The organism is Leifsonia shinshuensis (assembly GCF_022606355.1).
GTDB classification, from domain to species: Bacteria; Actinomycetota; Actinomycetes; order Actinomycetales; family Microbacteriaceae; genus Leifsonia; species Leifsonia shinshuensis_B.
The window spans coordinates 54,898-108,659 of the sequence record NZ_JAHHZQ010000001.1 but is presented as its reverse complement, the minus strand read 5'-3'; the positions used below and the strand labels follow the sequence as shown (position 1 = coordinate 108,659).

57 protein-coding genes and 2 tRNA genes (2 of these 59 only partly in view) are annotated in these 53,762 nt (G+C 70.6%); 19 read left to right on the top strand and 40 right to left on the bottom strand.

Going from position 1 to position 53,762, the window contains the following annotated elements:
* The 6 genes from KNO15_RS00595 to KNO15_RS00570 all read right to left on the bottom strand — a co-directional run.
* Positions 1-30: the start of a lysophospholipid acyltransferase family protein gene (locus KNO15_RS00595; protein WP_241702645.1), read on the bottom strand. 738 nt of this gene lie to the left of the window's left edge; only the first 30 of its 768 coding nucleotides appear in the window; the start codon lies at positions 28-30; its stop codon lies off the left edge, out of view.
* Positions 31-100: 70 nt separating this feature from the next.
* On the bottom strand, positions 101-1,423 hold the full coding sequence (murA, locus tag KNO15_RS00590) for a UDP-N-acetylglucosamine 1-carboxyvinyltransferase (protein ID WP_241701417.1): 1,323 nt from the start codon (positions 1,421-1,423) through the stop codon (positions 101-103).
* 44 nt (positions 1,424-1,467) lie between these two features.
* Positions 1,468-2,067, bottom strand: a complete 600-nt coding sequence (gene leuD / locus KNO15_RS00585) for a 3-isopropylmalate dehydratase small subunit (protein ID WP_241701416.1) — start codon at positions 2,065-2,067, stop codon at positions 1,468-1,470.
* Positions 2,067-3,578 (bottom strand): 3-isopropylmalate dehydratase large subunit, encoded by a 1,512-nt coding sequence (gene leuC / locus KNO15_RS00580; protein WP_241701415.1) that lies wholly within the window; start codon positions 3,576-3,578, stop codon positions 2,067-2,069. Before leuC ends, leuD begins: the two co-directional genes overlap by 1 nt.
* Positions 3,579-3,778: 200 nt before the next feature.
* Positions 3,779-4,510 carry a PP2C family protein-serine/threonine phosphatase gene (locus KNO15_RS00575; protein WP_241701414.1) on the bottom strand — a complete coding sequence of 244 codons (732 nt, stop codon included), beginning with the start codon at positions 4,508-4,510 and terminating at the stop codon, positions 3,779-3,781.
* A complete protein-coding gene (locus tag KNO15_RS00570) occupies positions 4,507-5,613 on the bottom strand; it encodes a TerC family protein (protein ID WP_241701413.1) in 1,107 nt (368 codons plus the stop codon). Before KNO15_RS00570 ends, KNO15_RS00575 begins: the two co-directional genes overlap by 4 nt.
* A gap of 182 nt (positions 5,614-5,795) precedes the next feature.
* On the opposite strand from KNO15_RS00570, the gene KNO15_RS00565 reads away from it, so the two are divergent.
* Positions 5,796-6,008: a KTSC domain-containing protein gene (locus KNO15_RS00565; RefSeq protein WP_241701412.1), complete on the top strand. Its 213-nt coding sequence runs from the start codon at positions 5,796-5,798 to the stop codon at positions 6,006-6,008.
* 10 nt (positions 6,009-6,018) lie between these two features.
* Here KNO15_RS00565 and KNO15_RS00560 read toward each other — a convergent pair whose 3' ends face one another.
* Positions 6,019-6,507 carry a VOC family protein gene (locus KNO15_RS00560; RefSeq protein ID WP_241701411.1) on the bottom strand — a complete coding sequence of 163 codons (489 nt, stop codon included), beginning with the start codon at positions 6,505-6,507 and terminating at the stop codon, positions 6,019-6,021.
* Positions 6,508-6,616: 109 nt separating this feature from the next.
* Between KNO15_RS00560 and KNO15_RS00555 the strand changes: the two genes are divergently transcribed.
* Positions 6,617-7,417: an AraC family transcriptional regulator gene (locus KNO15_RS00555; protein WP_308220413.1), complete on the top strand. Its 801-nt coding sequence runs from the start codon at positions 6,617-6,619 to the stop codon at positions 7,415-7,417.
* A 36-nt stretch (positions 7,418-7,453) separates the two neighbouring features.
* Here KNO15_RS00555 and KNO15_RS00550 read toward each other — a convergent pair whose 3' ends face one another.
* Together KNO15_RS00550 and KNO15_RS00545 are read right to left on the bottom strand one after the other, a co-directional pair.
* Positions 7,454-7,969 carry a hypothetical protein gene (locus tag KNO15_RS00550; RefSeq protein WP_241701410.1) on the bottom strand — a complete coding sequence of 172 codons (516 nt, stop codon included), beginning with the start codon at positions 7,967-7,969 and terminating at the stop codon, positions 7,454-7,456.
* A gap of 41 nt (positions 7,970-8,010) precedes the next feature.
* Positions 8,011-8,607 (bottom strand): hypothetical protein, encoded by a 597-nt coding sequence (locus KNO15_RS00545; RefSeq protein ID WP_241701409.1) that lies wholly within the window; start codon positions 8,605-8,607, stop codon positions 8,011-8,013.
* A gap of 168 nt (positions 8,608-8,775) precedes the next feature.
* Here KNO15_RS00545 and KNO15_RS22790 point away from each other — a divergent pair, with 168 nt between their 5' ends.
* Entirely contained in the window at positions 8,776-9,333 is a 558-nt protein-coding gene (locus tag KNO15_RS22790; RefSeq protein ID WP_241701408.1) for a DUF4304 domain-containing protein, read from the top strand.
* Positions 9,334-9,387: 54 nt separating this feature from the next.
* Here the strand turns inward: KNO15_RS22790 and KNO15_RS00535 are convergent.
* Positions 9,388-9,463, bottom strand: a tRNA-Glu gene (locus KNO15_RS00535).
* An 82-nt stretch (positions 9,464-9,545) separates the two neighbouring features.
* Positions 9,546-10,460 (bottom strand): diacylglycerol kinase family protein, encoded by a 915-nt coding sequence (locus tag KNO15_RS00530; protein ID WP_241701407.1) that lies wholly within the window; start codon positions 10,458-10,460, stop codon positions 9,546-9,548.
* Between the two features lie 38 nt (positions 10,461-10,498).
* Here KNO15_RS00530 and KNO15_RS00525 point away from each other — a divergent pair, with 38 nt between their 5' ends.
* Both KNO15_RS00525 and KNO15_RS00520 read left to right on the top strand, forming a co-directional pair.
* A complete protein-coding gene (locus tag KNO15_RS00525) occupies positions 10,499-11,137 on the top strand; it encodes an MBL fold metallo-hydrolase (RefSeq protein WP_241701406.1) in 639 nt (212 codons plus the stop codon).
* Positions 11,134-12,534 carry a cryptochrome/photolyase family protein gene (locus KNO15_RS00520; protein WP_241701405.1) on the top strand — a complete coding sequence of 467 codons (1,401 nt, stop codon included), beginning with the start codon at positions 11,134-11,136 and terminating at the stop codon, positions 12,532-12,534. The genes KNO15_RS00525 and KNO15_RS00520 overlap by 4 nt, the downstream gene beginning before the upstream one ends.
* Here the strand turns inward: KNO15_RS00520 and KNO15_RS00515 are convergent.
* Both KNO15_RS00515 and KNO15_RS00510 read right to left on the bottom strand, forming a co-directional pair.
* On the bottom strand, positions 12,522-12,785 hold the full coding sequence (locus KNO15_RS00515; protein ID WP_241701404.1) for a hypothetical protein: 264 nt from the start codon (positions 12,783-12,785) through the stop codon (positions 12,522-12,524). The two genes, KNO15_RS00520 and KNO15_RS00515, sit on opposite strands and share 13 nt — an antisense overlap.
* Before the next feature lie 19 nt (positions 12,786-12,804).
* Positions 12,805-15,627 (bottom strand): ATP-binding protein, encoded by a 2,823-nt coding sequence (locus KNO15_RS00510; protein WP_241701403.1) that lies wholly within the window; start codon positions 15,625-15,627, stop codon positions 12,805-12,807.
* Between the two features lie 109 nt (positions 15,628-15,736).
* Between KNO15_RS00510 and KNO15_RS00505 the strand changes: the two genes are divergently transcribed.
* The 3 genes from KNO15_RS00505 to KNO15_RS00495 all read left to right on the top strand — a co-directional run bounded on the left by KNO15_RS00505 (position 15,737) and on the right by KNO15_RS00495 (position 17,129).
* Positions 15,737-15,985, top strand: coding sequence for an SCO4226 family nickel-binding protein (locus KNO15_RS00505; RefSeq protein WP_241701402.1), 249 nt, complete (start codon positions 15,737-15,739; stop codon positions 15,983-15,985).
* A 57-nt stretch (positions 15,986-16,042) separates the two neighbouring features.
* Positions 16,043-16,270: a hypothetical protein gene (locus KNO15_RS00500; RefSeq protein WP_241701401.1), complete on the top strand. Its 228-nt coding sequence runs from the start codon at positions 16,043-16,045 to the stop codon at positions 16,268-16,270.
* 64 nt (positions 16,271-16,334) lie between these two features.
* A complete protein-coding gene (locus KNO15_RS00495; RefSeq protein WP_241701400.1) occupies positions 16,335-17,129 on the top strand; it encodes a nuclease-related domain-containing protein in 795 nt (264 codons plus the stop codon).
* A gap of 84 nt (positions 17,130-17,213) precedes the next feature.
* Here the strand turns inward: KNO15_RS00495 and KNO15_RS00490 are convergent, their stop codons facing one another.
* The 3 genes from KNO15_RS00490 to KNO15_RS00475 are packed head-to-tail and all read right to left on the bottom strand — an operon-like array spanning position 17,214 to position 21,128.
* Positions 17,214-18,086 (bottom strand): metal-dependent hydrolase, encoded by an 873-nt coding sequence (locus KNO15_RS00490; RefSeq protein ID WP_241701399.1) that lies wholly within the window; start codon positions 18,084-18,086, stop codon positions 17,214-17,216.
* Positions 18,087-18,105: 19 nt separating this feature from the next.
* Entirely contained in the window at positions 18,106-19,836 is a 1,731-nt protein-coding gene (locus KNO15_RS23240) for an ABC transporter permease/substrate binding protein (protein WP_308220412.1), read from the bottom strand.
* Positions 19,833-21,128: a quaternary amine ABC transporter ATP-binding protein gene (locus KNO15_RS00475; RefSeq protein WP_241701398.1), complete on the bottom strand. Its 1,296-nt coding sequence runs from the start codon at positions 21,126-21,128 to the stop codon at positions 19,833-19,835. Before KNO15_RS00475 ends, KNO15_RS23240 begins: the two co-directional genes overlap by 4 nt.
* A gap of 363 nt (positions 21,129-21,491) precedes the next feature.
* Between KNO15_RS00475 and KNO15_RS00470 the strand changes: the two genes are divergently transcribed.
* Positions 21,492-22,460, top strand: coding sequence for a Dyp-type peroxidase (locus KNO15_RS00470; protein ID WP_241701397.1), 969 nt, complete (start codon positions 21,492-21,494; stop codon positions 22,458-22,460).
* Here the strand turns inward: KNO15_RS00470 and KNO15_RS00465 are convergent.
* Positions 22,370-23,338 carry a DMT family transporter gene (locus KNO15_RS00465; RefSeq protein WP_241701396.1) on the bottom strand — a complete coding sequence of 323 codons (969 nt, stop codon included), beginning with the start codon at positions 23,336-23,338 and terminating at the stop codon, positions 22,370-22,372. The two genes, KNO15_RS00470 and KNO15_RS00465, sit on opposite strands and share 91 nt — an antisense overlap.
* A gap of 39 nt (positions 23,339-23,377) precedes the next feature.
* Here KNO15_RS00465 and KNO15_RS00460 point away from each other — a divergent pair, with 39 nt between their 5' ends.
* Both KNO15_RS00460 and KNO15_RS00455 read left to right on the top strand, forming a co-directional pair.
* Entirely contained in the window at positions 23,378-23,875 is a 498-nt protein-coding gene (locus KNO15_RS00460; protein WP_208041405.1) for a MarR family winged helix-turn-helix transcriptional regulator, read from the top strand.
* Positions 23,876-23,960: 85 nt separating this feature from the next.
* Complete coding sequence (locus tag KNO15_RS00455; protein ID WP_241701395.1) at positions 23,961-24,242, top strand: hypothetical protein; 282 nt, start codon at positions 23,961-23,963, stop codon at positions 24,240-24,242.
* 77 nt (positions 24,243-24,319) lie between these two features.
* On the opposite strand, the gene sufU is transcribed toward KNO15_RS00455, so the two are convergent.
* On the bottom strand, positions 24,320-24,757 hold the full coding sequence (sufU, locus tag KNO15_RS00450; protein WP_241701394.1) for a Fe-S cluster assembly sulfur transfer protein SufU: 438 nt from the start codon (positions 24,755-24,757) through the stop codon (positions 24,320-24,322).
* Positions 24,754-26,034 carry a SufS family cysteine desulfurase gene (locus KNO15_RS00445; RefSeq protein ID WP_241701393.1) on the bottom strand — a complete coding sequence of 427 codons (1,281 nt, stop codon included), beginning with the start codon at positions 26,032-26,034 and terminating at the stop codon, positions 24,754-24,756. Before KNO15_RS00445 ends, sufU begins: the two co-directional genes overlap by 4 nt.
* A gap of 104 nt (positions 26,035-26,138) precedes the next feature.
* On the opposite strand from KNO15_RS00445, the gene KNO15_RS00440 reads away from it, so the two are divergent.
* Together KNO15_RS00440 and KNO15_RS00435 are read left to right on the top strand one after the other, a co-directional pair.
* A complete protein-coding gene (locus tag KNO15_RS00440; protein WP_241701392.1) occupies positions 26,139-26,336 on the top strand; it encodes a hypothetical protein in 198 nt (65 codons plus the stop codon).
* 152 nt (positions 26,337-26,488) lie between these two features.
* Positions 26,489-26,626: a hypothetical protein gene (locus KNO15_RS00435; RefSeq protein WP_241701391.1), complete on the top strand. Its 138-nt coding sequence runs from the start codon at positions 26,489-26,491 to the stop codon at positions 26,624-26,626.
* 18 nt (positions 26,627-26,644) lie between these two features.
* Here the strand turns inward: KNO15_RS00435 and KNO15_RS00430 are convergent, their stop codons facing one another.
* Positions 26,645-27,118 (bottom strand): hypothetical protein, encoded by a 474-nt coding sequence (locus KNO15_RS00430; protein ID WP_241701390.1) that lies wholly within the window; start codon positions 27,116-27,118, stop codon positions 26,645-26,647.
* Between the two features lie 188 nt (positions 27,119-27,306).
* Here KNO15_RS00430 and KNO15_RS00425 point away from each other — a divergent pair, with 188 nt between their 5' ends.
* On the top strand, positions 27,307-28,074 hold the full coding sequence (locus KNO15_RS00425) for a YrzE family protein (RefSeq protein ID WP_241701389.1): 768 nt from the start codon (positions 27,307-27,309) through the stop codon (positions 28,072-28,074).
* A 323-nt stretch (positions 28,075-28,397) separates the two neighbouring features.
* On the opposite strand, the gene KNO15_RS00420 is transcribed toward KNO15_RS00425, so the two are convergent.
* Positions 28,398-28,469: transfer RNA gene (locus KNO15_RS00420), tRNA-Gln, on the bottom strand.
* Positions 28,470-28,574: 105 nt separating this feature from the next.
* A complete protein-coding gene (locus KNO15_RS00415) occupies positions 28,575-29,654 on the bottom strand; it encodes a hypothetical protein (RefSeq protein WP_241701388.1) in 1,080 nt (359 codons plus the stop codon).
* A gap of 93 nt (positions 29,655-29,747) precedes the next feature.
* On the opposite strand from KNO15_RS00415, the gene KNO15_RS00410 reads away from it, so the two are divergent.
* Positions 29,748-30,194: a MarR family winged helix-turn-helix transcriptional regulator gene (locus KNO15_RS00410; protein ID WP_241701387.1), complete on the top strand. Its 447-nt coding sequence runs from the start codon at positions 29,748-29,750 to the stop codon at positions 30,192-30,194.
* 69 nt (positions 30,195-30,263) lie between these two features.
* On the opposite strand, the gene KNO15_RS00405 is transcribed toward KNO15_RS00410, so the two are convergent.
* The 5 genes from KNO15_RS00405 to KNO15_RS00385 are packed head-to-tail and all read right to left on the bottom strand — an operon-like array spanning position 30,264 to position 35,357.
* On the bottom strand, positions 30,264-31,202 hold the full coding sequence (locus KNO15_RS00405) for an NAD(P)/FAD-dependent oxidoreductase (RefSeq protein WP_241701386.1): 939 nt from the start codon (positions 31,200-31,202) through the stop codon (positions 30,264-30,266).
* Between the two features lie 8 nt (positions 31,203-31,210).
* A complete protein-coding gene (gltX, locus tag KNO15_RS00400) occupies positions 31,211-32,740 on the bottom strand; it encodes a glutamate--tRNA ligase (RefSeq protein ID WP_241701385.1) in 1,530 nt (509 codons plus the stop codon).
* A 12-nt stretch (positions 32,741-32,752) separates the two neighbouring features.
* Positions 32,753-33,520: a fumarylacetoacetate hydrolase family protein gene (locus tag KNO15_RS00395; RefSeq protein ID WP_241701384.1), complete on the bottom strand. Its 768-nt coding sequence runs from the start codon at positions 33,518-33,520 to the stop codon at positions 32,753-32,755.
* Positions 33,517-34,395: a ketopantoate reductase family protein gene (locus tag KNO15_RS00390; protein ID WP_241701383.1), complete on the bottom strand. Its 879-nt coding sequence runs from the start codon at positions 34,393-34,395 to the stop codon at positions 33,517-33,519. The genes KNO15_RS00395 and KNO15_RS00390 overlap by 4 nt, the downstream gene beginning before the upstream one ends.
* Positions 34,396-34,415: 20 nt before the next feature.
* Positions 34,416-35,357, bottom strand: a complete 942-nt coding sequence (locus KNO15_RS00385) for a LysR family transcriptional regulator (RefSeq protein ID WP_241701382.1) — start codon at positions 35,355-35,357, stop codon at positions 34,416-34,418.
* An 82-nt stretch (positions 35,358-35,439) separates the two neighbouring features.
* On the opposite strand from KNO15_RS00385, the gene KNO15_RS00380 reads away from it, so the two are divergent.
* Positions 35,440-36,534 carry an aminotransferase class V-fold PLP-dependent enzyme gene (locus KNO15_RS00380; RefSeq protein WP_241701381.1) on the top strand — a complete coding sequence of 365 codons (1,095 nt, stop codon included), beginning with the start codon at positions 35,440-35,442 and terminating at the stop codon, positions 36,532-36,534.
* Positions 36,535-36,631: 97 nt separating this feature from the next.
* Here the strand turns inward: KNO15_RS00380 and KNO15_RS00375 are convergent, their stop codons facing one another.
* The 3 genes from KNO15_RS00375 to KNO15_RS00365 form a co-directional block, all read right to left on the bottom strand.
* Positions 36,632-37,762 carry a branched-chain amino acid aminotransferase gene (locus KNO15_RS00375; RefSeq protein ID WP_241701380.1) on the bottom strand — a complete coding sequence of 377 codons (1,131 nt, stop codon included), beginning with the start codon at positions 37,760-37,762 and terminating at the stop codon, positions 36,632-36,634.
* 23 nt (positions 37,763-37,785) lie between these two features.
* The gene (locus KNO15_RS00370; RefSeq protein WP_241701379.1) at positions 37,786-38,841 is read right to left on the bottom strand and encodes a 3-isopropylmalate dehydrogenase; all 1,056 of its coding nucleotides are present in this window, start codon (positions 38,839-38,841) and stop codon (positions 37,786-37,788) included.
* A 107-nt stretch (positions 38,842-38,948) separates the two neighbouring features.
* Complete coding sequence (locus KNO15_RS00365) at positions 38,949-40,490, bottom strand: MFS transporter (protein WP_241701378.1); 1,542 nt, start codon at positions 40,488-40,490, stop codon at positions 38,949-38,951.
* 67 nt (positions 40,491-40,557) lie between these two features.
* On the opposite strand from KNO15_RS00365, the gene KNO15_RS00360 reads away from it, so the two are divergent.
* A complete protein-coding gene (locus KNO15_RS00360; protein ID WP_241701377.1) occupies positions 40,558-41,142 on the top strand; it encodes a TetR/AcrR family transcriptional regulator in 585 nt (194 codons plus the stop codon).
* A 21-nt stretch (positions 41,143-41,163) separates the two neighbouring features.
* On the opposite strand, the gene KNO15_RS00355 is transcribed toward KNO15_RS00360, so the two are convergent.
* From KNO15_RS00355 to KNO15_RS00340, 4 genes are all read right to left on the bottom strand, one after another.
* Positions 41,164-42,411, bottom strand: coding sequence for an RNA polymerase sigma factor (locus tag KNO15_RS00355; RefSeq protein WP_241701376.1), 1,248 nt, complete (start codon positions 42,409-42,411; stop codon positions 41,164-41,166).
* A gap of 35 nt (positions 42,412-42,446) precedes the next feature.
* Positions 42,447-42,812: a YciI family protein gene (locus tag KNO15_RS00350; protein ID WP_241701375.1), complete on the bottom strand. Its 366-nt coding sequence runs from the start codon at positions 42,810-42,812 to the stop codon at positions 42,447-42,449.
* Positions 42,813-42,921: 109 nt separating this feature from the next.
* Complete coding sequence (gene serA / locus KNO15_RS00345) at positions 42,922-44,514, bottom strand: phosphoglycerate dehydrogenase (protein WP_241701374.1); 1,593 nt, start codon at positions 44,512-44,514, stop codon at positions 42,922-42,924.
* Positions 44,515-44,640: 126 nt separating this feature from the next.
* Complete coding sequence (locus KNO15_RS00340; protein WP_241701373.1) at positions 44,641-45,372, bottom strand: copper homeostasis protein CutC; 732 nt, start codon at positions 45,370-45,372, stop codon at positions 44,641-44,643.
* Positions 45,373-45,464: 92 nt separating this feature from the next.
* Here KNO15_RS00340 and KNO15_RS00335 point away from each other — a divergent pair, with 92 nt between their 5' ends.
* Positions 45,465-45,653: a DUF1918 domain-containing protein gene (locus tag KNO15_RS00335; protein ID WP_241701372.1), complete on the top strand. Its 189-nt coding sequence runs from the start codon at positions 45,465-45,467 to the stop codon at positions 45,651-45,653.
* 67 nt (positions 45,654-45,720) lie between these two features.
* On the opposite strand, the gene ilvC is transcribed toward KNO15_RS00335, so the two are convergent.
* The 6 genes from ilvC to otsA all read right to left on the bottom strand — a co-directional run bounded on the left by ilvC (position 45,721) and on the right by otsA (position 53,249).
* Entirely contained in the window at positions 45,721-46,749 is a 1,029-nt protein-coding gene (gene ilvC / locus KNO15_RS00330) for a ketol-acid reductoisomerase (protein WP_241701371.1), read from the bottom strand.
* A gap of 47 nt (positions 46,750-46,796) precedes the next feature.
* Entirely contained in the window at positions 46,797-47,306 is a 510-nt protein-coding gene (gene ilvN, locus KNO15_RS00325) for an acetolactate synthase small subunit (protein ID WP_055919769.1), read from the bottom strand.
* Positions 47,307-47,308: 2 nt separating this feature from the next.
* A complete protein-coding gene (locus KNO15_RS00320; RefSeq protein ID WP_241701370.1) occupies positions 47,309-49,114 on the bottom strand; it encodes an acetolactate synthase large subunit in 1,806 nt (601 codons plus the stop codon).
* A 55-nt stretch (positions 49,115-49,169) separates the two neighbouring features.
* Positions 49,170-50,864: a dihydroxy-acid dehydratase gene (gene ilvD, locus KNO15_RS00315; RefSeq protein ID WP_055919763.1), complete on the bottom strand. Its 1,695-nt coding sequence runs from the start codon at positions 50,862-50,864 to the stop codon at positions 49,170-49,172.
* Positions 50,865-50,950: 86 nt separating this feature from the next.
* Positions 50,951-51,763 (bottom strand): trehalose-phosphatase, encoded by an 813-nt coding sequence (gene otsB / locus KNO15_RS00310; protein WP_241701369.1) that lies wholly within the window; start codon positions 51,761-51,763, stop codon positions 50,951-50,953.
* 13 nt (positions 51,764-51,776) lie between these two features.
* The gene (gene otsA / locus KNO15_RS00305; protein WP_241701368.1) at positions 51,777-53,249 is read right to left on the bottom strand and encodes an alpha,alpha-trehalose-phosphate synthase (UDP-forming); all 1,473 of its coding nucleotides are present in this window, start codon (positions 53,247-53,249) and stop codon (positions 51,777-51,779) included.
* A 181-nt stretch (positions 53,250-53,430) separates the two neighbouring features.
* Between otsA and KNO15_RS00300 the strand changes: the two genes are divergently transcribed.
* Positions 53,431-53,762: the 5' end (the start) of a sugar phosphate isomerase/epimerase family protein gene (locus KNO15_RS00300; protein ID WP_241701367.1), read on the top strand. The gene runs 586 nt beyond the window's last position; only the first 332 of its 918 coding nucleotides appear in the window; the start codon lies at positions 53,431-53,433; the stop codon falls past the right edge of the window.

The window sequence follows — 53,762 nt, the reverse complement described above, 5'->3', positions numbered from 1 at the left end:
CTGGCGCTTCTGCTGCGGCGGCGCCGGCACAGCGGCGCGCGCCTGATCGTCGGGATTCACGGGTTCTTCGGGATGGGGCACCGTCCCATTATCGCGGGCCTCAGCCCTCGAGGACGAAGTCCGCTCCGAGCTGCTGCAGCTTGGTGATGAACCTCTCGTATCCCCGGCTGATGATGCCGACGTTGCTGACGGTCGAGCGTCCCTCGGCGGTCAGGGCCGCGATGAGGTGGCTGAACCCGCCGCGCAGGTCGGGGATCTCGATGTCGGCGCCCTTCAGGTCGACCGGGCCCATGATCACCGCGGAGTGGTTGAAGTTGCGCTGACCGAAGCGGCACGCGTGCCCACCGAGGCACTCCTTGTGCACCTGGATCTTCGCGCCCATGTCGATGAGCGCGTCAACGAAGCCGAAACGCTGCTCGTACACGGTCTCGTGCACGATGGAGACGCCGCTCGCCTTGGTCAGGGCGACCACGAGCGGTTGCTGCCAGTCGGTCATGAAGCCCGGGTGCACGTCGGTCTCGATGACGACCGGCTTGAGCTCACCGCCCGGGTGGAAGAAGCGGATGCCGTCGTCGTGGATCTCGAACGCGCCTCCGACCTTGCGGAACACGTTGAGGAACGTGAGCATCTCGGGCTGGCGTGCGCCGCCGACGTAGATGTCGCCGTTGGTCGCGAGCGCTGCGGCGGCCCAGCTGGCGGCCTCGTTGCGGTCGAACAGCGCGGTGTGGCTGTAGCCGACGAGCTTGTCGACGCCCTCGATGCGGATGACGCGGTCGGTGTCGACCGAGATGATCGCGCCCATCTTCTGGAGCACGTTGATGAGATCCATGATCTCCGGCTCGATGGCCGCGCCCTTGAGCTCGGTGATCCCCTCGGCGCGGACGGCCGTGAGCAGGACCTGCTCGGTCGCGCCGACGCTGGGGTACGGCAGCTCGAGCTTGGCGCCGTGCAGCCCCTCCGGAGCCGACATCCGGATGCCGCTCGGGAGCTTGTCGACGACGGCCCCGAACTTGCGGAGCACCTCGAGGTGGTAGTCGATCGGGCGGTCGCCGATGCGGCAGCCGCCGAGGTCGGGGATGAACGCCTCGCCCAGCCGGTGCAGCAGCGGGCCGCAGAACAGGATCGGGATGCGGCTCGATCCGGCGTGCGCGTCGATGTCGGCCATGTGGGCCGACTCCACGGCGCTCGGGTCGAGCAGCAGCTCACCCTCCTCCGCACCGTCGGTCACCTTGACGCCGTGCACCTCGAGGAGGCCGCGGACGACCCGGACGTCGCTGATGTCCGGGACGTTCCGCAGCACGCTCGGGCCTTCGCCCAGGAGCGCGGCGACCATGGCCTTCGTGACGAAGTTCTTGGCGCCGCGCACCTCGATGCGGCCCCGCAGAGGGCGTCCGCCGTTGATGATGATGCGGTCGGCAGTCATGCCGACGTGAGCGCCGGCAGCCTGGGCGTCCTGAAGAAGAGAGTTCAAATTTTCACCGGGAGGGTCTTGGGCCGCCAGCTGGCGCGGGCGGCTTCGAATTCGGAGATGCGCGCCTCGTCGCGCAGGGTCAGAGCGATGTCGTCCAACCCTTCGAGCAAACGCCAGCGAGTGTAGTCGTCGATGTCGAAAGACACCTGCACTTCGCCGACGGTCGCAGTCTTGGCAACCAGATCGACGGTCGCCGCTATTCCCGGGCTGGCCTCGATCGCCGCCCAGAGACGCTCGGCGTCCTCTTCGGAGATGATGCCGGTGAGGAGGCCCTGCTTGCCCGAGTTGCCCCGGAAGATGTCGGCGAACCGCGGGCTCAACACGACCCGGAAGCCGTAGTCGCGCAAGGCCCAGACGGCGTGCTCGCGGGAGGATCCGGTGCCGAAGTCGGGCCCGGCGACCAGGACGCTCGCTCCCTGGTAGGCCTCCTGGTTCAGGATGAACTGCGGGTCCTTGCGCCACTCGTGGAAGAGCGCGTCGTCGAATCCGGTCTTGGTCACGCGCTTGAGGAAGACGGCGGGGATGATCTGGTCGGTGTCGACGTTGGAGCGGCGGAAGGGAACGGCCACCCCGGTGACGGTCTCGAACTTCTCCATCAGGCGCCCACCTTCTCTCCCGTGCGGCCGGCGCCGTCCGGATCGTTCGCATCGTCGTGCTCGAGGTCCCACGGGCTCGAGAGGGTGCCGCGGATCGCCGTGGCGGCCGCGACCAGCGGCGACACCAAGTGCGTGCGTCCGCCCTTGCCCTGCCTGCCCTCGAAGTTGCGGTTCGAGGTGGAGGCGCAGCGCTCCCCCGGTGCGAGCTGGTCGGGGTTCATGCCCAGGCACATCGAGCAGCCGGCGAACCGCCACTCGGCCCCGAACTCCTCGACGATCTTGTCGATGCCCTCCGCCTCGGCCTCGATGCGCACACGCGCACTGCCCGGGACGACCATCACGCGCACGCCTTCGGCCTTCTTCTGCCCCTTGATGACGGAGGCGAAGGCGCGGAGGTCCTCGATGCGGCTGTTCGTGCACGAGCCCATGAAAACCGCGTCGACCGGGATGCTCTTCATCGGCGTTCCCGGCGTCAGGTCCATGTACTCCAGCGCGCGCTCGGCGGCGGCGCGGGCGTTCGGCTCGGCGATCGCGGCGGGGTCGGGCACGGGCTGGCTGAGCGAGACGCCCTGGCCGGGGTTCGTGCCCCAGGTGACGAACGGCTCGATCTCATCCGCGTCGAGGTAGACCTCGGCGTCGAAGACCGCGTCGTCGTCGGTCGCCAGCGTGTTCCAGTACGCGACGGCGTCGTCCCAGTCGGCGCCCTCCGGCGCGTGCGGACGGCCCTTCAGGTAGGCGTAGGTGGTCTCGTCCGGCGCGACCATGCCGGCGCGGGCGCCCGCTTCGATCGACATGTTGCAGATCGTCATCCGGCCCTCCATGGAGAGCGCACGGATGGCGCTGCCGCGGTACTCGAGCACGTAGCCCTGCCCGCCGCCCGTGCCGATCTTCGCGATGACGGCCAGAATGATGTCTTTGGCAGTCACGCCGGGACGGAGCTCGCCCTCGACCGTGATGGCCATGGTCTTGAACGCTTTCAGCGGCAGCGTCTGCGTGGCGAGCACGTGCTCCACCTCGCTCGTGCCGATGCCGAACGCCATCGCACCGAACGCACCGTGCGTCGAGGTGTGCGAGTCGCCGCAGACGACCGTGATGCCCGGCATGGTGAGGCCGAGCTGCGGGCCGACGACGTGGACGATGCCCTGCTCGACGTCGCCCAGCGAGTGCAGGCGCACGCCGAACTCCTCGGCGTTCCTGCGCAGGGTCTCGATCTGCGTGCGGCTGGTGAGGTCGGCGATCGGCTTGTCGATGCCGATGGTCGGCGTGTTGTGGTCCTCCGTCGCGATGGTGAGGTCGGGGCGGCGCACCGGCCGGCCGGCCATCCGCAGGCCGTCGAACGCCTGCGGGCTGGTGACCTCATGGACCAGGTGGAGGTCGATGTAGATCAGGTCGGGGGTGCCGTCTTCGCCCTTCACGACCAGGTGGTCGCGCCAGACCTTCTCCGCCAGCGTCAGCGGCGAGGTCTGAGACTGCGGGGCCGGCGACTCCGACCCGGGGAACTGCGTCGTCATCTCGGTGTACTCCTTGAGCTTTCGTTTACGGATCAGCCGTCGACGGACTCCGCGGCGAGGGTGGCCGTCATCCCGAACAGATACGGGAACTAGGACTCGCCGCGGCGGCTAAGGAGGAGAAGACCCGCGAACACGGATTCAGGTTATCACCCGAGCGGGAGCCGGACCTCCAGGCGCACCGCCGTCGTGAAGTCCGCGGCTCACCCCCGCGGGCGGAGGAACAGCACCGTGACATTGTCGTGGCCGCCCGCTGCGATGGCGGCCTCGACCAGCACGGCCGCGGGGTCGTCCGGGTCGCCGGCGAGGATCTCCGCGATCGTCTCGTCGCTCAACTCCCTGGTCAGCCCGTCGGAGCAGATCAGGAAGGCGGGGACCGCACCGGCCGGGACGAACACGCTGTCGGCGTCGACGAAGTCCTCGGCGCCGAGGGCGCGCGTGATGACGTTGCGCTCGGGATGCTTCTCGGCCTGCTCCGGAGTGATCAGACCGGCGTCGATGAGCTCCTGCACCGCGGAGTGGTCGACGGTCAGGCGGTCCAGACTGCGCCCGTCCCACGCGTAGACGCGCGAGTCGCCCACGTTGACCACCATCCACTCCTCCACCGCCCGCTCGGGCACGCGCACGCGCACCACACCGGTGAGCGTGGTGCCGGCGACCGCGGCGCCGGTCTCCTCCGCGTCGGAGAGCGCGCGCACGGCGGCGTTCGCCTCGTCGATCGCGGTCATCACCTCGTCGGGGGTGGGCGCGGTGCCGGCGGCGAGGGTGCGCGAGAGGCTCTCGACCGCTGTCCGGCTGGCGACGTCGCCGCGCGCGTGGCCGCCCATCCCGTCCGCCACGACGAAGACCGGGTCCTGCGCGAGGTAGCTGTCTTCGTTGACGTGGCGCACCGCACCGATATCGCTGCGGGCGTTCACATCGACGGAAGAAGTCATGTGCGGGGGTCCTCCGTGCCAGGATCGGTCGGTTCAGTCGTGTTGGGTGCGGACTGGGCCGGAGCGGCCTCGATGGTCGTGTCGTCCTCCGCCGCCTCGTCATCCCGGTGGATGGCCTCGGCGACGGTGCTGCCGCTGATGCGCAGCTTGACCAGACTAGCGACCGTCGCCACGACCATGGCACCCAGGATCACGGCGAGGGAGGTCCAGGTGCTGATGTCGGGCGCCCATTCGATGTGCTGTCCGCCGTTGATGAAGGGCAGCTCGTTCTCGTGCATCGCGTGGAAGACGAGCTTGACGCCGATGAAGGCGAGGATGAAGGCGATCCCGTACTTGAGGTACACCAGTTTCTCGAGCAGGTGGCCGAGCAGGAAGTACAGCTGGCGCAGGCCCATCAGCGCGAACACGTTGGCGGTGAACACGATGAACGGGCTCTGGGTGATCCCGAAGATCGCGGGGATCGAGTCGAGCGCGAACAGCAGATCGGTCGTGCCGAGTGCCAGGAACACGATGATCAGCGGTGTGAACATCCGCCGGCCGTTCACCATGGTGCGCAGCCTGTTGCCCTCGTACTGGTCGGAGACTTTGAGCCGCTTGCGGGCGAAGCGGATGAACCAGCTGTCGTCCGCCCCTTCGTCGTCGTGATCGCCGAACGCCTGGTTGAAGGCCGTCCAGAGCAGGAAGGCGCCGAAGAGGTAGAAGATCCAGCTGAAGCTCGCGATGAGGCTCGCGCCGAGCAGGATGAACACGCCGCGGAAGACCAGCGCGAGGATGATGCCCACCATGAGCACTTCCTGCTGGTACTTCCTGGGCACGGCGAACCTGCTCATGATGATCACGAAGACGAACAGGTTGTCGATGCTGAGGCTGTACTCGGTGAGCCAGCCGGCGAGGAACTGCCCCGCATGCTCGGCATCGCCGATCAGGAGCATGAGCAACGCGAAGACCAGCGCGAGCGCGACGTAGAACGACACCCAGAGCGCCGACTCCTTCGGGCTCGGGATGTGCGGACGCTTGAAGACGATGAGCAGGTCGAACGCGAGGACGAGCAGGAGGACGACGAAGCTGCCGACCTCGAACCAGAGGGGAAGGGCGAGTTCCAAGGGAGAGAACCTTTCGAAGGGTGCACAACGGACCCGAAAGTCTCTCCCGCACTCTTCGGTGCCGCTGTGCCCGGGCCCAGACGGACCGTGATGACGTTCACAGCGCGGAACCACTCGGCTCCTTCGGGATACTCCCCTTCGCAGACCTCCATTCTACCGGGTCGAGGTGTATCGTCCGGCCCATGCGGCGGGTGAAATTCGACAGCACCGCGATCGTGTCGGCCGGGTACGAGCCGGAGACCGCGGTGCTGGAGATCGAATTCGCCGGAGGAGGCGTCTACCGCTACCGGCTGGTGCCGCCCCACGTGTGGCGGGAGCTGGCGGAGGCGGAGTCCGCAGGGCGCTACTTCGCAGCGCGGATCCGCGACCGGTATCCCGAGGAGTGGATGCCCTGACGGGCCCGTCTCAGCCCAGCGTCGCCGCCCATTCGGCGACGCGGCGAGCGCTCTCCTCTTCGGAGAGGTCCTCGACGCGGGTCATGATCGACCAGCGGATACCGTACGGATCGCGGATGCTGGCATAGCGGTCGCCGGAGACGAAGTCGGCGACGGGCTCGCGGACGGTCGCGCCCGCCGCCTCGGCCGCATCGACCACCGCATCCACGTCGGGCACGTAGAGGCCGAGCGAGTAGCAGTCGTCGTCTCCCACGGGAGGGGCGACCAGGTGGTAGTCGGCGATCGGCTCGCCCAGCTGGAGCAGTCCGTTCCCGAAGTCCAGGACGGCATGGGCGATCATGCCACCCTGCTCGGTCACGTCGACCACGCGTGCTCCGAACACGTCTCGATAGAAGCCGATGGCCTCGCGGGCGTTCGGGATCACGAGGAACGGGGTGATGCTGCTGGCGCCCTTCGGGGTGCCGTTGTCGGTGTACTCGCCGTGCGCTGCTGTCGTCATGAGTCCGAACCTACGGGCCTCTTCGGGCGTGGGGCTTGAAGATTCGCGTCATCCCCGGCGCCGAGCGGGCGCGGAGCGGGCGCGGTGCCGGCGCGGATAGGGTGAACGGGTGATCGCCGATCCCCCCTCGTCACGCGGGGTGCTCTACCCGGCGCGGCTGCCGACCTTCCACCGCGAGCCGGTGGTGGGCGACTTCGCCGTCTTCGTGCGCTGGTTCTGGATCCCCGAGTGGGACATCGAACCGGGTCGCGCCTCCCGCCAGCACATCGTGGGCTTCCCCGCGTGCAATCTCGTCGTCGAGGGCGACACGGTCGCGATCTCCGGGCCGACCACGCGCGCCTCGTACCGCGACCTGTCCGGCAGCGGGTGGGCGGTCGGCGCGCTGCTGCGCCCCGCCGCCGCTCCCGCGCTCGTCGGCGACGTGACGGCGCTCCGCGACGGCGCCCGCGAGGTCGACCACCCCGAGCTGGCCGCGGCCGTGCGCGCAGCGATGGAGGGCGACGCCCCGCCGCGCGAGCGCCGGCTCTCCGCGATCTCGGCTTTCACCGTCTGGCTGCGCGACCGCCTGGGCGAGCCGACGGACGAGGGGATGCTCGCGAATCGCATGGTGGAGCTCGCCGAGTCCGATTCGACCCTGCTCACCGTCACCGAGTTCGCCGCGCGCCTGCACGTCTCGGCGCGGACCCTGCAACGCCTGGCCGCCACCTACGTCGGCCTGTCGCCCGCCGCCCTGATCCGCCGGCGCAGACTCCAGGAGGCCGCCGAGCAGCTCCGGGCCGATCCGAGCCTCGAGCTCACCGCGCTTGCACACGAGTTGGGCTACGCCGACCACGCACACCTGACGAACGACTTCCGCGCAACGCTCGGGTTCACTCCCAGTACGTACCGGCGGGCACAGCCGACCGGCTGAGTCGTCCCGAGAAACCAGAGAACCCCGGAGGCCGCGCTATCGCGGATCGTGCCCCGACAGCCCTGCGGCAACTCGATGCTGCGCCTCCGGAGGCATCAACTCGACGGGGATGGCGGCGACCACGCGCGGAGCTCTGCGGCGAAGCAGGACGACGTCGTTCTGCACGATCAGCCGATCGAACATGCTGTAGTGCGTCTCGGCTGCGGACCGCGGAGTCTCGACACGGAGTGAAGCAGCACCGAAACCGGTGGCCCACTCCTCGCCGACAGCGAGTTGACGGCGGACAGAGCGTGCTGTCGACACGAACTGGAGAACGGGGAAACCGACCGCGAGGACGACGCCGACGACGACGAAGACGGGGATCAGGACCGGGGCATCGTCCAGCATCGACGCTCCGATGCCGATGAGCGTCAGGAAGAACACGTAGAGTCCCGCGAGGACGAGAGTCTGGCGCCGGAAGGCCAGGTACCGTCCCGCGGCGCGAGCACACCGCCGAGCCACTTCTTCCGTGACGACGATGCGGTACTCGAGAGGTACGGTCGTGTCGGTCAAGGGTCCCCTCGCGTTCATACATCAATCGTCCGAGGCCTCCCTCAGCGGAACTCCCCCAAGGCGGCACTGTAGCGCACCGGGTCCCCGCGCGTGTCGGCGGTGACGAGCATCACGTGAGAGCCGATGCGTCGCGTGAAAGTGCCGGTGCAGGGGATCTCCACGATCGTGGTCAAGCCGCGCCTCCACGCCTCGATCAACGCCTCGAGGGAGAGATGCTCAGGCTGCTCCCCCAGCGTCGCCGGCGGCCGGGCGATTCGGCGCTCGAACTGGGCCTGCATCCACTGCTGTGCACCATCGGTGATCGCTTCGTCGCCGAGCTCGTCTCTCCACGACGGGCCGAAAAGCTCGCGCAGGAGTGCGGCGCGTTCGTCCGAACCGTTCCCGGAAGCGTGCAGACGGTCGAAGATGTCAGGATCGCGGAGAGTGCCCGCGTGCCGCAGAACGTGCGCCCAGACGCGGGGCCATGCGCCCTCCCATTCGGCGATCGGAGCCGCGGCGCGTCGAGTCGTATCGAGCGCGGGAGGTGTGTCGACCAGCACGGGAGGCAGATCGTCGCCCTGTGGATTCAGCTGCCAAGCCTCACGGATCCACAGCAACTCCATCAGCGACTGCAGATCATCCTCGATGGTGATCACCATGTCGTGCGGCCACGGGTTTCCAGGCATCGGCTCGGTAGAGAACAACGGACTCCCCCTCGACTCGTCGCTCCCATCCTGGCCGCCCCCACGAGACGAGGCAATCCTGACGGCGCCGGGTCGACCACGACGGCAGTTGCAGGTGCTCTGCGTCTGCGTTCAGGATGGATCGTGACGAACATCCCGGACACCTGGAGAGCGTGGCGCTTCCGTAGGCGCAACCGACCCGGCGATTCCCTGCCGACGTCCTCGGATCAGACCGCTGCCCCGGTTGTGGAGACGTCTGCTTCGACGGCTCAAGAGGCGTATGCCGAGCTGATGAAGCAGCGAATAGCGCCACTGCTCCGCCGCAACGGCTTGATTGGTTCGGGTGGGCGGTTCTCCATGAAGTCAGAAACGCACTGGGCCCTGCTCGGCTTCCAGAAGTCCGCGTTCAGCGATCGTTCCGAGGTCCGGTTCACGGTCAACCTGCTCGTGGTCCGCCGAGACGAGTGGGATGAGCTGGTGGCTCGCGCGCCGCACTACGGGCCGAATCCAACGCCCACCATCACCTACCCGGCGCCCGTGCGGCACGCACGGATCGGCCAGCTCGCCGAGGATCCGGCCGACAAGTGGTGGCGGATCCATCCTCGTCAGGACCTCGACCTTCTCATGTCGGACCTGCAGAGCGACCTCCTCGGATCGGCGTTGCCCTGGATGCGACAGCAGATCACGACGGTGGGCCAGTAGCCGGCTCACTCGAAAAAGGCCCGCTTCCCCTTGTGAATAAAGGGAAGCGGGCGATGGTGACCCCAGCGGGATTTGAACCCGCGTTACCGCCGTGAGAGGGCGACGTCCTAGGCCGCTAGACGATGGGGCCGTCTTGCAACTCATCGATAATGCCACAGATCGCCGCCCACCTCCAAAACGAGCGGGTCATCCCGGGAGTGTCGCAGACCCGCTCAGGCGAGTACCCGGAGCGCGCCGGGGACGATCGCGACCTCGACGGGAAGCGGGCCGATCCGCTCGCCGTCGGCGTACGCGATCACGCCGTCCGCGTCGATGCGCACGGTGCTCAGGGCACGGAAGGAGACCTCCCTGAGACCCGTGTGCTCACCGCGGAAGACCTTCGGGAAGAGCCGCAGGAACCGTAGCCTCGACATCGCCGTCACGATGAAGAGGTCGAAGCGGCCGTCGTCGAGCTCGGCGTGCGGCACGATGCGCATCCCGCCGCCCAGGGAGCGGTTGTTGGCCACCGAGACCAGCATCGCGTCCGTCGCGAGCTGTTCGCCGTCGACCATGATCCGATACGGGCGCGCGTGCAGGGTCGCCAGCTCGCGCAGCAGCGCGAAGACGTAGCGGCTGCGGCCGCGGGGGCGGGTCATCAGGTTCGCTCGCTCGTTCACGGTCGCGTCGAAACCGGCCGACAGCACGCAGCCGAACCACGTCGTGAGCTCGGCGTGCAGCTCTCCGTGTCGCACCAGACCGGCGTCGATCACGCGCGGAGCGCGCTGCAACGCCGTGAGCAGCAGGTCGATCGCCGCTTCACTGTCGTCGGTCGGGATGCCGAGGCCGTCGGCGAGGTCGTTGCCCGTGCCGCTGGGCACGATCCCGAGCGGGATGTCGGTCTGAGCGACGATGTTGATGCCGAGGTTCGCCATCCCGTCTCCCCCGACGACCACCAGCGCGTGCGCCCCGGCCGCCACGGCCCGCGCCGTCTCCCGGCGCAGCAGCTCGATGTTGGCCTCGTCCACCGCGACAGCGGTGTGGCCGGCGGCACGCAGCCGTTCGACGACCCGGGGTCCGACCTCGCGGCGTCGGCCGAACGACGCCATCGGGTTGACCGCGACGACCACGGTCCGAGGGGAGACAGGCATAGACCACGACTATGACACAGCTGGAGGATGATGAAGCCATGAGACTCACCAAGTTCGAACACGCCGCCCTGCTCCTCGAAGACTCCGGCAAGAAGCTCTTCCTGGATCCCGGATCGTTCACCTCGCCCCTGACCGACACGGCCAACACGGCCGCCGTGGTGATCACGCACGAGCACGCCGACCACTGGACCCCCGAGCAGCTGAACCGCGTCCTCGAGCTGAACCCCGACGTGCCGATCTTCGCGCCGGAGGGCGTGGCCCGAGCCGCAGCCGACTTCGACATCACCGTGGTGCACGCGGGCGACACCGTGGAGGCGGGCCCGTTCACCCTCCGCTTCTTCGGCGGGAGGCACGCCGTCATCCACGAGAGCATCCCCGTGGTCGACAACCTGGGCGTCCTCATCAACGACGAGCTGTACTACGCGGGCGACTCGTTCGTCATCCCGGAGGGCGTGGAGGTCGACGTGCTGGCCGTCCCCGCCGGGGCACCCTGGCTGAAGATCGCCGAGACGATCGACTACGTGCTCGCCACCAAGCCGAAGCGCAGCTTCCCCACGCACGAGATGGTGCTCTCGCGTGCGGGCAAGGACATGTCGAACGCCCGCATCGGCTGGGCGACCGAGCAGGGCGGCGGTGAGTTCTTCGCGCTCGAGCCGGGCGACACGCTCGATCTGTGAGCGACCGCGCCTCGAGTGACGGCCGGCCCGCGGTCGTCTGGTTCCGCGACGACCTCCGGGTCGCCGACAATCCCGCACTCGACGCCGCCGTGCGCAGCGGCAGGCCGGTGGTCTGCGTCTACCTCTGGGACGACGTCTCCCCCGGCCTGCGGCCGCCGGGTGCCGCCGCGCGCTGGTGGCTGCATCACAGCCTCGTCGCCCTGGATGCGGAGCTGCGTGCCCGCGGGTCCCGGCTCCTCGTGCGTCGCGGTGCGGCGGAGAGCGAGCTGAAGGCCCTGATCGCCGAGCTCGACGCCGCAGCGCTGTTCTGGAACCGCCGCTACGGCGGAGCGGAACGGGCCATCGACGCCGCCGTGAAGTCGGCGGCGCGCGAGGCGGGGCTCGATGCCGGGAGCTTCGGCGCGAACCTGCTCTTCGAGCCGTGGACGATCCGCACCGGCGCCGGCACGGCCTTCTCGGTCTTCTCGCCGTTCTGGCGGGCGTGTCTTTCCGCGCCGGCCCCGCGCATGCCCCTGCCGACGCCCGGCGGGTTTCCGACGGCCGGCCTCCCGGACGGCCTCCGCATCGACGACCTCGGGCTGCTGCCCACCCGACCGGACTGGGCGGGAGGCCTGCGCGACGCCTGGGAACCGGGAGAACGTTCCGCGCACACCGACCTGGCACGCTTCGTCCGCGACGATCTCGCGCGCTACAGGGACGACCGCGACATTCCGGGCGTCGACGCCACATCCCGGCTCTCGCCCCGCCTGCGCTGGGGCGAGCTCAGCCCGCACCAGGTCTGGCACGCCGCCTCCGCCGCACGCGAGCACGACCCCGGTGTCGCCGACAGCGCGGCGGTCTTCCTCTCCGAGCTCGGCTGGCGCGAGTTCGCCTACCACACGCTCTTCGCGCACCCGGACGCCGCCACCGTCAACATCCACCGCCAGTACGACGCCTTCCCGTGGCCGCGCCTGCACCCCGGCGCCCTGCACGCCTGGCAGCGGGGCCGCACGGGCATCCCCCTCGTGGACGCCGGAATGCGCGAACTGTCGACGACGGGCACCATGCACAACCGGGTGCGGATGGTCACGGCGTCGTTCCTCACCAAGAACCTGCTCATCGACTGGCGACTCGGCGAGCAGTGGTTCTGGGACACCCTGGTCGACGCCGATCCGGCCAGCAACCCGTTCAACTGGCAGTGGGTCGCCGGCTCCGGAGCCGACGCGGCGCCGTACTTCCGCGTGTTCAACCCCGAGCTCCAGCGCACGAAGTTCGACCCGCACGGCGACTACGTGCGCCGCTGGGTGCCGGAGTGGGACGGCCTCGACTATCCCGAGCCCGTCGTCGACCTCGCCGAGACGCGCCGGGCGGCCCTCGCCGCCTACGACACGGTCAGGGCGTCGACTCAGCGCGCGTGATCGGCGAGGATCTGATCCACGTCGATCTGCTGCAGGAGCGCCGGCCAGTCGAGCGAACGCGCCTCCTCGGCCAGCTCCTCGTCGGCCAGCACCTTGCCGCTGCGTTCGACGACGATGCCCGACGGCAGTCTGCGGTTGAGCTCCGCGAGGATGGCGTCGTCCACCGCCTCGGTGTCGAAGTCGGCGCCGACGCGGGCGTAGTAGTCCGACGAGAGGGTGTAGGCGACGATCCCGGCTTCGATGCGGCTCATGTCCGGAATCGTAGTCCCCTCACTCGACCGCAGTCTCGCGGTCGGCCGCCCACGCGGCGATCTCCGCCCGACGCGAGGCCCCGAGTTTCGTGAGGATGTGCTCCACGTGCGTCGCGACCGTGCGCGGTGTGATGTGGAGCGCCTCCGCGATCTGGCGGTTCGTGGCGCCCGTCGCGATGCGCCTCGCCACCTCGTCCTCCCTGGCGCTCAGCAGGGTCGGCGCCACACCCTCCGCCAGTCGAGCCGTCAGCTCGTCGGCCGGAGCTTGGAGGGCGGTCCCGGCCACGCGCTCGCGTGCGGCGGCCAGGAGCTGCGCCGCCTCCAGGGGGCTGCGTGTCCGCCGGGCGCACTCCGCCCGGTCGAGCAGCGCTTGCGAACCCTCCCACCAGCGCCCGGCGGCGTCCCAGCCCGCGGAGGCGTCGGCGAGCAGGTCGCGCGCCTCGGTCAGCCGCCGCTCGCGGAGCGCGAGGAGGCCGGCCGCGTGTCGGAGCGCGCACTCGGTCCCGGGGATCCTCCGCCGCTCGACGAGCGCCGTCACCTCGTCGAGCCAGGCGCGCGCACCGTCGCTGTCGCCCACGGAGAGGTGCGCCCGTACCCCGGTGACGGCGAAGGGAAAGACGTAGGCCGAGTCCTCCACGCGGCGCGACTCCTGTGCGCCGCGCTCGCACAGTCGCACGGAAGCCCGTGGGTCCCCCGACCGCAGCGCCACTTCGGCGAGCCCCCAGAGGGCCGGCGACAGCCGCTGCAACTCCTGCATGCGCTCACCGATCGCCCTGGCCTGCGTCAGCACCTCCCGCGCGCGCGGCAGGTCCCCCGCCGACAGCGCGCAATAGCCGAGCACGTGCAGCGCGGTCACCTCCGTGGTGATCCCGCCGCGACCGTCGGCCAGGGTACGGGAGGCCATGGCCTCCGCTCCGGCGAGGTCGCCGGTCGCCCAGCGCACGTGCGCCAGGTGCGCCGCGAGGTAGTGTGCGTCGTTCCACCGTTCGATGCGCTCGGCGTAGGCGATCCCGGCAGCGAGCCACTCCGAACCGCGCTCGTACTGAAGCAGCACGGAGGCGCTCGATCCGAGCATCCGGTACGCCCGGGCGGCGGCCTCCTCCTCGCCGTGCTCTGCACCGCCCTCCGCCGCGGAGCGCAGCAGTTCCCAGGCCGGCTCGCCCGCTCCCGCGAAGACGAGCACCGAGCCGAGGGTGGCGTCGATCGCGATTCGGTCGCTCTCGGCAGTGAGGAGTCCGCGCGCCTCCTCTGCCACGTTCCGTGCGTCGTCCAGGCGGCGCTCCAGCATGGCGGCGGCCGCGTGCGCCGCCAGCAGCCGGCCGCGCACCTCGCGCGCCTGCCCGCGGTCGTCGCCGTCGATCCAGCCCAGTGCCGCGCGGATCGCCGAGACCCGCGCCGAATAGTCGGCCCCGAGCAGGTGGCGCGAGGCGACGAGGGACGGGACGACGGCCGCGGCCTCCACGTCGGCGCCGGCCGTGCGATAGAAGTCGACGGCCCTGCTCAGTTCCCGTTCCGCTTCGGTGTTCTCATCCGCGGCGGCCAGCTCCGCGCCCAGGCGGCGCAGCAGGTCGGCGCGTTCCTGCACGCCGAGGCCGAGCGGGAGGGTGCGCTGCGCGCGGCGATAGAGGTCGACCGCCTCGCGGTGCGCGGAGAGGGCGGAAGCCCGGGCAGCAGCCCGCCGGGCGAGCGCATACGCCTCCCGTGCTCGGCCCGCCCGCTCGCTGTGCAGGGACAGCAAGGCGTCGGACAGCCCGGCCCCGGCGTCGACCACCCGGCTGTGCAGCACCCGGCGTCGACCGGACGGCAGCACGGAGTACACCGCGTCGCGGATGAGCGCGTGCCGGAAGTCGAACGAACCGCTCGGCGTGCGGACCAGGAAGTGCCGTCCGACCAGCTCGTCGAGTGCCGCCTCCTGCGCGTCGCGGTCCACCTCCTCGCCGATGACGACCGAGAGGATCCCGTCGTCGAAGTCACGACCGACGACCGCCGCGGCCTCCAGCACCGCAACCGCCGGCGCGGAAAGACCCCGCATCCGCGACAGCACCGCGGCGGCGACGGTCTCGGGCTCCCCGCCCGCACCGGCCGCCAGCAGCTCTTCCACCTGCAACGGAATGCCGTCGCTCACGGCGACGAGGCGGGCGAGCGCGTCCTGCGAGGTTGGACTCCGCCGGATCGCGGCGACCATCCGCGAGACGCCGTCGGCGTCGAGCCGGACCGGTCGGACCTCTTCGGCCAAGCGGTGCGCGACGACATCCAGCCGCCACGCGGTCGCGGCGGCGGAGATCCGGCTGTCCTCGGTGCGGAACGTCGCGACCACCAGGCTGGGCCGCTCGCGGACGGCGACGGCCACCCGTCTCAGGACGTCGAGGCTGAGCGCGTCCGCCCAGTGCAGGTCCTCCAGCGTGAGCACGGTCGGCGTCGCGAGGACCGCGGCGAGCGCGGACGCCAGCTGCGCCACCACGAGCCGGCGAGGGCGGTCGGCCTCGGCCTCCGGCGGCCAGGGCACGGGCCCGTCGAGGACGAGTCCGCGTAGGTGGGCGGCGGCGGCGTGCTCCCCTGCGTCCTCCAGCGCCGTCGCGATGTCCAGGATCAGCATTCCCGGGGTCTCGCGGTCGTCGGCGTAGGCGTCAGCGCGGAGGCGCCGCCCTCCCGCGCTCGCGACGACCTCGTCCAGCAGCCGGGACTTGCCGATGCCGGCCTCGCCCGAGATGAGGAGCACACCGCCGTGTCCCGCTGCCGCCTCCGCCTTCCGGCGGGACGCCAGGGCGAGGAGGTCCTCCCGGCCCACGAAGACCGGACACACCCGCTGGAGGCCGAGCGATGACGCGGCACCCGCATCCATGGCCGAAGCATAGCGCCGCGGTCGAGCGTGCAGTACCGGGATCGGTCGGATGACCGATGCCGCGCACGCTCGGCCGCCGCCACGCTGGGAGCGAGGAAGGGAGCCGATCATGGCACGATTCATGGATGTTCACGACGGGTTCGTCGGTGTCACGCAGGACCAGCTGGCCGAGGCGCACGATGCCGACCTGGCCGTCGAGGGCGAGGAGGGCGTGCACTTCGAGAAGGCCTGGCTCGATCCGGAGAGCGGGAAGGTGTTCTGCCTCTCCACCGGACCGTCGAAGGAGGCGGTGATGCGCGTGCACGAGAAGGCGGGTCATCCCACCGATCAGGTCTACGCGGTGGACATCGTCGTCTGACGACCGAACCGCTCCACGGCGCCCGGTCGCGTCGCGCGGCGGCGTACAGTGCACGGCATGACCGACCGACACGACGAGCCGCTCGACGCGCACGACCTGGCCGACCGGGTGGCCCAACTCGGCGAGACTCCCGAGGACGCCCTCGAGGAGGTCGCCGGCCGCAACGAATCGCTCGAGGAGCGGCTGCCGGGTGACGGCGCGCGCGGCCAGGGCGACCGCGCGCACGACGACGCTCAGGAGACCGAGGATCTGCCCCGCGCCGAGGGGGCACCCGGCCAAGGGTAGGCCGCGGATTTCGTCCCTCAGTGGGGACTTCAGGGCCCGCTTCCCGCTCTTTACGCTGTCAGGGATGAACGACGACGGACGGCGCACGACGCGCATGCGCGACCGCGCCCCCGGGGCTGCGGTGATGGAGCAGGTGGTGCGGTTGCACACCCAGTCTCCCCCGCGTTCGCCGCTCGCCCGGGCGCTCGGGGCACGCCCGCTCGGCGCCGAGACCGAGCCGTGGTTCGCCGGCGCTCTCGGCGAGCGCGAAGTCGGAGCCCTCCTGGACCGTCTCCCCGACGGCTGGAGCGTCTTCCACGCAGTGCCCGTCGGCACCCGCCCGGACGAGAACGGCGCCGTGGCCGACGTGGACCACGTCGTGGTCGGCCCCGCCGGTGTCTTCGTCATCAACACCAAGCACCACCGGGGCCAGCGGGTCTGGGTCGCCGAGCGTGCCGTCATGGTGGCCGGGCAGAAGCAGCCGTACCTGCGCAACTCCGACCTGGAGGCCTCCCGCGTGCGCGGGGTGCTCGCTCAGGCGGGACTCGTGACGCCGGTGACGGCCCTCGTCGTGCTCGTCGGAACCAAGGAGGTCACCGTGCGACAGCAGCCGCGGCGCGTGCGCGTCCTCCGGTCGGAGACGCTGCTGCGCTGGTTGACCCGGCGCCCGTCGGTGGTCGACGCTGCGACCGTCGCCGCCGTCGCCCGGCTCTTCGACGACCCGGCGACGTGGCGTCCCGCCGAGTCGTCTGCCGACACGCTCGAACGTTTCGCCCTCATCGAGCGGGAAGTGCGCACCGCCCAGCTGGTGCGCGTCGGCTGGGTGCTCGCCGTCGCCCTGGCCGGCATCGCGGTCGCGCTGCCGCTCCTCCCGCACTAGGGAGCTGCCGAGGGGCACGCATACGCCCCTGAAACGCGCCGTTAGGGGCGTTCACGCGCCCCTCGGCAGTGCTGCCCGTCGGGGTCACACGTGCTCGACGGTCGTGCGCATCGTGAGGGAGGATTCCCCGGTGTCGTAGTCGAGCTGGATACGGATCGCGGACAGCCCGGCCAGCGAGCGCAGGTGCGTTCCGCCGCACGGGATCTCGACGGCGCCGCCGGGGAGGTCCGCCCGCCAGCGGCGGCGCTCGCCGAGACCGCCGCCGTCGCGTTCGATCGAGATGGCCACGTCGTCGCCGGCGGCCACCCACTGCGCGAGCAGGACGTTCGCGGCCTCGGTCACCTCGCCGAGCGCCGCGGGGAGTTCGGCCGCGGCGAAGCCCTTCTTGCGCAGGCTCTTGCCGATGCGGTACTCGTCGACCGATCCGTAGGGGAGGATACGGGAGGAGGCGATCGCGAGCTGGTCGAACGCGGGCCGACCCCGGCCGTCGAGCGGGACCTCCTTCGTCCACAGCGCGGCGAGCGCGTCGTCGAGGGCGAGGGAGGCCAGGTGGCATGCGGTGTGCCCGGCCGACAGCGCCCGTCGGAGCTCCGGGTCGGCCTCCACCGCGGCCGTCGCCCCCTGCTCGATCCCGGTCGCGTCGTCCACGAGGTGGCAGACGACGAACGCCCACCCTGGCGTTCCGGTGCGCACCGGTGCGTCGCCGACGTGCAGCGCCGTGCCGTCGGTCGCGCCGACCACGGCGGCGACCACGGGCACGGAACGGCCTCCGACGAGCAGGACGCCGGCGTCGGCGGGCTGGTCGGGCCAGACCGGGTCGACCGGGTGGAACGCGGTGCGGTCGAGGATGACGGCGGTGCGCCCGTCGTCGAGCGGCTGCAGGTGCAGTACGGTCCCGGTCGAGGCGAGATCGCCGTCGGGGTAGGTGACGACGGTGTCGCCGGCGGGGAGGCTCATGCTGCCAGCCTACGGCGCGCTACCGCGTGAGGCCGTCCACGTACGAAGCGTGCTCGTCCATCCACTGCGCCACGATGCGGTCGTACTGTCCGGAGTCGGCACCGCTGTTGAACATCGCGTTCTCGAGCGAGTAGAGCAGCTCGGAGCTCATCCGGAACTTCTTCACCCATTCGGCGATCTGCGGCTGCCGCTTCGGGAAGTCAGCGCTCGCGATCGAGTGGATGGACTCGGCCGCGCCCAGCGCGCCCTTCGGGTCTTTCAGATCCTTCAGGTCGAACTGGTCGTACGCCCAGTGCGGCCTCCAGAGCGTCACGGCCACGTCGTCGCCCTTCTTCATGGCGCTCGACAGCTCGGCGAGCATCGCCGGCGTCGAGGAGGTCACGAAGTCCAGCTTCTGCAGGCCGTACCCGGGGATGACCTTCTGCTGCACCGCTTCGGTGAGGCCGGCGCCGGGCTCGATGCCCACCAGGCGGTCGCCGAACGTCGAGGCGTGCGACGCCAGCTCGTCGAGCGAGTCGATCGGTGCGTCCTTGTTGACCGCGATCGTCAGCTTCGCCTCGTCGTTCCAGGCGCCGAGGTCGGTGAGGTTCTTGCCGTACGTCTTCAGGTACTGGGCGTGCGTGGTCGGCAGCCAGCCGTCGAACGCGATGTCGTAGTCGCCGGTGCTGAGGCCGGCGAAGGCCGGGCCGGCGTCGGCGTACTCGAACCGGACGGTGTAGCCCTCCTTCTCGAGCATGTGCTTCCACAGGTACGAGGCCGCCTCGCCCTCTGGCCAGCCGTTGAACACGGCGACCTTCACCGTGCCTTTGTCGCCGCCCGCTGTGGAGGCCGCGGTCACGGCCGTGCCGCCGATGACCACGAGCAGGGCGGCGCCGAGCACGGCCAGGGCCCGCTTCGGCATCCGGAGCCGCGCCTGCCCGGCCGCAGCGGTCAGCCGGTCGAGGATGATCGCCAGGATCACCACGGCGACGCCCGCTTCGAAACCGAGGCCGACGTCCACGCGGCTCAGCGCCTGCACGATGTCGCGGCCCAGACCACCGCCGCCGACCATCCCCGCGATGACGACCATCGAGAGCGAGAGCATGATCACCTGGTTGACGCCCGCCAGGATGGACGGCATCGCCAGCGGCAGCTGGATCTGCCGCAGGATGCGCCCGGGCGGCGAGCCGAACGCCCTGCCGGCCTCCACCAGCTCGGAGTCGACGCCGCGGATGCCGAGCTCGGTGAGCCGGACGCCCGGGGCCATCGCGAACACGATGGTGGCGACCATGCCGGGCACGACTCCCACGCGGAACAGGATCAGCGCCGGGATCAGGTAGACGAACGCCGGCATCGTCTGCATCAAGTCGAGGACCGGCCGGATGATCGCCGAGGCCGCCTTCGAGCGGGCGGCGAGGATGCCGAGCGGCAGGCTCACGGCCACAGCGATGACGGCGGAGACGAGCACGAGGGCGAGCGTGTCCATCGCGTTCGACCACTGGTCGATGCCGGCGATGAGCAGCAGTCCGGCCACCGTGCCGACACCGAACACCCAGCCGCGCAGCCACACCGCGAGGATCGCGACGATCAGGATGACGCCCCAGAACGGCGGAGTCTGCAGCGCCCAGTCGACGCCGTCGTACATGCCCGTGAACACGATGCGGATGGCGTCGAACACGCCCCCGAACGTCGTCGTCACGAAGTCGACGACGTGGGTCGCCCCGTCGCCGAGCGGGACGACCTTCGTCGTCGCGAGTGCGAGCGCGGTCATGCGAGCACCTCCGCCTCGTCGCCCGCGGTCTCCCGCAGGGCCAGCGTCATCGCGTCCGCCGGCACGGTCGCCGGCGGTTCGACCACGACCGGGATCTCCGTCGTATCGCTGGTGACGTTGCCGAGCGCGGCCAGAAGGGTCACCCGCGGGATCACCCCCAGCAGCCGGTGCTGGTTGTCGACCACCGCGAGCGGGAGGGCGCTGCCGACGGCCGGCTCGACGAGCTCGCTGAGCACTTCGTCGCGCGACACCGTCGCGATGTCCGTGGAGATCGCCTCGGCGAGATCGGAACGGCCGTCGCGCACCTGGCGCATCACGTCGCGGTCGCGGACGGCGCCGAGCAGCCGGCGGCCCTGGCCCACCACGAAGGCGGCGGACGTCTGCAGGTCGCGCATGGTGCGCATCGCCGCCCGGGGGCCTCCGGCGACCGTGACCAGCGCTCTGGCCGGCTCCATCACGCTCGCCGCGGTCAGCACGCGGGCGCGGTCGACGTCTTGCACGAAGCTCGCCACGTAGTCGTTAGCCGGGTCGGTGAGGATCTCCTCCGGCGTGCCGGTCTGCACGATCCGGCCGTCGCGCATCACCGCGATGCGGTCGCCGAGGAACATCGCCTCGTTCAGGTCGTGCGTGATGAACACGATGGTCTTGCCGAGCGAGGCCTGCAGTTCGAGCAGCTGCTCCTGCATCTCACGGCGGATCAGCGGGTCGAGAGCGGAGAACGCCTCGTCCATCAGCAGCACATCGGTGTCGGCGGCCAGGGCGCGGCCGAGGCCGACGCGCTGCTGCATACCGCCGGAGAGCTCGGAAGGCAGCTTGCCGCCCCAGCCGTCCAGGCCGACGAGCCCGAGGATCTCAGCCGCACGTGCACGCCGTTCGGCGGCCGGCATACCCTGCACCTCCAAGCCGTAGGCGATGTTGTCCAGCACCGTGCGGTGCGGCAGGAGGGCGAAGTGCTGGAACACCATCGAGATGTGCTTCCTGCGGACCTCCCGCAGCTGCTTCGCCGGCAGCCCGGTGATGGTCGTCCCCATGATCGCGACCTCGCCTGCCGTCGGCTCCAGGAGGCCGTTCAGCAGCCGGATCAGCGTGGACTTGCCCGAGCCCGAGAGCCCCATCACGACGAAGATCTCGCCGCGCCGGACCGTCAGCCCCGCATCGATGACGGCGGCCGTCCCGAGCCCCGTCAGCTCACTTCTCGTGGCACCATCGCGCAAGCGGCGCACGGCCTCCTGCGGTTTGCGTCCGAAGACCTTGAAGATGTTCCTCGCCTCGACGGCGATCGTGTCGCTCAACTCTGTACTCCCAGGCGCACTCGCCCCCGCGAGGCACGCACAGTGGTTGCGCCCGGGGCGGCGGCATGCCGCGACGGCAGCACGACTCGAGCGCGGACTCTCCACGCGAATCGCCATCGCTGGCGCGACCATCGGGGTGCGCCCATGCCAGCCGGCCATACGATCCCACCGGGCCACCTGTGCGGCCACACGGCTGCGGATCGCGGGCTGGTTCACCCCGGTGCGCCATGCCATTCAGCGCCCAGGGACGCCTTCGACGCTATCAGTGATTTCGCAGCGATCGCCAATCGGGCGTGTGAGCATCCACAGACGCGCGGCGGCGCGGTGCTACCGCCGGCGGGGCGGATCCGGCAGAGTGGGCGCATGGCGAACAGCACGGGTGATCACCCCTGGCAGCGTGTCCCGATCGAACCGCAGAGCGTGGATGCGCCGCTCTCGCGCGCTGCGGTCTTCCTGGTCGTGACGGTGGCCGACACGCCCGAGGCGCTCGCCACCGCACGCGACGTGATCTCGAGCATCTCCGACCTCGTGAAGACCGTCGGCTTCCGCGACCTGAACGCGCACCTCTCGTGCAACATCGGCGTCGGAGCGCAATTCTGGTCGCGGCTGACGGAGGTCGCGCCTCCCGTGGAGCTGCACCCCTTTGCGGAGGTCCACGGCGCCGTGCACACCGCGGTCGCGACGCCCGGCGACCTGCTGTTCCACATCCGGGCGGAGCGCGGCGACTTCTGCTTCGAGTTCGAGCGGCAGCTGCTCGACCTCCTCGGCGACGCGATCACGGTACAGGACGAGGTCACCGGGTTCCGGTACTTCGACGCCCGCGACCTGCTCGGTTTCGTCGACGGCACCGCCAACCCGACGGGCGGCGACATGGCGGACGCTGCGATCGTCGGCGCCGAGGACCCCGCGCACGCCGGAGGCAGCTACGTGGTGGTGCAGAAGTACCTGCACGACCTCTCGACCTGGAACCGCCTCCCCGTGCCGTCACAGGAGGGCGTCATCGGCCGCACGAAGGTCGAGAACATCGAGCTCGACGACGTCGAACACGGCCAGAAGGCGCACAAGACCCTCACCACGATCACCGACGACCAGGGCGTCGAGCACGACATCCTGCGCGACAACATGCCGTTCGGGCGCCCCGGCCAGGGCGAGTTCGGCACCTACTTCATCGGCTATTCACGCCGGCTCTGGGTGATCGAGAAGATGCTCGAGCGCATGTTCGTCGGCGACCCGGTCGGCAGTCACGACCGCATCCTCGACTTCTCGACGGCCGTGACCGGCACGACGTTCTTCGTTCCGACCCGCGGTTTCCTGGAGGGGCTCTCGGGCTGATCCCCGCCTGCGCGCCGACCAGCGCGCGCCGCCTGACCGCCGCGCGCCATCTGGCCGACCCCGATCCCGACGAGCACGATCGCAAGGCCGACGAACTGTCGTGACGTGAGCGCCTCCCCCGCCACGAGCGCGCCCAGAGCGACGCCGGTGACCGGGTTGAGCAGCCCGACGAGCCCGACGACGGCCGGTCCGAGGCGGCGCATCCCGGCGAACCAGGCGAGATAGGCCAGCGCGGTCGCGACCAGCGACACGTAGGCGAACCCCGCGATCGCCGCGGCGTCGAGCGCCGGCGGCGCGCCCTCCACCAGCGCAGCGAAGGGAAGCACCAGGATGCCGCCCGCCACCAGCTGCCAGGCCGTCGACGAGAGAACATCGACGTCGCTCCATCGGGTCGCCAGAACGTAGCCCACCGCAGAGAGGAGCATCGCGGAGACGGCGGCCACCAGCCCGAGCGGGTCGGCCGCTGCGCCTCCCCCGTAGAGCATCACCGCGACCCCGGCGACACCCGCGAGGGCTCCCGCCAGCGACAACGCCCGTGGCCGCTGGCCCAGCAGCATCCAGCCGAATCCCATCAGGGCGAGCGGGGAGGTCGCCATCACCGTCGAGGCGATGCCGGACGGCAGCAGCCGGGCGACGGCGTACACGAGGACGAAGAACCCACCCGCGTTGAGCGCGCCGAGCACGAACGCCCGCCACCACCACGCCCCGCGCGGCCGCCGCCGGGCGACGGCCAGGAGCAGCAGCCCGGCAGGCAGCGCGCGCAGGACGGCGCCCCACAGCGGTGCGTCGGGGAGCACCGCCCGCGTGACGACGTAGGTCGATCCCCAGGCGATGGGCGCGATCGCGGTGACGGCGATCCAGCGCCATTTAGCTTCCATGGAAGCTATTTTAGCTTCCATGGAAGGTATTGTGAAGTCATGACTCCCGCACCCGACCGCGTCGCCGGCATCCAGCAGGAATGGCGCCGCGAGCGCCCAGACCTCGATCCAGCACCCCAGGGGGTCATCGGCCGCCTGCACCGCGTCGCCGGCCTCCTGACCGAGCAGCTCGTCGCCGTGTACGCCCGCCACGGGCTCACGGAGGGCGACTTCGACGTGCTCGCCACCCTTCGCCGCGCCGGCGCACCCTACGAGCGCACGCCCGGCGAGCTCGCGCAGCACACGATGGTGACCACCGGCGGCATGAGCAAGCGCATCGATCGGCTCGAGGAGGCCGGACTGGTCTCCCGGCGGACGTCGTCCACGGACGGCCGCGGTCGCGTCGTCGCACTCACCCCGGACGGCGTCGCCCGGATCGACGCGGCCGTCACCGAGCACTTCGCCAACGAACGGAGGCTGCTCGACGAGCTCTCCCCCGCCGACGCGCGCGCCCTGGAGCGCATCCTCACGACCTGGCTGGCGCATCTCGGCGGCTGACGGCGCCGGGGCGTGTGACCGCCCGCCGCAACAGGCCGTCATCTACGTGGCGACGGACCGCGGCGGCGAGGTACAAAAGGCCATCATGTCGCGCATCTTCACGAGCAAGTTCAACCCGGGCCGCGCCCGCTGGGAGCTGGTGGTGAGTCCGCGCGGCGATGTCTACGCGTTCCCGCTCACGCTCCCGATCGCGCAGCGCCAGGTGCTCGGCGGCCACAAGCGCTATCTGGTGGGCAGAGTGGCGAAGCAGAAGGAGACGTGGACGGCAGCCGGCCCGTCCGGGCTGATCTACGGCACGACCTTCCCGACGCTGCCCTCCGCTCTGGAGGCCATCGCCGACGAGGTCGACCTCGCCCCCGTCCCCTGACGCCCGAAGGGCGCGCAAACGCCCCTAAAACCGCGTCTTAGGGGCGTTTGCGTGCCCCTCGACGGGAGTCAGGCGGCTCAGGAGGACTTGAGGAGGGCGTCCTCCAGCGCGACCCAGGGCAGCATCGCACACTTCACGCGCGTCACGTAGCGCGAGACGCCCGCGAGCACGACGGCGTCGCCGAGCAGCTCCTCATCGCCCTCGAGAGTGCCCTTGGACTGCATCAGCTCGCGGAACGCGCCGATCGACGCCGTCAGCGTCGCGCGGTCGGTGTCATGCACGAGGTCGCTCAGCAGCGAGGCCGACGCCGTCGAGATCGAGCAGCCGTGACCCTCCCAGCTGATCGCGTGGATGCGGCCGTCCGCGTCCGGGTGCACGCCGACCGTCACTTCGTCGCCGCAGGTCGGGTTGTACTGGTGCGAGCTCGCCGCCGCGTCGTCGCGCAGCCCGAAGCCGTGCTTCTCGCGCGCGTGGTCGAGGATGACCTGCTGGTAGAGGTTCTGGAGGTCGCTCATCGGTCGATCACTCCGAAGAAGTCGCGGGCGTCCGCCACGGCGGCGATGGCCGCGTCCACCTCGTCGGCGGTGTTGTACAGGTAGGTGCTGATCCGCGTGGAGGCCGTCGCCCCGAAGCGCCGGTGCACGGGCTGCGCGCAGTGGTGCCCGACCCGCACCGCGATGCCGCGGTCGTCGAGGAACTGGCCGACGTCGTGCGAGTGGATGCCCTCCACCACGAAGCTCGCCAGGCCGACCCGGGGCACGCCAGCGCCGGGGCCGAGGACGCGCACGCCCGGGATTGCGGCCAGTCCGGCCACGAGCCGCGCTCCGAGCTGCTCCTCGTGCGCCTCGATCGCGGGCATCCCCACGGCGTCGAGGTAGTCGACCGCTGCGGCGAGCGCGACCGCCTGCGACACGCGCTGCGTGCCCGCTTCGAACCGCTGCGGGGCCGGCAGGTATTCTGCACCCTCCAGCGTGACGGTGGTGATCATCGATCCGCCGGTGAGGAACGGCGGAAGCGCGTCGAGCAGCTCGGTGCGGCCGTAGAGTGCGCCGACGCCGGTCGGTCCGAGCATCTTGTGTCCGGAGAAGACGGCGAAGTCGACGCCCAGCGCGGGAAGGTCGACCGCGAGGTGCGGAACCGACTGGCAGGCGTCGAGCACGACCAGTGCGCCGTGTTCGTGCGCCAGCTCGACCAGTGCGCTGACCGGATTGATCGCGCCGAGCACGTTCGAGACGTGGCTGAAGGCCACGATCTTCGTGCGTGCGCCGATCAGCTCGGCCGCCTGGTCGAGCCGCAGCTGCCCGTCGTCCGTCAGTCCGATCACCCGCAGGGTCGCACCCGTGCGCGCGGCGAGCTCCTGCCACGGGATGAGGTTGGCGTGGTGCTCGGCCTCCGTGACGACGATCTCGTCGCCTCCGCCCAGCCGGAAGCGCTCGGCCACCGGCCCGCCGCGCCCCAGCGAGGCGTTGGAGATGCTGTAGGCGAGCAGGTTGATGCCCTCGGTGGCGTTGGAGGTCCAGACCAGCTCCTCCGGCCGGGCTCCGACGAACCCGGCGACGCGGGCGCGGGCCTCCTCGAACAGCTCGGTGGCCTCCCCCGCCACGGTGTGGGCGCCCCGGTGCACCGCGGAGGTGTACCGCTCGGCGAAGGCGCGCTCGGCGTCGAGGACCTGGCGGGGCTTCTGCGAGGTGGCGCCCGAGTCGAGGTAGACGAAGGGGTGGCCGTTGACCTCGCGGGCGAGGATCGGGAAGTCCGAGCGGAGTCGGACCGGGTCGAGGGTGTCGGTGCGCATACTGACACCAACGCTAGCGGGGTTCGCTGCAATCCCGCCGTGCGTGAGCGGACTGTGACGACGGCCAGCGGAGCGTCTCCCCAGCCGCCGGTAGTCTCGATGACATGGTCGAACGCACCAACGGCTCCCCCTGGTTCTTCGTCGTCGGCATCCTGCTCGTGGTGGTCGGCCTCGCCGGTCCCCTCCTGGTCGACGCCGCCACCGGTGAGGTGCAGTGGATCGTGCGCGGGGTCGGCGTGCTGGTGGCGATCGGCGGCGGAGTGCTGATCGGGTTCGGGTTGCGGAGGCGGCGCGGGCGCTGAGAGCGGCTCATCCGCGTCCGCATGCGCGAGTCCCCTCCGCGGCGGCGGAGCGACCGACGCGTCTCGGGGTGGAACGCCGATTCTGCCTGGGGCCTTGCGGGGTGCTAGCCTGACCGGGCGCTGGGGTCCGAGCAGTCGCTCATGGGGGGAACATGAATCGTCGTCAGTCCGTGCTGGTCGCTGTCCTGTTGTCGGTGGTCGCGGTCGCACTCGTGGGCTTCGGATCGGTCGCCGTGATCGACTCGTTCTCCGGCGCGCCGCTGTCGCCCGGCGTGCATGGTGCGCCCTGACCCGGCGCGCTGCGCGGGCTATTCGACCGCTGCTCGCGCAAGATCGCGCAGTTCGATGAGCCGGCCAGCGGTGCCGCCGTTTCCGCCGCGGACCGCGATGTGCTGTCGTGACGACGGCGTGAAGGCGGCATCGAGCGCCGAGCTGATCATCAGCAGGTAGAACCGCAGCAGCCGGGAGGTGTCGGCGCGCAACCGCTCCTGCTCCGGCCCACAGTCCATCCCCTCCAGCCAGCGCGACAGCTGGGTGAAGGCGACCCGCAGCCGCAGACCCTGGCGGGCCTCCGCAACGCCCAGTCTCCGGTCAGGAGTGCGGCCGCCGGCGGAGTGCCCCGGATCGCCCGCGAGGGCGCACCGCTCGAGCAGCGCCTCGGCGGCGTCGAGCTGTGCGACGGCCTCCTCGAGCACGGCGAGCAGGGTCAGCGCATCAAGGCCGTCCTCCGCCAGTGGATCCCCCGAGGAGGCTGCTCCCCGAGGGCGGGCGAACCATCCCATCAGCTCCTCTCCCTCCGCCGGAGTGGGATCGATTGTACGCCTCGGGACCGATTTGCGGGCCTGTGCTTACACCCGACGGAACCGGGTTTCAACGCCCTGGGCAGGGCGCCGCCTCCCGGCTACCGTCCGCTCCGGCAGATCGCCCCACGAGCCCGCGCACCGCGGGTGGACCGTCAGGAGGCTCCGAGATGACCGACCGCACTCCCCCCGCAGACGAGCCGGGCCCCGGCACCCGGGCCTACGAGCCGGAGACGCGCAGCTCCGAGCCTGTGCCCGGGACCGACGCGCCCATGGCAGAGCCGCTGGTCGACAACCGCGCACGCCGGGAGGACGTCGTCGCCCGCGAGCGCAGCGAGTTCGGCGGCATGAAGTTCGGGTCCGCGTTCTTCGGCTGGCTGACCGCGACCGGGATGGCCGTGCTGCTCACCGCACTGGTCGCCGCCGCCGGGGCCGCCGTCGGGGTCGGGGCGACAGGCAGCCCGAACGCCGCCGCCGACCAGGTGGGCAAGAACGCTGCGACAGTCGGAATCGCCGGGGCGATCGCGCTCGTGGTCATCCTCTTCGCCTCGTACTTCTGCGGCGGGTACGTCGCCGGGCGCATGGCCCGCTTCAACGGGCTCCGCCAGGGGGTGGCCGTATGGATCTGGGCGGTGATCATGGCGGTCGTCGTCGCGATCCTCAGCCTGATCCTCGGCAGCCAGTACAACATCCTGGGCAACCTCAACAGCTTCCCGCGCATCCCGCTCGACGAGGGCTCCCTCACGCTGACCGGCATCGTGACGGCGGTCGCGGTAGCCGTCGTCAGCCTGATCGCCGCGGCTCTCGGCGGCCTCGCCGGCATGCGCTACCACCGGCGAATCGACCGCGTGGGCTTCGCGCCCGACCCGACGTACGCCGCGGGTTCGACGGCAGAGGGTGCACGCGCGGGCACCGGCCCGGCCGACACCACCCGCTGAAAGGGTGCGGCCGGTCTCATCCCGTCCTGTGGATGAGACCGGCCGCACAGTCGCCCACGTCATGGAGCGACCTTCGGCTCGGGCGGAACCCCCCGGATCCGCGAACACCGGTCGAATCAGTGTCCCCCGCGCGGGTTACGCACGGGTGAACGGAGGCGGGGATGCGGCCGTGACGCGGGGCGCGCTGTCTGAGAGTTCGTTCGGAATCCGGGCGGCGCGTAGTGTCGGCAGGATGGTGGGCGCCGCGACCGGCCGTGACGGGAAGCGCGTCGCACGCAACGAAAAAGCCCCGGAATTCCGGGGCTCTCGAGGTGCTCGTCTTGCTGGGGTACCTGGACTCGAACCAAGAACAACTGAACCAGAATCAGCCGTGTTGCCAATTACACCATACCCCAAGGGCTTCGGGCCAAGGCCCGGGCACGAGTAACAACTCTAGCCTATGCGCCGCTGCTTCCACAAAACGCCGGAGGGCCGGGCGAGCCGTCGCCCGGCCCTTGCGGTCAGGCGGCGACCGCCGCCGTCTCCTCCTCCTCCGCGGTGGCGGCGAGCGTATCGTCGGCGGCCTGCCTGCGACGCAGCGTGAGCAGGTGGCTGATGCCGATGAGGGCCAGGCCGGCCGCGGCCCAGAGCGCGAGCCGGAGGCCGTCGAAGCCGAACGGCTGGCCGGGCAGGTAGGTGAGCGCACGGGCCGCGTCGAGCCAGGCGGCGCCCGTCCAGAAGGTGCTGAGACCGGCGAAGAACGGAGGCATCATGTTCGTCGGGAAGATCCCTCCCGAGGTCGTCACGTTGAGCATGACGAACAGCAGGGTCAGCACCGGCGTCGCCCATCGGCCGAGCATCGGGTGGAGGCCGACGCCGATCGTGATGATCCCGAAGGTGTAGAGCGCGGCCAGGAGGCCGATGCTCCGCTCGTTGCCCGTGAGCACGTGGAAGAGCGGGCCGGCGACCACGACACCGATCGCGGACACGACCACAGCGGTGGCGGCCGAGACGGCGATGCGCCAGCCGATGCCCAGCCGCGCCGTCACGGCGGCGATCGCGATCGCGCTGGAGTAGCCGCCGACGCTCATCGCCACCATCAGGAAGAACAGGCCCTGGCCGGTCATATCGTCGGCCGGAACCGGGCGGACGTCGTCGACCGTCACCGGCAGGTGCTGCTGGTACGCGATCGGCAGCAGCAGCTCTTCCGCGGCGCTCGCCTCGGCGGGCGATGCAGCGGTCGACAGGATGATCGTCGCGTGGGCGGAGTCGGTCGCGTAGGCGGCGGAGATCGTCCCGTCGGCCACCTTCTGCTTCGCCGACTTCACCGTCGCCACCGTTCGCACGTCGAGCGCGTCCGGCGCCTTGTCGTTGAGCGTCTGCGCGAAGACCTCCGCGGCCGGACCCTCTCCCACGATCCCGACCGGGATGTTGCTTGGCTGCGCGGCATGGAACGCGCCGAGATAGGCGAGAGCCATTCCCGCGGCGAGGAACAGCGGGATGACGATGTGCGAGCCGAACGTCTTCCAGAAGGACGCCGGCGGCCAGACACCCGGCTTTCGGGCGGCGGCGGGGACGGGCGTGATGCGGTGCGCGGACATGCGGCGGTCGGAATCCTCTCAGAAGCGGAGTTGCAGAAAGCAACATACTGCGGATTGTTGTATTGTGCAACCTGGAGGTCATAGGCTGGTGCGATGACGACCTCCGCGCTCCCGGACGACTCCGACCCGATCGCCCGCGTGCAGCGCGAACTCCTCACCGTCGGCCGGCGCGGCACCGCGCGCGTACGCCGGGAGGACGAGGCGCTGTCGGTGGTCGACCGCTCACTGCTCACCTACATCCAGGACAATCCCGGCTGTCGCGCGGTGGACATCGCCACGCACTTCCAGCTCAACCGCTCGACGGTCTCGCGGCAGCTCGGCGCCCTCCTCGACCACGGCTACGTGAGCGCCGACGAAGAGCCGGCAGGAGGCCCGCGAGGCATCGCGTTGCGGCTCACCGACGCCGGCAGCGCCGCCTTCCACCAGTCGACGCGCACCGTGCTGGACTCGGTCGCCCGCCGCCTGGAGGGCTGGTCGCAGGGAGACCTGGAGGCCTTCGCCCGGATGCTGGAGCGCTACAACGCCGCACCCGACGAGTGACGGCTGTGCCGAGGGGCACGCAAACGCCCCCAAACGTAGGTTTTAGGGGCGTTTGCGTGCCCCTCGCCGCTACAAGACGGTCGCGTCGTCCGCCGCGATGCCGATGAGGTCGCGGTTCACCGCCGCGGCGACCACCGCACCCGACCCGGCCGCGACGATGAGCTGCTGCGGCCCGGGCGCTGCGGTCTCGCCCGCGGCGTAGACGCCCGGCACCGAGGTGCGCCCCTGCGCGTCCGTCACCAGATAGCCGTCGGAGTCCGTGTCGAGTCCGAGGGATTCCGCGAACGACACCGCGGGCGTCCAGACCGGACGGACGAAACCGCCCGCGCGCTCGATCACTGTGCCGTCGGCGAGTCGCACACCGGTCATGGCACCCTTCTCGCCCACCAGGTCGTCGATCGCGCGGCGCTCGACGCGCACGCCGAGTCGCGCCAGCGCACGCTCCTCGTCGTCGCTCACCGGGGCGACATCGTTGGTGAAGACGATCAGATCGTCCGTCCACTGCGTGAGCAGCAGGGCGCGCTCCACCAGGTCGGTCGTCTCGCCGATCAACGCGAGCGCCTCGCCGGCCTTCTCGAACCCGTCGCACTCCAGGCAGCTGTGCAGCTGCGTCCCGTAGTACGCGCGCAGGCTCGGAAGGGCCGGCATCGTCTCGGTCACGCCGGTCGCGATCACGACGGTCGAGGCCACCACGTCCACGTCGCCCCCGCCGCGCACGCCGCGACCGCGCACGCGGAACCCGTCCGCCTCGACCGCGACGTCGCTCACCTGAGCGAACACCACGTCGGCGTCGTCATAGCCGGAGACCTCCTCGCGCCCGAGCCTGCGCAGCTCTGAGGGGGCGACGCCGTCGCGCGTGAGGAAGCCGTGCGCCCGCAGGGTCGCCGCGTGCCGAGGTCGGTTGCCGTCGACGACCAGCACCCGGCGGCGGGCCCGCGCCAGGTTCAGCGCGGCGCTGAGCCCGGCAGGGCCTCCCCCGACGACGAGGACTTCGACGCTGGCCGTCACCGCGCGCCCTAGGCTTCCGGCGCGCCCAGCGACGCCGAGAGCGCGTCCAGGCGCGCGATCGACTCGGTCTTGCCGAGGATCTCCATCGACTCGAAGAGCGGAGGCGACACCCGGCGACCCGACACGGCGACGCGCAGCGGGCCGAACGCGACCCGCGGCTTCAGCCCGAGGGCCTCCACCAGAGCGTCGCGCAGCGCGGACTCGATCGCCTCGTGCGTCCACTCGTCCTCGCGGACGAGCTCCAGTGCACCGATGGACGCCGCCAGCACCTCGCCCGCGTTATCGGGCAGCGATGCGCGGGCATCGTCCTCGACGACGAGGGACGCGAAGTCGGTGAACAGGAAGCCCAGCATCCCCGGAGTCTCTCCGAGCAGCTGCACGCGCTCCTGCACGAGCGGGGCGGCCTGGTCGAGCACCGTACGCTGCGCGTCGGTCAGCGGCTCGGTCAGCACGCCCGCGGCGACGAGGTACGGCACGGTGCGCTCGGCGAAGTCGCCGACCTCGAGCAGACGGATGTGGTCGCCGTTGATGGACTCGGCCTTCTTCTGATCGAACCGCGCCGGATTCGGGTTCACGTCTGCGACGTCGAACGCGGCGACCAGCTCGTCGATCGAGAAGACGTCGCGGTCGTGGCTCAGCGACCAGCCGAGGAGCGCGAGGTAGTTGACGAGCCCCTCGGGGATGAACCCGCGGTCGCGATGGTGGAACAGGTTCGACTCGGGGTCGCGCTTGGACAGCTTCTTGTTGCCCTCGCCCATCACGTACGGGAGGTGCCCGAACCGCGGCACGAACGTCGTCACCCCGGCGTCGATCAGCGCGTGGTAAAGCGCGATCTGCCGCGGGGTCGACGAGAGCAGGTCTTCGCCGCGCAGCACGTGCGTCACGCCCATGAGCGCGTCGTCGACCGGGTTGACGAACGTGTAGAGCGGGTGGCCGTTGGGACGCACCACCACGAAGTCGCTGAAGGAGCCCGCCGGGAACGTGATCTCGCCCCGCACCAGGTCGTCGAAGCTGAGATCGGTGTCCGGCACGCGCAGGCGCAGCGCGGGCTCGCGGCCCTCCGCGCGATAGGCGGCCTTCTGATCGTCGGTGAGGTCGCGCTCGAAGTTGTCGTAGCCGAGCTTGGGGTCACGGCCGAGCGAGACGTTGCGCGCCTCGATCTCCTCGCCGGTGGCGAAGCTCTCGTAGATGTGGCCGGAGGCCTTCAGACGCTCGATCAGGTCGCGGTAGATGTCGTACCGCTGCGACTGCCGGTACGGGCCGTGCGGGCCGCCGACGTCGATGCCCTCGTCCCAGTCGAGGCGCAGCCAGCGCAGCGCGTCCAGGATCATCGCGTAGCTCTCTTCGCTGTCGCGCGAGGCATCGGTGTCCTCGATGCGGAAGATGAGCTTGCCGCCGGTGTGCCGCGCGTACGCCCAGTTGAACAGGGCCGTGCGGATCAGGCCGACGTGCGGCGTACCGGTGGGCGACGGGCAGAACCGCACGCGCACATCGGCGCCGGTCGCGGTCGAGAAGGGGTGCGAATCGTTGTCAGACATACCCTTGGAATCCTACTTGGGAGCGCGCACCGGATTCACCAGCGACCCGACGCCGTCGACCTCCACCTCGACCGTGTCGCCCGGCTTCATCGGGCCGATGCCGGACGGTGTGCCGGTGAGGATGACGTCGCCGGGCAGCAGCGTGAACACGCTCGAGGCGTACGCGATGATCGACGGGATGTCGTGGACCATGTCGCTGATCGGCGCCTCCTGCTTCAGCTCGCCGTTCAGGCGGGTGCGCAGCACGGCCCCGGCGGGCAGCTCGGTCTCGATGACGGGGCCGAGCGGGCAGAAGGTGTCGAAGCCTTTCGCCCGCGTCCACTGGCCGTCCTTCTGCTGGAGGTCGCGCGCCGTGACGTCGTTGGCGACGGTGTAGCCGAAGATGTGGCTCGCCGCGTCCGCCTCCGACACGTTGCGTGCGATCGTGCCGATCACGACAGCGAGCTCGCCCTCGAAGTCGACGCGCTCGGACTGCGGAGGCACGACGATCGGGTCGCCGAGGCCGATGACGGAGGTGTTCGGCTTGAGGAACAGCAGCGGCTCCTCCGGGGCGTCGCCGCCCATCTCGGCCGCGTGCTCGCGATAGTTCTTGCCCACCGCGACGACCTTCGAGCGCGGGATGACCGGCGCGAGCAGCGCCCCCACCTTGCCGAGCGGCACGCGCTCCCCCGTGGTGTCGAACCCGGTGAACATCGGGTCGCCGGCGAGCACGACCAGTGCGTCGTCGTCGACGATCCCGTAGTCGATCTTCCCGTCGTGGCTGAATCGTGCGATCTTCACGCGTTCGAGCCTAGCGCCGCGACGATGCGCGCGATCGCCGGAGTCGCGACGTCGTGCCGGGCGCCGACGCGCAGGAGAGCGCCACCGAGCGCGTCGAGCTCGCTCGGGCGGTCGGCGGCGAGGTCTTCCTGCAGCGAGGTGCGCAAGCCTCCCGGAACGCTGTGCAGCGCGCGCACGAGGTCGAGCGCGGAGAACGGCACCCCTTCCGCGGTCGAGCACGCGGCGATCTCCGAGACGACCGCCTCGGTCAGCTCGGGGTCCTCGCTCAGCGCAGGGCCCGCGGACTGCCGCCAGTAGGAGGTCAGCAGCGCGAGCGCCGACAGCAGCCGGAACTTGGCCCAGAGCACCTCGGCCTCCGTGCCGCCCACCCGCACGCGCGGCCCCGCGTCCGCCAGTGCGCGCACGACCGCGAAGTCGCCTGCGGCGGACGGGACCTCGACGTTCAGGAACGGGCTGCGGTGGTCGATCACCGTGCTGGAGGCGCGCAGTGCCGAGACCGTCACCGAACCGCCGGCGACAGCGGCCTCCGGCAGAGCTGCACGCAGCGGCGCCATGTGCTCGACCCCGTTAAGCACCGAGAGCACCTCGACCGGCCGCGCCGCCGCGATGCCCGGGAGGACGTCGTCGAGCCCGTAGGCCTTCGTGGCGACGATCACGCGCGCTCCGGTCGGGACCTCGGTCGAGGCGGAGACCCGCTCCACCCCGTCGCCGAAGGCGCCGCTGCGCACCTCGATGCCGCGCGCCCGGATGGCCTCCACGGTCGCCGGGCGGCCGACCGCGACGACATCGTGACCAGCGCGACTCAGCAGCCAGGCGAGCAGGCCGCCCACGGCACCGGGGCCGACGACGGCGAAAACGGGTTCGGCAGGACTCATGGCACGATCGTAGCCAGCGATCAGAGCCCCGACAGCCCCCAGGCGCCGCCGTCGAGGGCGAGCAGCGCGTCCGCGGTCGCGGCGATCGCCGGTACGGCGTCGGAGCCCGATGCCGCGACCAGGTTGATCGTGCGGTGGTCGCGGTTGGCGGTGGGACGCAGCGCCACTCCGGGAACCGTCCCCGCCGAACCGGCCGCGAGGGCGGGGAGCAACGCGACCCCGACGCCTTCGGCGACCATCCGCAGCACCGCGATGAAGTTGTCGGTCTCGTAGGCGATGCGCGGCGCGAACCCGCACGCGTCTGCCAGCTCCAGGAGGTGGCCGCGGCAGCGAGGGCAGCCGCCGATCCACGATGCGGCGGCCAGCCCGGCGAGGTCGACGCGGTCGGCGTCCGCGAGCGGATGGCCGGCCGGGATCGCGACCAGCATCTCGTCCTTCCACAGCGGCACGACCGCGAGTCCCCTGGTGCTCTCCCGGTGCGGGTCGGCGCGATCTCCCGGGTAGCTGAAGGTGATCGCCAGGTCGGCGCTCTGGCCGCGGACGGCGGCGACGGCTTCCGGGGGTTCCGCCTCCAGATAGGTGATGCGTACGCCGGGATGCTCGGCCTCCATGGTGCTGAGCAGTCGGGGCACGAGGGACGAGGAGGCCGAGGGGAACCCGGCGAGCCGTACCCGGCCGGTGCGCAGGCCGCGGAGATCGGCGAGTTCGCCCGCGGCGGCGTCCAGGGCCGTGGTGACCGCTCTGGCGTGGCGCGCGAGCACGCGCCCGGCCTCGGTGAGGCGCACTCCGCGGCCGGCGCGGGCGACCAGGGGCATCCCGATGCGGCCCTCCAGGCGGCGCAGGTGCTGACTGATCGCCGGTTGGCTGTAGCCGAGCGACTCCGCCGCGCGCGTGATCGAGCCGAGATCGGCGATGGCGCGCACGACGCGGAGGCTGTGGGAATCGAGGTCGTCGAGCAGCATACCCGAATCATAACCGGAGTGAATGTGTTCGATTCAACACCTGTCCTGGTGTGATGTATCCGAGCCTCGCAGGCTGGATGGCATGCCCGAATCACCCGCCCGCCCAACCGCCGTCGCCGCACCGCCCGTGTTCGGCGACGCCTTCTCGGCGGGGCCCGGCTACCTCGCCGCCTGCACCCAAGGGCTGCCGACCCGCTCGACGGTCGACGCGACGCGGGACGACCTCGAACGCTGGGCGCGCGGCGACGCCTCACCCGGCGACTACGACGCCGCGATCGCTCGGTCGCGTGCCGCGTTCGCACGCATCGCGGGCGTGGCGGCCGGAGACATCGCCATCGGGTCCCAGGTCTCGGTGCTCGCGTCCCTGGTGGCGGCGTCCGTCCCCGACGGCGCCGAGGTGATCTGCGTCGAGGGCGACTTCGCGTCCATGGTCGCGCCCTTCCACGCGCGGGCGAACCGGGGCGTTCGGGTCAGGGAGGTCCCGCTCGCCGGGCTCGCCGCCGCCGTCGACGAGCGGACCTGGCTGGTCGCATTCTCGCTCGTCCAGTCGGCGACGGGCGAGCACGCCGACGCCGACGCTATCCTCGCGGCGTGCGCCCGCACGGGTGCGCTGAGCTTCGCCGACCTCACGCAGGCGCTCGGCTGGCTACCGGTGGACGCCTCCCGGTTCGACCTGACCGTCACGCACGCCTACAAGTGGCTCTGCGCGCCGCGCGGCAGTGCGTTCCTCACCGTTCGCCCCGACCTGCGCGACGCTCTGAACCCGGTTCACGCAGGCTGGTTCGCCGCCGAGGACCCGTGGAGCTCGTGCTACGGGCCGCTCGACGCACCGGCGGCGTCTGCGCGACGGTTCGACGTCTCCCCCGCCTGGCCGGTCTGGCCGGGGACCGCCGCCGCTCTGGAGTTCTTCGCGAGGCTCGATCCGGATGCCGTGCACGCGCACGCCACAGGGCTGGGCGACCGGCTGGCCGAGACGCTCGGCCTGACGGACGCGCTCGACGCTCCGGTGCGCGGCCGCGCCATCCTCACCTGGCCGGACCCCGCCGGCACCGACCTCGCGGCGCTGACGGCCGCCGGCCTCCGCGCGTCGGGCCGTGCCGGCCGCGCCCGCGTCGCCTTCCACCTCTGGAACACCGCCGACGACGTCGACCGCGTCCTCTCCGCCCTCACCCGCTGACGCGGGCTCTCCCACCCCGAAGCGCGAGGGGCACGTTGTTGTCGCTCTTCGGGGCGAAAAGTGACAACAACGTGCCCCTCGGCAGAGCCGTCAGCCGTCAGGCGTCGAGGCGCAGCATCCAGCCGTGGCGGTCGCGCTCGCGGCCGTACTGGATGTCGGTCAGCTCCTTGCGCAGCGACATGGTCAGCTCCCCGGGAGGCGCGGTGATGTCGCCGACGGTGAACGTGTCGGACTTCAGCTCGCCGATCGGGGTGATGACGGCGGCGGTCCCGCACGCGAACACCTCGACGATGTCGCCCGACTCCACGCCGGTGCGCCACTCGTCGATCGTCACGCGACGACGCTCCACCGCGTGCCCACGGTCGCGCGCGAGCTGAAGCACCGAGTCGAGCGTGATGCCCTCGAGGATGCTGTCCGACTCGGGCGTGACCAGGGTGCCGTCTTTGTAGACGAGCACGACGTTCATCCCGCCGAGCTCCTCGATGTACGTGCCCTCGACCGAGTCGAGGAACAGCACCTGGGCGCAGCCGTGCTCGTACGCCTCCGCCTGCGGCAGCAGGCTCGACGCGTAGTTTCCGCCGGTCTTCGCCGCACCCGTGCCGCCCTTGCCGGCGCGCGACCAGTGATCGGACAGCCAGATCGACACCGGGGCGACGCCGCTCGGGAAGTAGGCGCCTGCGGGGCTGGCGATCAGGTAGAACGCCACCTTGTTCGCCGGGCGCACACCGAGGAACGCCTCCTTGGCGAACATGAACGGCCGGAGGTACAGGCTGGTCTCCTCGCGGTCGGGCACCCAGTCGCCGTCCACCGCGACGAGTTGCTTGAGCGCGTCGAGGAAGTGCTCGACGGGCAGCTCGGGAAGCGCGAGGCGGTAGGCCGACCGCTGCATGCGCGCTGCATTGGCCTCCGGGCGGAAGCTCCAGATCGAGCCGTCCGCGTGCCGGTACGCCTTGAGGCCCTCGAAGATCTCCTGGGCGTAGTGCAGCACCGCGGCCGACGGGTCCAGCTGGATGGGCCCGTACGGGGAGACCCGCGGCCGGTGCCAGCCGCCCTTGGCCGACCAGCAGAGGTCGACCATGTGATCGGTGAAGTAGTTGCCGAAACCGGGGTTCGCCAGGATCTCGTCGCGCTCGGCCGCGCTGCGTGCCGACTCGCTGCGAGTGACGTTCCAGAGGAGCCCCGCGGTCTCGGAGGGGCCGGAGGTGAGGTTGATGCTGGTGGAGGTCATTGAGTGTCCTTTGCTGCGATGCGTCAATTCTGCGCCACGCGGGCCGCGATCGCGTCGCCGATCTCGGAGGTCGTGCGCGCGTCGCCGCTGCGGGCGGCCAGGTCGGACGTCACCGCCTGCTCGACGCGCTCCGCGAGCTCCCGGGCGCCGAGGTGGCGCAGGAGGAGAGCGACGGAGAGGATCGCGGCGGTGGGGTCGGCCTTCTGCTGGCCGGCGATGTCGGGGGCCGATCCGTGAACCGGTTCGAACATGCTCGGGAACTCGCCCGCGGGGTTGAGGTTGCCCGAGGCGGCCAGTCCGATGCCGCCGCTGATCGCGGCCGCGAGGTCGGTGAGGATGTCGCCGAAGAGGTTGTCCGTGACGATCACATCGAATCTAGCAGGATCTGTGACCAGGAAGATCGTCGCCGCGTCGACATGCAGGTAGTCCACGGCCACGTCGGGGTGCTCGGCGGCGACCGCGTCGACGATCCGCTTCCAGAGGCCTCCCGAGAAGGTCAGCACGTTGGTCTTGTGCACGAGCGTCAGCTTCTTGCGGCGCTGCTCGGCCTGCTCGAAGGCGTAGCGCACCACGCGCTCGACGCCGTACGCGGTGTTGACGGAGACCTCGTTGGCGATCTCGTGGGGCGTGCCCTGCCGGATGGCGCCGCCGTTGCCGACGTACGGCCCTTCCGTTCCTTCGCGCACCACCACGAAATCCACGTCGCCCGGGTTCGCGAGCGGGCTCGCGATTCCGGGGAAGAGCGTGGTCGGGCGGAGGTTGACGTAGTGGTCGAGCGAGAACCGCAGCTTCAGCAGCAGCCCGCGTTCGATGTTGGCCCCGGTCAGCCGCGGGTCGCCCGGCCTGCCGCCGACGGCGCCGAGCAGGATCGCATCGTGGCCGGCGATCGCGGCCAGATCGTCGTCGGTGAGAACGTCGCCCGTGGCCAGGTACCGGTCGGCGCCGAGCGAGAAGTACGTCTTCTCGAACGCGAGGTCGCTTCCCGCGGCCACCGTGTCGAGCACCTTGACCGCCTCCGCGATCACCTCCGGACCGATCCCGTCCCCGGGGATGACGGCGAGTTGGACGGTTGTGCTCATGACGCTCCTGCACTGATCGGTGGGCGGACGGTTCACCTAACACTATCGCCGCCGGCGCGGCCTCCGCGCCGCCGCCGGCCGGGCGTCGGCGAGGCGGCGGAGCGGTGTCAGCCGCGGACGCGGCGCAGGGTGAAGACGGCGAGCACGGCCGCGGTCAGCATCAGCGTGACGCCGATGGAGGCCGTGAGCCCGATCCCGCTGTCGAACGCGTGCCGCGCCGACTCCAGCAGCTCCGCGGCCGCGTGTGCCGGGAGGCCTTCCGCCACCGTGACCGCCCCGCCGAGCGTGTCGGACGCCGCTGTCGCGTCGGCCGGGCTGAGCCCGGACGGCAGCACGATCGCGGCGCGGTACGACGCGATGATGATGCTGCCGAGCGTGGCCGTTCCGAGCACGGCGCCGAGCTCGTACGCGGTCTCCGAGACCGCCGACGCGGCTCCCGCCTTGTCCGCCGGAGCGGTGGAGATGATGAGCTCGTTGGACACCGTCTCCGCCGCGCCGATCCCGGCCCCGAGCAGCACGAACGCCGCGAGCAGCACGCCCCACGAGGCGTCCCCTCCCGTCAGCGCGACCAGCAGGTATCCCGTCGCCGAGACGCACAGGCCGGCGGCGATGACGAAACCCGGCCGAAGCCTCCGGGCGATCGGCACCACGACCAGGCCGGAGACGATCATCGTGGCGAGCCCCGGGAGCAGCACCATGCCGGCCTGCACCGGCGGCAGTCCGAGCACGAGCTGGAGGTGCTGGGACACGAAGAACAGGAAGCCGACCAGGGCGATCACGCTCAACAGGTTGATCAGCACCGCGCCGCTGAACGCCGCACGGCGGAACAGCCGCATGTCGAGCATCGGGATCGGACGGCGCAGCTGCCGCATCACGAACAGCACGCCGGCCGCGAGGCCGATGCCCACCGCCAGCACGGGCACGACCGCGAGGCCGTGCACGGCGAACTCCTTGATGCCGTAGACGATCGGCGCCATCGTCAGCAGCGAGAGCAGGATCGAGACGACGTCGACCGGGCCCGGGTTCGGGTCGCGGGACTCCCGCACGAGCAGCGGCGTGAGCACGAGAAGCGGGATCAGCACGGGGACCGCCAGCAGGAACACCGAGCCCCACCAGAAGTGCTCGATCAGCAGACCGCCCACGATCGGGCCGAGCGCCGAACCTGCGGCGAATCCCGCGGCCCAGATCGCGATGGCGAGGCGGCGCTGCTCGCGGTCCTGGAACACACTGCGCAGCAGCGACAGGGTGGACGGCATGAGCATGGCGCCGAAGAAGCCGAGGGCGGCCCGGGCGGCGATCAGCAGTTCCGCGGTGGGCGCGAACGCCGCGGCGGCCGATACGGCGGCGAAGCCCGTGGCCCCGATGAGCAGCACCCGGCGACGGCCGATGCGGTCGCCGAGGCTGCCCATGGCGACCAGGAGGCCGGCGAGCACCAGCGGGTAGACGTCGACGATCCACAGCATCTGCGTGCCGGAGGGCCGCAGAGCCTCGGTGATCGCCGGAAGCGCGAAGCCGAGCACGGTGTTGTCGACGGAGACGAGCAGCACCGGCAGCATGAGCACCACCAGCGCCGCCCACGCACGGGCGCCACCGCGGGCCGGAGCCGGTGCGGAGGTGGGTGCGGTGGTGGAGTGGGTGGTCGCGGACATGGATCTACTGTACCGTCTGGACGGTACAGTAATCAAGATCGCCGCCAGCGGCGGCTAGCATGGCCCCATGCCCTCCCCCGTCGCTCCCGCCTCGCCGGCGACGCCCACGGCTCCCGGCCGGTCCGTGCGCGACCGCATCCTCGACGCCTTCGAAGACCTGCTCGCCGAGCACAGCGAGCGGGCGGCCACTCTCGAGGCGGTCGCCGCGCGCGCCGGCGTCTCCAAGGGCGGCCTGCTCTACCATTTCGCTTCCAAAGACGCCCTCGTCGACGGCGTGCTCGAGCGCTTCGCCGCCGATCTCGAGCGGGACGTCGAGCACATGCGCTCCGCACCCGACGGCCCGGTGTCGTACTTCCTGCGCACCTCCATCCCGTCGGACAACCGACTCGAACGGGTCATCGTCGCCATCGCCCGGCTCGCCCAAGCCTCGGACGCCCGGGCCAGCGACGCCCTCGCCGACGCGCAGCGCCTGTGGCTCAGCGAGCTGGAAGCCGTCGTCGGCGACCGGATGGTCGCACGCACGATCATGCTCATCGGCGACGGGATGTACTACAACAGCGCCCTGCTCCCCGCGGCCAACGCCGTGCTCCGCGACGAGACGGACGTGCAGCAGCTCATCGCGCTGGTCGAGCGCCTGTCGGCGCGCGACTGAACGGTCACCGCGACCGAACGGTCACACGGCCCCGGCGTCGAGGAGCCGCTGCAGCGATCTCCGGGTGCGATCGTCGCCCGAGGCGGCGATCGCACGCCGCAGCTCCACCGCCGCTGCAGCGGTCGCCCCTGCGAGACGGAGCAGCTCGGCGCGTGCGGCGTGCGCACGCGGAGCCAGCGGGCCTTCGAAGAGTACGGGGTCCGCGTCGAGTCCGGCCAGCGCGACCTCCGGCCCAGCGTCGGGGCTGTGCCCCACGGCGACCAACCGGCCCAGGCGGGCGGCGGCGCTCGGCCACACCCTCACCAGCCCGTCGTAGAGGCGAACGATCAACGGCCAGTCGGTGGCGTCCCAGCTCGGTGCGATGGCGTGGAGTCCTGCGATGCCCGCCTGCAGTGCATACCGGCCGTCCCCCTCGGCGCCGACACCGGTCAGGGCCTCCGTCGCGAGGCGCTCGCCCTCGGCGAGGAGCGTGACATCCCAACGCGACCGGTCGGCCTCGCGCAGCGTCGCGAACTCGTCGTCGGACGTCAGTCGCGTGGCCTGGCGGGCCTCCGTGAGCAGCAGCAGAGCGAGCAAGCCGGCGCTCTCTGGTTCGCCGGTCAGCCGGTGCGCGTCCCTGGCGAGAGCGATGGCGTCGCCGCGCAACCGGTCGTCGGCGGCCGCGTGGCCCGCGGAGTAGAGCAGGTAGACGGTGGTGAGCGCGTCCGGCATCCGCGCCGAGACCATCGCGGGGTCGTCCAGCGAGAACCGGATGCCGGAGTCGTGGATGCGCTTCTTGGCACGGGTGAGACGCGCGGCCATCGTGGGCTCGGAGACCAGGAAGGCCTCGGCGATCCGCGCGGTCGGCACACCGCAGACGTGCCGCAACGCAAGGGCCACCCTGGCCTCCTGTGCGAGGTCGGGATGCGCGACCAGCAGGATGAGCTCGAGACGCTCGTCCCCGGTGAACACCGACGTTCCTCCCTCCACGTCGCCGTCGACGGCCGACCGCTCGGCGATGGCGAGTTGCGCGGCGAGCATCGGGGCGACCCGCGACGAGGTGCGCTCGCGCCGCTGGACGTCGATGGCGACGCGTCGCGCCACGGTCGTGATCCAGGCGGCCGGGTTGGCCGGTTCCCGACCGCGGGCGGCCTCGACGAGCGCACGCGCGAACGCCTCCTGCACCGCGTCCTCGGCGAGCAGCAGGTCCCCCGTCGTGCGCGCGACCGCGCCCAGGATCCGTGCGGCGTCCTCGCGGTACGCGCGCTCCAGGCGCTCGGCCGCCGTCATCCGGTCCCCACCGTCACCACTCGTGATCCGACCGCTCAGCGGGCCAGGTCGAGCGCCAGCACCGGGTACAGCTCGACCCAGCCCCCCGTCGGCACCAGCGCGGCCAGCTCCCTGGCCTGCTCCGGGGTGGACGCGGTGAAGCTGTAGAAGCCGGTGACCACCTCCCGGGTCTCGCTGAAGGGCCCGTCGCTGATCAGCGGGGGCTCGCCGGCGCGTGGGGTGATCTTGGTGGCCTTCGTGATCGGTTGCAGGGCGCTGGTCGCGAGGATCCGCTCGCCCGCCGCCACGACCGCATCCTGGAAGGCCTGATGGCCGGTCATCGCCTCCCGCCACTCATCGGGCGTCATGGAGTCCGGATCCCAGTCCGGCTCGTGGATGAGCAGGACGTATTCGTCGGACATGATGGTCTCCTCACTTCGCCGGGTGCCGAGCCGGGAGGGCGTCGGCACCCCCACGACGCAAGTCAACCGCCGAAATCGACAGCGCGCGACAATGAGATCGCGACGGGCGTCAGGACTCCGTGATGTCGATCTCCTGCATGAGGTCGGCGTCGATGGCGACACGGACCTTCTCGAGCAGGCCCTCCGGCACGCGCGAGTCGACGGTGAGGACGCTGAGCGCCTTGCCGCCCGCGGAGGTCCGCGCGATCTGCATGCCGGCGATGTTGATCTCCGCCTCGCCGAACTCGTGGCCGTAGACCGCGACGATGCCGGGGCGGTCGTCGTAGATCATCACGATCAGGTGCTCGGCGACCGGCACCTCGACGTCGTAGCCGTTGATCTCCACGACCTTCTCGATCTGCTTGGTGCCGGTGAGCGTGCCCGACACCGACACCTGCGAGCCGTCGCTCAGGGCGCCGCGCAGCGTGATCAGGTTGCGGTACTCCTCGCTGACCGAGTCGGTGATGAGCCGCACCTCGATGCCGCGCTGCTCGGCGAGGAGCGGCGCGTTCACGTACGAGACGGTCTCGCTCACGATGTTCGTGAAGAGGCCCTTCAGTGCCGCGAGCTTGAGCACGCTGACGTCGTAGTCGACGAGCTCGCCGCGGACCTCCACGTCGATGCTGGTGAGCGGGCTGTGCGCCAGGCCAGAGAACACCTGGCCGAGCTTCTCGACGAGCGGGATGCCGGGGCGGACGTACGGGTCGATGACGCCGCCCGCGACGTTGACGGCGTCGGGGACGAGTTCGCCCGAGAGCGCGAGGCGCACCGACTTCGCGACGGAGACGCCGGCCTTCTCCTGGGCCTCGTCGGTCGACGCGCCCAGGTGGGGTGTGACCACCACGTTCTCGAGCCCGAGCAGCGCAGAGTCGGCCGGGGGCTCGCTCACGAAGACGTCGAGCCCAGCGCCCGCGATGCTGTGGGTGCTGAGCGCCCGGTAGAGCGCGTCCTCGTCGATCAGGCCGCCGCGGGCGACGTTGACGATGAACGCCGTCGGCTTCATCAGCGCGAGCTGGTCGTCGGAGATCATCCCCGTCGTCTCCGGCGTCTTGGGCATGTGGATGGTGATGAAGTCGGCGTCGGCGAGCAGCTCGTCGAGGCTCACCAGCTGAACGCCGAGCTGCTGCGCGCGGGCGCTCGTGACGTAGGGGTCGTAGGCGATCACCTTGGTGCCGAAGGCCTGCAGCCGCGCCGTGATGAGCGCGCCGATGCGGCCGAGCCCGATGATGCCGACGGTCTTCTCGTACAGCTCCACCCCGGTGTACTTCGAGCGCTTCCACTGACCCTGCGCGAGGGCGTTGTGAGCGGCCGGGATGTGGCGGGCGAGGCTCAGGATGTGGCCGACCGTGAGCTCGGCGGCCGAGATGATGTTGGAGGTCGGGGCGTTGACGACCATGACACCGGCGTTCGTGGCCGTCTTGATGTCCACGTTGTCGAGTCCGACGCCGGCGCGGGCGATCACGCGCAGCTTGGGAGCGGCCGCGATCACCTCGGCGTCGACCTTGGTCGCGGAGCGCACGAGGATGGCGTCCGCCTCGGCGACGGCGGAGAGCAGGGCGGCCCGGTCGGTCCCGTCGACGTCGCGGATGTCGAAGTCCGGCCCGAGGGCGTCGACGGTGGCGGGCGAGAGTTCTTCGGCGATCAAGACGACCGGCTTTGTCACGTGGCAGTTCCTTACAGGGAGGCTGGCTTGGGAGAAGGCGCGCAGCAGTCGACGGTGCGCGGGTTGCTTAACTCTAGCGGGACGGCAAGCGTGGCTTGCGCCGCGTTACGACCCCCGGCGCCGTCGTCAGCGCGTGGCGGCGACCGCCTCGCGCACCGCGACCGGATCGGTGATGTCGTAGCGGGCGTCGCCGCCACCCGGACCGCTTGGAGCTCCGGAGACGGTCTGCCGGGCCGAGAGGTGCACAGCGTCGACCCCTGCGGCGGTCAGCGCGGGGATGTCCCGAACCCGCACTCCCCCACCCGCCATCACCTGGAGACGGCCACCGACCCGCTGGGCCAGCGCGCGCAGGGCCTCGATCCCGTCGATGCTGCGCGCGGCGCCACCGGAGGTCAGCACGCGGGCGGCGCCGAGCTCGATGAGCACTTCGGCCGCCGCCTCGGGATCCGCCAGGGTGTCGAACGCGCGATGGAAGGTGAGGTCGAGGTCGCCCGCTCCCTCGACGAAACGCGCGATCGCCTCGCGGTCGATCTGTCCCGCCTCGTCGAGGGCGCCGACGACAACCCCGCCGGCCCCGCTCTGCCGGGCGAAGCGGATGTCGGCCAGCGTCGTCTCGAGCTCGTCCGCATCGTAGACGAAACCGCCACCGCGGGGACGGACGAGAACGTGCACGAAGTCGCTGCGGCCCGCCTCGGTCGCCTCCTCGACGGCTTGGGCGACCAGGCCGGCCGACGGCGTGAGGCCGCCGAGCGGGAGTGCCGCGCACAGTTCGACCCGGTCGGCGCCCTCCGCGAGTGCGACGCGCACACCGGCGACATCCTGGACGGCGATCTCGACGGCGGCGCTGCGGAGGGGCATGCCGCCACGATAGCGGCATTCTCCGACGGCGGCTGCGGGCGTAGCGTCGGCAGTAGGAGCCCGCACGCGGTGAGGCGCGGAAGGAGGTCGTCATGCAGGCGACGATCGGAGACCGGATCTGCATCCGGGGCGCCACGGTGGAGTCGCCCGACCGCCATGGCGAAGTGCTGGAGGTGCGCGGAGCGGACGGCGCTCCGCCCTATCTCGTCCGGTTCGACGACGGCCACGAGACGCTCGTCTACCCCGGCACCGACACGGTCATCGAGCACAGTTCCGTCTGAACGGCGGAGGGGCCGCACCCCCGCGGGTGCGGCCCCTCTCAGGTTGCCGTGGCGCGCAGCGGCTGGGTCAGCGCGCGACCTCGCCGTCGACGTAGTCGTCGTCGTTCGATGCGTTCCAGGCGAAGAGCTTGCGCAGTTCGCGGCCGGTGGCCTCGATGGGGTGCTGCTCGCCCTTGGCGCGCAGCGCCAGGAACTCGGGCGCGCCCGCGTCCTGGTCGGCGATGAAGCGCTTGGCGAAGGTGCCGTCCTGGATGTCGGAGAGAACAGCCTTCATGTTCTCCTTGACGTGCGGGTCGATCACACGCGGGCCGGAGACGTAGTCGCCGTACTCGGCCGTGTCGGACACGCTCCAGCGCTGCTTGGCGATGCCGCCCTCCCACATGAGGTCGACGATGAGCTTGAGCTCGTGCAGCACCTCGAAGTAGGCGACCTGCGGCTGGTAGCCGGCCTCGGTGAGCGTCTCGAAGCCGTACTGGACGAGCTGCGAGACGCCGCCGCAGAGCACCGCCTGCTCACCGAAGAGGTCGGTCTCGGTCTCCTCGGTGAAGGTGGTCTTGATGCCGCCGGCGCGCAGACCGCCGATGCCCTTGGCGTAGCTCAGCACGAGCGGCCAGGCGTTGCCGGTCGCGTCCTTCTCGACGGCGACGATCACGGGGACGCCACGGCCGGCCTCGTACTCGCGCCGGACCGTGTGGCCCGGACCCTTGGGGGCGACCATGATGACGTCGACGCCCTCGGGCGCCTCGATGTAGCCGAAGCGGATGTTGAAGCCGTGGCCGAAGACGAGCGCGTTGCCCTCTTCGAGGTTGGCCTGGATGTCGTCCGCGTAGAGGGTGCGCTGCACCTGGTCGGGCGCGAGGATAACGATCACGTCGGCCCACTTGGCCGCGTCGGCGGCGGAGAGGACGCGGAAGCCCGCCTCCTCGGCCTTCGGCTTGGACTTCGAGCCCTCCTTGAGGCCGATGACGACCTCGACACCCGAGTCGCGGAGGTTCTGTGCGTGCGCGTGGCCCTGCGAGCCGTAGCCGATGACCGCGACCTTCTTGCCCTGGATGATCGAGAGGTCCGCGTCGTTGTCGTAGTAGATCTCAGCCACTGTGTGGGTTCTCCTTCTTGATGTGGTTCTGATGCCCGAGGGTGGGCCTAGTTCTTGAAGACGCGCTCGGTGATGGACTTGCCGCCGCGGCCGATCGCGAGAAGGCCCGACTGGGCCATCTCTTTGATCCCGTAGGGCTCGAGCACCTTGAGGAGCGCCTGGGTCTTGCCGCTGTCGCCGGTGACCTCGATGACGAGGGCGTCGGTGGCCACGTCGACGACGCGGGCGCGGAAGAGGTTGACCGCCTCCAGCACCTGGGAGCGCGTCGAGTTGTCGACGCGGACCTTGATGAGGAGGTGCTCGCGCTGCACGGACTGCGCAGGGTCGAGCTCGACGATCTTGATGACGTTGATCAGCTTGTTGAGCTGCTTGGTGACCTGCTCGAGCGGCAGCTCCTCCACGTCGACGACCACGGTGATGCGCGAGAGGCCGTCGACCTCGCTGGTGCCCACCGCGAGCGAGTGGATGTTGAACCCGCGGCGCGCGAACAGGCCGGCGACACGGGTCAGCAGACCGGGCTTGTCCTCGACGAGGAGGCTCAGAACGTGACTGCTCATTGTTACTCCTCTCCGAAGGCGGGGCTGTGGTCGCGGGCGTACTGCACGTAGCTGTTGCTGACGCCCTGCGGGACCATCGGCCACACCATGGCGTCGGCGCTAACGACGAAGTCGATCACGACCGGGCGGTCGTTCGTCTCCAGCGCCAGCTTGATGGCCGCGTCGACCTCTTCTTCTTTCGTGACGCGGATGCCGAGGGCGCCGTACGCCTCGGCCAGCTTCACGAAGTCGGGCACCCGCACGGTGTCGTGGCCGGTGTTGAGGTCGGTGTTGGAGTAGCGGCCGTCGTAGAACAGCGTCTGCCACTGCCGCACCATCCCGAGCGACGAGTTGTTGATGATCGCCACCTTGATCGGGATGTCGTTGATCGTGCAGGTGGCGAGCTCCTGGTTGGTCATCTGGAAGCAGCCGTCGCCGTCGATCGCCCACACGACCCGGTCGGGCTGGGCCACCTTGGCGCCCATCGCAGCGGGGACCGAGTATCCCATCGTGCCGGCGCCCCCGGAGTTGAGCCAGGAGTTGGGGCGCTCGTACTTGATGAACTGCGCCGCCCACATCTGGTGCTGCCCGACGCCGGCGGTGTAGATGCCCTCCGGTCCGGTCAGTTCGCCGATGCGCTGGATGACGTGCTGCGGCGCGAGCAGGCCGTCGCTGGTCGGGGTGTACCCGAGCGGGAACTCCTCGCGGAGCCCGTTGAGGTAGGTCCACCATTCGACCAGGTCGACCTCTGCACCGCGGGTCGCCTCCTGGAAGGCCGCGGTCAGATCGACGATGACGTCTTTGGCATCGCCGACGATGGGGACGTCGGCGACGCGGATCTTCGAGATCTCGGCAGGGTCGACGTCGACGTGCACGATCTTCGCGTCGGGTGCGAAGAGGGACGTGTTGCCGGTGACCCGGTCGTCGAAGCGCGCCCCGAGCGACACGATGAGGTCGGACTCCTGCAGGGCGAGGACCGCGGGCACCGTGCCGTGCATGCCGGGCATGCCGAGGTGCTGCTGGTGGGTGTCGGGGAACGCCCCGCGCGCCATCAGCGTTGTCACCACGGGCGCTCCCGTGGTCTCGGCGAGCTCAAGGAGCTCCTGGGAGGCCTGGGACCGGATCACACCGCCGCCGACGTAGAGCACCGGCTTCTTCGACTCCGCGAGGAGCTGCGCGGCGGCGAGGATCTGCTTGCCGTGCGCCTTGGTGATCGGCCGGTAGCCGGGAAGGTCGATCTTGGGCGGCCAGACGAACGGCACCGCGTTCTGCTGGGCGTCCTTGGTGATGTCCACCAGTACAGGCCCGGGGCGCCCCGTTCCTGCGATGTGGTACGCCGCGGCGATCGTCGCCGGGATGTCTTCGGCCTTCTTGACCAGGAACGAGTGCTTCGTGATCGGCATCGTGATGCCGACGATGTCGGCCTCCTGGAACGCGTCCGTGCCCATCAGGGTCGAGAACACCTGGCCGGTGATGAACACCACGGGCACGGAGTCCATGTGCGCGTCCATGATCGCGGTGACGAGGTTCGTCGCACCGGGGCCGGACGTCGCCATGGCGACGCCGACCTTGTTGGAAGCAGATGCGTAGCCTTCGGCCGCGTGGCCGCCGCCCTGCTCGTGGCGGACCAGGATGTGGCGGATCACGGACGAGTCCATGATCGCGTCGTAGATGGGGAGGATCGCACCGCCCGGCAGCCCGAAGACGTCGGTGACGCCGAGGAGCTCGAGGGTGCGGACGACCGACTGGGAGCCGGTCAGGGTTTCGGGCGACGCCTTTCCTGGCGTCGCGGAGGGCAACACTGTGCTGGGGGTTGCATCCGGCGTCATGCCTTATCGATCCCTTACATGCGAATGGTGGATGGAGCTGTGTCGAGGCGAAGGGCTACCCCGTGACCGCGCCCTCCGCAGCGGAGCGCACGAGCTTGGAGTACTTCGCGAGAACGCCACGGGTATAGCGCGGAGGAAGAGGCGCCCAGCCTTCGCGGCGGGCGGTCAGCTCTGACTCGTCGACCAGTAGGTCGAGGGAGCGAGCCGCGATATCGACCCGTATCAGATCACCATCGCGCACGAATGCGATGGGACCTGCGTCCACCGCTTCGGGTGCTATGTGGCCGATGCACAGGCCGGTTGTGCCGCCTGAGAATCGTCCGTCCGTCAATAGTAGTACATCCTTGCCGAGCCCCGCGCCCTTGATGGCCGCGGTGATCGCGAGCATCTCGCGCATGCCGGGGCCGCCCTTCGGACCCTCGTAGCGGATGATGACGACATCGCCCGCGTTGATCCGCCCCTCGGTCAGGGCGTCCATCGCGGCACGCTCGCGCTCGAACACGCGAGCCGGGCCTTCGAAGACGTCGGCGTCGAAGCCGGCCGTCTTGACGACCGCGCCCTCGGGCGCCAGCGACCCCTTGAGGATGGTCAGGCCGCCCGTGGGGTGGATGGGGTTGTCGAGGGAGCGCATGACGTTGCCGTCGGGCGCCGGCGGGTTGATCTCGGCGAGGTTCTCGGCGACCGTCTTGCCGGTGACCGTGAGGCAGTCGCCGTGCAGCAGGCCGGCGTCGAGCAGGGCCTTCATGACCACGGGGACCCCGCCGTGTCGGTCGACATCGTTCATGACGTACTTGCCGAACGGCTTGAGGTCGCCGATGTGCGGGACCTTCGAGCCGATGCGGTTGAAATCGTCGATCGTGAGGTCGACATCGGCCTCGTGCGCGATGGCCAGGAGGTGCAGTACCACGTTGGTGGAGCCGCCGAACGCCATCGCGACGGCGATCGCGTTCTCGAACGCCTTCTTCGTCAGGATGTCGCGGGCGGTGATGCCCTGCTTGAGCAGGTTGACGACGGCCTCGCCGGAGCGGTGCGCGAAGTAGTCGCGACGGCGGTCGGCCGAGGGCGGCGCGGCGGAGCCGGGAAGGCTCATGCCGAGGGCCTCCGCGACGCTGGCCATCGTGTTCGCCGTGTACATGCCGCCGCACGCGCCCTCGCCCGGGGCGATGGCGCACTCGATGCGCTTGAGGTCCTCTTCGCTCATCTTGCCGGCCTTGCACGCGCCGACGGCCTCGAACGAGTCGATGATAGTGACGTCTTTCTCGGTGCCGTCGCTGAGCTTGACCCAGCCGGGCGCGATCGAGCCGGCATAGAGGAACACGGCCGCCAGATCGAGCCGGGCCGCTGCCATCAGCATGCCGGGCAGCGACTTGTCGCAGCCGGCGAGCAGCACGGTTCCGTCGAGTCGCTCGGCCATCATGACCGTCTCGACCGAGTCGGCGATGACCTCGCGCGAGACGAGCGAGAAGTGCATGCCCTCGTGGCCCATGGAGATGCCGTCGGAGACCGAGATGGTGCCGAACTGCAGCGGATACCCTCCGCCGGAGTGCACGCCCTCTTTCGCACCCTGCGCGAGGCGGTCGAGCGAGAGGTTGCAGGGCGTGATCTCGTTCCACGAGCTCGCAATGCCGATCTGGGGCTTCTCCCAATCGGCGTCGCCCATGCCCACGGCCCGCAGCATCCCGCGGCTGGTGGTGGCTTCGATCCCGTCAGTGACGACGCGCGAACGCGGCTTCCAATCGATCTCTGGCATGTGACAACTCTAGGACCGTTTGGATGCCCCTTCGGCCATGCGTCGGAAGCGGTGGACAACTGGTGGGGCGGTCGCCCTGTGGAGGACTAGCGCACGCGCTCGCGCGCGTCGGCCAGCAGGGTCAGCAGGGTCGCGATCGCCCGCTCGTCGGCGACGCGGAACTGCGCGGCGGTGTCGCCCTCCCCCACCTTGATCCCGAGGTCGCCGGCTTCGGGACGCAGGGCGGCGAAGCCGTCCTCGTCGGTGACGTCGTCGCCGGCGAACAGCACGGCGGTCGCCCGGGTGTACTCCCGCAGCCGCTGGATGCCGTCGCCCTTGTTCGCACCGCGGACGGAGAACTCGATGATGTCCTTGCCGTCGCGGATCGTCAGGGCGCCGCTCACCGTGGCGGCGGCCGCATACGCGCGTGCCACGACATCCGCGCCCGCGTCACCCTCCAACAGCCGGTAGTGCACACCGAAGCCGACCGGCTTCACCTCGAGCCGGGCGTCGGGGACGCTGTCGACGAGGGCGCCGAGAACGCGCCCGAGACCGTCGAGGGTCGCGCGCTCGTCGTCCGTCAGGTCGAGGGATACGCCGTCGCGGCCGAAGCGGATCTCGACGCCGTGCGATCCGATGAGCAGCGCGTCGGCGTCCGCCTCCGTCACGGTCTCGAGGCCCGCGAGGGGCCGGCCGGAGACGAACGCGACCCAGGTGTCGGGCAGCGCCTCGAGCCGGTCGAGCGCCGCCTTCGCCTGCGGAAGCGCTCGCGCCGATGCGGGATCGTCGACGAACGGGGCGAGGGTGCCGTCGAAGTCGAGGGCGAGCAGGAGCCGTTCGGCAGCGGCGAGCTGCGCCACCGCGGTGGCGAGGGCGACAGCGGCGGGCGGGGCGGCGGGCGTGCGGGTGGGGTCTGTCATGCGGCTCTCGGAGTCAGCGCCGGTTGACCGGCGGGTCCTGCAGGGGGTGGTCGCCGTGCGCGCTGCGCGTGAGCGCGTCGAGGAAGCTCGCGGACCAGCGCGCGACGTCGTTGGTCAGCACCTTCTTGCGCAGCGCGCGCATGCGCCGCACCCTGTCGCGCTTCGGCATCGCGATCGCCTGGAGGATCGTGTCCTTCAGGCCCTCGATGTCGTGCGGGTTGATCAGCAGGGCCTGACGCAGCTCGTCGGAGGCGCCCGCGAACTCGCTCAGCACGAGCACGCCGTCTTCGTCGACGCGCGTCGCGACGTACTCCTTGGCGACGAGGTTCATGCCGTCGCGCAGCGCGGTGACCAGCATCACGTCGGCCGCCAGATACAGCGCGACCATCTCCTCCCGCGGGTAGCCGTGGTGGAGGTAGGCGACGGCGGTGTGCCCGAGCGTCGCGTAGTCGCCGTTGATGCGCCCGACAGTGAGCTCGATCTCGTCGCGGAGCTGGCGGTAGGTCTCGACGCGCTCCCGGCTGGGGCTGGCCACCTGAACGAGCGTGACGTCCTCGACATCGATCCGGCCGTCGCGCAACAGTTCGCCGAAGGCCTTGAGGCGGTGGCCGATCCCCTTGGTGTAGTCGAGGCGGTCGACCCCCAGCATGATGGTCTCGGGATTCCCGAGCTCCTCGCGGATCTCGGCCGCCCGCGCCCGGATGTCCGGACGCCGGGCGAGAGACTGGTACTGCTCGGCGTCGATCGAGATCGGGAAGGCGCGCGCGAGAACCGTACGAACCAGACCGCCGTGGCGGTTGGTGGTCACGTGGCGGTGCGAGCCGGCCTCCGGATCGTCGCTGTCGATCGGCACCTCGATGATCGGCCCGCGGGTCTCGTAGCCCTTCAGCCGGCGCACCGCGCGCGAGAAGTTGCCGGCGTCGGCCACGCGCTGGAAGCCGATGACGTCGGCTCCCAGGAGGCCGTCGATGATCTGGCGCCGCCACGGCAGCTGCGAGTAGATGCCGTACGGAGGGAACGGGATGTGGTTGAAGAACCCGATGACGAGGTCGGGGCGGACCTCCCGCAGCATCGCGGGCACCAGCTGAAGCTGGTAGTCGTGCACCCACACGACGGCGCCGTGGGCGGCCGCTCCCGCTGCCGCGTCGGCGAAACGGCGGTTGACCTGCACGTAGCTCTCCCACCATTCCCGGTGGTAGCTCGGCTGGGCGATGACGTCGTGGTAGAGCGGCCAGAGCGTGTCGTTCGAGAAGCCCTCGTAGTACTCCTGCAGCTCCTGCTCGCTCAGGGCGACGGGGAGGATGTTGATGCCGTCGGCCTCGAACGGCTCGATCTCCTCGTCGGCCACCCCGGCCCAGCCGACCCAGACACCGTCCTCCGCGCGCATGACCGGCTGGAGGGCCGTCACGAGCCCACCGGGCGACGGACGCCAACTCGCCTGTCCGCTCTCGTCGACGACGCGGTCGACCGGGAGCCGGTTGGACACGATCACCAGTTCGTACGCTTCGGTCGCTGCTGTCTCTGACGTCGTACTGATGGTCGGTCAACTCCCCCGTCGAGGTCGGATGCTCGTATCCGCCACAGTACCAGCGCGTCTGACGAACCTCCGGGGGGTTGCGTTACCGCACCGACACGGCTCGTTCAGCGCCCGCGATTAGAGTGGCGTCGTGATCCGCATCGGCATGGGCACGACGTGCGTCTACCCCCTCGGGGTCGAGACGGCCTTCCGGACCGCCTCGGAGCTCGGGTTCGACGGCGTCGAGGTCATGGTGACGCGCGACGAGACGACGCAGTCGGTGCGGGCGCTCCGGGCGCTGGCCGAGCGGCAAGGGACGCGCGTGCTGAGCATCCACGCCCCTGTCCTGCTGCTGACGCACTTCGTGTGGGGACGCGACCCCCGGGTGAAGCTGGAGAGATCGGCGGAACTCGCGGCGGAGCTCGGAGCGGACACGGTCGTCGTCCACCCGCCGTTCCGCTGGCAGTCCGGCTACGCGGAGGA

Bases quoted from the DNA above. Each gene is read 5' to 3' on its own strand.
- KNO15_RS00350 (WP_241701375.1), bottom strand. From the start codon at position 42,812: ATGTCCGACGAATACGTCCTGCTCATCCACGAGCCGGACTGGGATCCG.
- KNO15_RS00470 (WP_241701397.1), top strand. From the start codon at position 21,492: ATGGCGAACAGCACGGGTGATCACCCCTGGCAGCGTGTCCCGATCGAA.
- KNO15_RS00320 (WP_241701370.1), bottom strand. From the start codon at position 49,114: ATGACGCCGGATGCAACCCCCAGCACAGTGTTGCCCTCCGCGACGCCA.
- KNO15_RS00425 (WP_241701389.1), top strand. From the start codon at position 27,307: ATGACCGACCGCACTCCCCCCGCAGACGAGCCGGGCCCCGGCACCCGG.
- KNO15_RS00455 (WP_241701395.1), top strand. From the start codon at position 23,961: ATGTCGCGCATCTTCACGAGCAAGTTCAACCCGGGCCGCGCCCGCTGG.
- KNO15_RS00410 (WP_241701387.1), top strand. From the start codon at position 29,748: ATGACGACCTCCGCGCTCCCGGACGACTCCGACCCGATCGCCCGCGTG.
- KNO15_RS00415 (WP_241701388.1), bottom strand. From the start codon at position 29,654: ATGTCCGCGCACCGCATCACGCCCGTCCCCGCCGCCGCCCGAAAGCCG.
- KNO15_RS00525 (WP_241701406.1), top strand. From the start codon at position 10,499: ATGAGACTCACCAAGTTCGAACACGCCGCCCTGCTCCTCGAAGACTCC.
- KNO15_RS00355 (WP_241701376.1), bottom strand. From the start codon at position 42,411: ATGACGGCGGCCGAGCGCCTGGAGCGCGCGTACCGCGAGGACGCCGCA.
- ilvD (WP_055919763.1), bottom strand. From the start codon at position 50,864: ATGCCAGAGATCGATTGGAAGCCGCGTTCGCGCGTCGTCACTGACGGG.
- KNO15_RS00375 (WP_241701380.1), bottom strand. From the start codon at position 37,762: ATGACCTCCACCAGCATCAACCTCACCTCCGGCCCCTCCGAGACCGCG.
- KNO15_RS00435 (WP_241701391.1), top strand. From the start codon at position 26,489: ATGAATCGTCGTCAGTCCGTGCTGGTCGCTGTCCTGTTGTCGGTGGTC.
- KNO15_RS00390 (WP_241701383.1), bottom strand. From the start codon at position 34,395: ATGAGTCCTGCCGAACCCGTTTTCGCCGTCGTCGGCCCCGGTGCCGTG.
- KNO15_RS00445 (WP_241701393.1), bottom strand. From the start codon at position 26,034: ATGCGCACCGACACCCTCGACCCGGTCCGACTCCGCTCGGACTTCCCG.
- sufU (WP_241701394.1), bottom strand. From the start codon at position 24,757: ATGAGCGACCTCCAGAACCTCTACCAGCAGGTCATCCTCGACCACGCG.
- KNO15_RS00490 (WP_241701399.1), bottom strand. From the start codon at position 18,086: ATGAGCCTCCCCGCCGGCGACACCGTCGTCACCTACCCCGACGGCGAT.
- KNO15_RS00500 (WP_241701401.1), top strand. From the start codon at position 16,043: ATGACCGACCGACACGACGAGCCGCTCGACGCGCACGACCTGGCCGAC.
- otsB (WP_241701369.1), bottom strand. From the start codon at position 51,763: ATGACAGACCCCACCCGCACGCCCGCCGCCCCGCCCGCCGCTGTCGCC.
- KNO15_RS00335 (WP_241701372.1), top strand. From the start codon at position 45,465: ATGCAGGCGACGATCGGAGACCGGATCTGCATCCGGGGCGCCACGGTG.
- KNO15_RS00430 (WP_241701390.1), bottom strand. From the start codon at position 27,118: ATGGGATGGTTCGCCCGCCCTCGGGGAGCAGCCTCCTCGGGGGATCCA.
- murA (WP_241701417.1), bottom strand. From the start codon at position 1,423: ATGACTGCCGACCGCATCATCATCAACGGCGGACGCCCTCTGCGGGGC.
- KNO15_RS00560 (WP_241701411.1), bottom strand. From the start codon at position 6,507: ATGACGACAGCAGCGCACGGCGAGTACACCGACAACGGCACCCCGAAG.
- leuD (WP_241701416.1), bottom strand. From the start codon at position 2,067: ATGGAGAAGTTCGAGACCGTCACCGGGGTGGCCGTTCCCTTCCGCCGC.
- KNO15_RS00440 (WP_241701392.1), top strand. From the start codon at position 26,139: ATGGTCGAACGCACCAACGGCTCCCCCTGGTTCTTCGTCGTCGGCATC.
- KNO15_RS00495 (WP_241701400.1), top strand. From the start codon at position 16,335: ATGAACGACGACGGACGGCGCACGACGCGCATGCGCGACCGCGCCCCC.
- KNO15_RS00340 (WP_241701373.1), bottom strand. From the start codon at position 45,372: ATGCCCCTCCGCAGCGCCGCCGTCGAGATCGCCGTCCAGGATGTCGCC.
- KNO15_RS00465 (WP_241701396.1), bottom strand. From the start codon at position 23,338: ATGGAAGCTAAATGGCGCTGGATCGCCGTCACCGCGATCGCGCCCATC.
- KNO15_RS00575 (WP_241701414.1), bottom strand. From the start codon at position 4,510: ATGACTTCTTCCGTCGATGTGAACGCCCGCAGCGATATCGGTGCGGTG.
- KNO15_RS00515 (WP_241701404.1), bottom strand. From the start codon at position 12,785: ATGAGCCGCATCGAAGCCGGGATCGTCGCCTACACCCTCTCGTCGGAC.
- KNO15_RS00385 (WP_241701382.1), bottom strand. From the start codon at position 35,357: ATGCTGCTCGACGACCTCGATTCCCACAGCCTCCGCGTCGTGCGCGCC.
- KNO15_RS00460 (WP_208041405.1), top strand. From the start codon at position 23,378: ATGACTCCCGCACCCGACCGCGTCGCCGGCATCCAGCAGGAATGGCGC.
- KNO15_RS00505 (WP_241701402.1), top strand. From the start codon at position 15,737: ATGGCACGATTCATGGATGTTCACGACGGGTTCGTCGGTGTCACGCAG.
- ilvN (WP_055919769.1), bottom strand. From the start codon at position 47,306: ATGAGCAGTCACGTTCTGAGCCTCCTCGTCGAGGACAAGCCCGGTCTG.
- KNO15_RS00380 (WP_241701381.1), top strand. From the start codon at position 35,440: ATGCCCGAATCACCCGCCCGCCCAACCGCCGTCGCCGCACCGCCCGTG.
- KNO15_RS00530 (WP_241701407.1), bottom strand. From the start codon at position 10,460: ATGCCTGTCTCCCCTCGGACCGTGGTCGTCGCGGTCAACCCGATGGCG.
- KNO15_RS00370 (WP_241701379.1), bottom strand. From the start codon at position 38,841: ATGAGCACAACCGTCCAACTCGCCGTCATCCCCGGGGACGGGATCGGT.
- gltX (WP_241701385.1), bottom strand. From the start codon at position 32,740: ATGTCTGACAACGATTCGCACCCCTTCTCGACCGCGACCGGCGCCGAT.
- KNO15_RS00510 (WP_241701403.1), bottom strand. From the start codon at position 15,627: ATGGATGCGGGTGCCGCGTCATCGCTCGGCCTCCAGCGGGTGTGTCCG.
- KNO15_RS00545 (WP_241701409.1), bottom strand. From the start codon at position 8,607: ATGGTGATCACCATCGAGGATGATCTGCAGTCGCTGATGGAGTTGCTG.
- KNO15_RS00360 (WP_241701377.1), top strand. From the start codon at position 40,558: ATGCCCTCCCCCGTCGCTCCCGCCTCGCCGGCGACGCCCACGGCTCCC.
- KNO15_RS00565 (WP_241701412.1), top strand. From the start codon at position 5,796: ATGCGGCGGGTGAAATTCGACAGCACCGCGATCGTGTCGGCCGGGTAC.
- KNO15_RS23240 (WP_308220412.1), bottom strand. From the start codon at position 19,836: ATGACCGCGCTCGCACTCGCGACGACGAAGGTCGTCCCGCTCGGCGAC.
- leuC (WP_241701415.1), bottom strand. From the start codon at position 3,578: ATGACGACGCAGTTCCCCGGGTCGGAGTCGCCGGCCCCGCAGTCTCAG.
- KNO15_RS00365 (WP_241701378.1), bottom strand. From the start codon at position 40,490: ATGTCCGCGACCACCCACTCCACCACCGCACCCACCTCCGCACCGGCT.